The following is a 57,671-nucleotide window of genomic DNA, read 5'->3' on the forward strand; positions in this document are numbered from 1 at the left end:
CGTAATCGACGCCCATGTCGAGCAACGAGCCCTCTTTGGAGATTCCCGTTCCGTACATGATGTCGAACTCTGCGGTTTTGAAGGGAGCCGCCACCTTGTTCTTTACGATCTTGCACCGCACGCGATTGCCCACGATCTCGTCCTTCTGCTTGATGCTATCGATACGCCTGATATCGATGCGCACGGATGAAAAGAACTTGAGCGCACGACCACCGGTCGTGGTCTCAGGATTGCCGAACATGACGCCGATCTTCTCACGCAGCTGGTTGATGAAGATGCAGGTGGTCCTGGATTTAGCGAGCGAACCCGCAAGCTTGCGCAGAGCCTGGCTCATCAGGCGCGCCTGCAGACCGACCGAGGAATCTCCGATCTCGCCCTCGATCTCCGCACGTGGGACGAGCGCGGCAACGGAGTCGATGACGATGACATCGATGGCACCCGAGCGCACAAGCATGTCGCAGATTTCCAGAGCCTGCTCGCCGGTATCCGGCTGAGAGATAAGAACTTCGTCGATGTCGACACCGATGCGCGCCGCATACGTGGGATCGAGGGCGTGCTCGGCGTCGATGAACGCAACGACACCGCCTTGCGCCTGGGCTTCCGCAAGGATCTCAAGGGAAAGCGTCGTCTTGCCCGATGACTCGGGACCATAGATCTCGATGATGCGCCCGCGCGGAACGCCGCCGATGCCAAGCGCGGCGTCGAGCGCGAGCGCTCCGGTCGGAATGGCCTCGACCTCGAGCTCGGGCCCGCCGTCGCCATAGCGCATGATCGATCCGTCGCCGAATTTCTTGATGATCTCCGCCTTGGTGGCGTCAACCATCCTGTCGCGCTCCTCGCCATACGTGCGCTCGTGGATCTGCCGCGCCGGTCCTGAACTCTTAGCCATGCCGTTCCTCCCTTGGTCTCAGTGCCCCCATACTGTAGACGAACAGCTGTTCGCGGTCAAGGGCACATTCAGAGCATAAGGGCAAGACGGTCTCAACGGTGACGATACCTCGAACAGATACGCGACAAGCGGAAGGATACCTCCAACCAGAACCAGACCCCCGTACTCAGACATGGCGACGGCGCAGGTACGGGCCGCGCTGATGACGAGTCTGGTTCAAAGAAATAGAGCACGGTATGCGCTCGGCACGACGGATGTGCCGCAAGGCGATCCGAACCGCCACAGACACCCCATAAGATGAGAAACGGCGCCAGCCGCCAAACGAACGGGGCCCACGATAGAGACCGGGCTCATTTGTTGATGCGGAGGGCAAGCCTCAACGCGGCCAAAGAGGCCTGCCGACGCACGGCGGTGCGATCTCCGGAGAAGACAAAGCGCTCGCTCGTCACGAACCCCTCGGTGGCATAACCGATATACACCGTACCGACCGGATCGGAGGCGGTGCCGCCGCCGGGCCCCGCGTAGCCGGTCAGGCTCACGGCGCAGGTGCTTCCGAAGAGGCCGAGCGCGCCGACGGCCATCTCGCGCGCGGTCTCATGGGAAACCTCGGTATGGGCCGCGATGGTTGCGGCCTCGACGCCGAGAACGCGCTCCTTCACTTCGTTGACGTAGGTGACGGCACCGCCGCGGAGAACCAGCGAGGCACCGGGAACGCCGCCGACCGCAGATGAGGTGAGCCCGGCCGTCAGCGATTCGGCGAACGCAACGGTCTTGGATGAAGCCCGGAACCTATCGACGAGCTCATGCGCGGCAAGATCGAGCTCGTCGCGGAGATGTCCCTCGCAGCCGCACACGGTTTACACCGAGAACACGACATGGCGCAGGTTCCAGAAGTACTGGGCGCCCGAGACGACGGTGAGAATCACGGCGGCGACCATAGACACCTGCGCAACGACCTGCACGGCGAGGGCGACCGTAGAAACGCCGGAGCCGGCAGACCAAAACGCAAGCGCGACGCCGAGCAGATAGGAGCAAAGCGACACCATGGTGACCGCCGTCTTCCATTTACCGAGCTTACCGGCGGCGACGACGACGCCGTTCGCGCTCGCCACCATGCGCAAGGCGCTCACCAAAAACTCGCGCAACAAGATGATGAAGACGAACCACACGTTCACATAGCCATGCTCGAGCAGGACGAGCAGTGCGGAGAACACGAGCAGCTTGTCGGCGATGGGGTCGAGAAACTTGCCGAAGTCCGTCACCTCGCCCCGCTTGCGGGCCAGGTCCCCATCGACCTTGTCGGTGGCGCTCAAAAGAACGTACAGCACGAAAGCGGAAAACGCCCATGTGGCGGCGGTCGCCATCGAGGAATCGTGAGACTGCTGCGCCACAGCGAACGAGACCTCGCTCGCGATCATGAAGAGCGGAATGAACGCGATGCGCACGCACGTGATGATATTGGCGGGCGTCCAGATGCTGGTGATCTCCTCGCCCTTGGCGTTGACGGCCATACGACTACTCCTCAACAACCTCACCGACGAGCTCGTAGCAGAAGCTGTCGGTAAACCTAACCTTCAGGATATCGCCGACGGCGGCCTCTTCTATATCGAGATGGACCGCCCCGTCACAGTCCGGAGCTTGGAACCATGCATGACCGATAAGCTCGAGCCCGTCATCGGTCTCCTCGACGCCGTCGACGATCACATCGGCCGTCGTGCCGACGCGCGCGGCGGTCGCGGCGAAGCCGAGCGACTCAGCAAGGTCCATACCCGCTTGGGTCCGCTCGATCTTCACGGCCTCATCGAGCTGGCAATCCATCTTCGCGGCACGGGTTCCCTCCTCGGCCGAATACTCGAATACGCTCGTGTAGTCGAATCCGGTACGATCCATGAAGGCGAGCATCGCCGCGGCCTCGTCATCGGTCTCGCCCGGGAAACCCGCCAGGTAGGTGGTGCGAATCACCATGTCGGGGATCTCTGAGCGCAGGCGTGAGAAGAGCTCATCAAGCTCCGCCTCGGACCCCGAGCGGTTCATGGCCGCGAGAACGCGAGCCGAGCAGTGCTGCACCGGGATGTCGATGTACGGTAGCACCTCGGGGGTATCGCGGATAGCAGAGATGAGCTCAGGGGTCATACCCTCGGGCTGGAGGTACAGGACGCGAATCCAGACATGTTCGGGGCGAACCGCCTCCGCGACGGCGACCAGAAGCTCCGCAAGCGTGCGCGGGCCTTCGACCGACTCATCGAAATCCGTACCCCAGATACCCGTGTCCTGGCCGATGAGCACCAACTCGCGCACGCCCCCGGCAACGAGCTCGCGAGCCTCCGCGAGGATGGAGGCAGCGCCCCTGGAGGCGTAACGGCCGCGAATATACGGGATGGCGCAGAAGCTGCAGAACCGATCGCAGCCGTCGGAGATCTTGAGGTAGGCGACGGCGCCCTCGACGGTGCGCTTGACGTCGGGGACCGATACCTCCATGCGCTCAGAGCGTCCGAGCACGCGGTCCACCACGGAGACGATCCCGTCCTCCTTGTCGGCGGGAACGAACGCAGCGACCTCGGGAAGCTCATCGGGAAGGTCGTCGCCATAGCGGGAAGGCAGGCACCCGCACATGACGATCGGCGTCGAGCGCACCCCGTCATGCACCTCCTCGGCCAACTGAAGGGTGCACTCGATGCTCTCCGAGGAAGCGGAGGCGAGGAACGAGCAGGTGTTGATGATGACGGCATCGGCCTCAGCTGAATCGAGGGCCTCATCATAGCCCGCAGCGTTGAGAAGGGCGCGCATGCGGTCGGTGTCGACCTCGTTTTTCGCGCAACCGAGCGTGATGTACAGAATGGACGGTTTGGCTTGGCTCATGGAACGGCTACAACCTCTCTCGTGGACGATAAGGCGATCTTATCGGTAGTTGGTGAACTGCAGCGGCTGACCGTAATCCTGCTCGCGCAAGAACTGAATGACCTGCTGGAGGGCATCCTTGGAAGCGCTCGAGACGCGCAGCTTGTCGGACTCGATCGTTACCTTGACCTTAGCCTTGAGGTCCTTGATGTCACGGTTGATCTTTTTTGCGGTGGGCTGATCGATGCCCTCCACGATGCGGCCCGCGACGCGGACGCTTCCACCGGATGCAGCCTGAGGCGCATCCCAGTTCACGGCAGAGATGTCGACGCCGCGCTTGATGAGCTTGGAGTTGAGGACATCGATGACCTGACGGGCGACGAAGTCGGCCGGGGCGCTGACGGTGAAGAGGGCATCCGCCTTCGAGAGCTCGACGCTCGCACCTGAGTCCTTAAGGTCGTAGCGCTGCGCGATCTCGCGAACGCACTGCTGGTAGGCGTTATCGACCTCCTGCATGTCGACCTGGGACACGACGTCGAAGCTGGAATCCTTAGCCATGTGCGGCTCCTTTCTGCATGCGCTACGCCGAAGCCGAAGCGCTGGAATCGTCGGTGGTGCCGTCGTCGGCAGAGCCGTTGGTCGCGGCCTGCGTGGTAACGGGCTTGGGAACGGTCACGGTAAGCTTTGCGACACCGGAGGTCTTGGTATCCCAAGAGAGCTTCTCCCCGTTCTTGGTGACCTTGACGGCCGACGGCTCGCTCGCGGTGATCTCGAGGGACTCGGTCGGCGTGAACTCCATGCTGAACGGACCCACGGCATTATGCGAGTAGGCATACGTGCCATCAACCTTGACCTCGACGAACGAGCTCTCGCCATCAGCGATGGAGACGGTCACCTTGACCTGTTCGACGGTTGCCGGATCGCTCGAGGAGCCGGTGCTCGCCGAAGTGGCCGATGCCGAGGCGTCGTCGGCATCCTTGTCCTCATCGCCCTGCGGCGTCGACGAGGACTGCTCCGTGACGGCAGTCGTGGCGACGGCGTCCTTGTCGGCAGCAGGCACCGTCGAGCAGCTGCGCACGAGCAGGACGACGACCAGGACAAGCAGAACGGCTATCAGGCCGAGGGCTCCGATGAGCAGGCGGGGATCGTATAGAGGCGCCCGGGAGCCGCCGCGCGATCCGCCGCGCCCAACGGGCCCACGCGGCCCTCCGCCGGCACGGCGTGACGCCTCCTGAGCACGCACAGGGCGTCCAAGCTGCCCATCGCGTCCACGCGAGCCCTCCCGATAAGGACGGGCGGAACCGAGAGCGCGTCCGGAGCGCTCCGAAGGACTCGGTCTCACATCGCGGCGCAGGCCGTAAGAAGGACGATCGACCGCATGGGGGCCGGGACGTCCGGACCCGTGGCGCACGGGTCGCGCGGGCGGCAGGTTCGCGGCGCGCCGCTCGTTTCCGGCGACCCGCATGGGAACATGCCCGGACGTGGTGTCGGAGACGTACCCGGCCTGCGGAGGACGCTGCCCGAACCTCGAGCTGGGGAGCTGGGTATCGACCATCATGAAACGCCCGGCACTCGAAGAGCTCCGGGGAACGGGCTCGCTCGCACCCTCGGCGAACCGGCTGCCCGCAGACTCTCCGGTGCGCTCGAACACATAGAGCTCGTCGAAGTAGGCCCCGACGACCTCTCGAGGGTTGAGCCCCAGAAACCGGGCATAGCTCGAGATCATCCCCTGTGCGTAGCCGCGCGGGGGCATGGCGGCGAAGTTTCCCGTCTCGAAGTACTCGATGATCTGCGGGCGCATCTTGATGGTGTTCGCTACCTGCTGGATGGAAAGACCCATCTCGCGGCGGCGGTTCAGCAGCATCTCGCCGAATCGACTGGCCATCACAACCCTCCATATCCATCGTCTTCGGCCATCTGGGCCTCGACCTGCTGAAGCGCGGCAAGCCCCTCCTCGTCCAGGAGCACCTCACGCGGCTTCGAGCCGTCCGGCGGACCGACGACGCCCTTCTCTTCAAGCATATCCATGATACGGCCGGCGCGGGCGTAGCCCACCTTGAGGCGACGCTGGAGCCCGGAAGTGGATCCGAGTTGGGATTCGACGACGATCTGGGCGGCTTCCCAGATCAGCGGGTCGTCATCAGAGGGTTCGTGGCCAGAAAAGCCAGAAGCTCCCCCGACCATGGCCGGAGCCACAGCGGAAAGGATCTCCTCATGGTAGTCGGGAGCGCCCTGCTCCTTGACGAACTCGACGACCTGGCTGATCTCGTCGTCCGAGACGAAACAGCCCTGGATGCGCTTGGGCTTACCCCAATCGACCTTTGAGAACAGCATGTCACCGTAGCCGGTGAGCTTCTCGGCGCCCATCTGGTCGATGATGACGCGGCTATCGATGCCCGTCGCGACGTTGAACGCGATGCGGTTGGTGATGTTGGCCTTGATGAGACCCGTGACGACGTTGGAGCTCGGACGCTGCGTCGCCACGATCAGGTGGATGCCCGCGGCGCGGCCCAGCTGGGCGATGCGGACGATCGACGCCTCGACGTCTTTGCCGGCTACCATCATGAGGTCGGAGAGCTCGTCGATGATGATCACGAGGTACGGCATCTTCGCAGGCGGGTTGTCGTAGTGCTCGAACTCCCCGGACTGCTGCTTGGCGTTGAAGGTCGAGATGTTGCGGACGCCGATGCGCTCGAACACCTTGAGGCGGCGCTCCATCTCGGACACGCCCCATTGCAGCGCGCTCGCGGCCTGTTTGGGCTCCGTGACCACGGGAACGTACAGGTGGGGCAGCCCGTTATAGCCGGCGAGCTCGACGCGCTTGGGATCGACCATGATGAGCCGGACTTCCTCAGGGGTCGAGCGCATGAGCATGCTCATGACGATGGAGTTGATCATCACCGACTTGCCGGATCCGGTGGTGCCCGCGATAAGGAGGTGCGGCATCTTGGCGAGGTCGGCGACGATCGGGGCGCCCTCAGCATCGCGACCGATCGCGAGCACGAGCGGACCGCCCTTCGCATAGGGAAGGACGTCGCCCAGGTTGACGTTCTGACGCGTTCGGTTGGGAATCTCGATGCCCACGAGCGAGGTGCCCGGGATGGGAGCGAAGATGCGGACGGATGTGGAGGCGAGCGACAGGGCGATATCGTCCTCGAGGCTCGAGATACGGCTCACGCGCTCTCCCTCACCCGGCTGTACCTTGAAGGTCGTGACCGTGGGGCCGGAGATCCAGCCCACCACGCGGGAGTGCAGGTTGAACTCGGAGAGCGTGGACTGGAGCGCGTTGGCCGTCTGCTCGAGCTCCTTGTCGGAGCTCGCCGACTTAGCCGAGGCGGGATTATGCCGCAGGATGGAAGCGGGCGGGAGCGTAAGGCCCTCCTGGACGGCAGGGGCCTCGGGCTCTTTCGCGACACGGCCCTCCGGCTCCGCGGTCTTATCGCCTGCGGCGTCGCGAGGGGGCTCGACGCTCCCCTGCCCATCCTTCTGATGGGAAGACGCGGTCGCGTGTGCACGAAGGAAATCGGGCATTGCGGGGGAATCGGCGGAAGCGCCACCGGTGGGGGTCCGAACGCGCAGGTCGTCAGCATCCTCATCATCGTCCCACGGCAGATCATCCGAGACGAATCCGCCACCGGGAACCGAGATGCCGTCGAGATCCGACGTCGCAGGGCGCAGAGCGGATGCGGCTTCGGCAGGAACCGCGTCCACTTCGCCGGATCGCGGCGCGAAATGCTCGCGGACGGGAATGAGGGTGGTCTTTGCGCGTTCCGCCGCGATCTGGTCGGAGACGTCGAGAATCGGGTCCTCTTCGGGTTCATCGCCGGAGCGATCCAGAACGGACGTGGAACGGTTGCCCAGATAGGTCGTCTCAAAGGTCCCCTCGTCGTCGAACAGGGGGCGCTGGACCTGGTCGGGGTTGCAGGTATCGTCATGCGGCGAGGACCCGACGTTTGCGTCGCCCCACGGGGCGGCGTTGACGTCGGGGCGCCGACGACGGACGAGCTGCTCGGCCCCGAAGGCGACGGCCCGAGCCATATCACCGACGGAGAAGCCGATAATGACAAGCCCGAGCAGCACGAGCCCTATGAGCACGACCAGGGAGATAGTCTTACCGAGGGCGTTCTGGAGCGCGCTTGCGACGAAGGCCCCGAGATAGCCCCCGCACGAGGCAAGCGCCTCCGGCTCGAACATGCCGACCGTGGAAAGCCCGGTGTTGGGCGCGTTGAGCGACAGAACGGACTCGACCGCGACGAAAATCAAGGCGACGCCGCCCAGGATGCGCGCGGGGACATGGATCGCGCCGCGAAGAAACAGCAGCACGGAGGCAGCGAGCATGACGAGCGGGATTACGTAGGCGCCGAGCCCGAAGCCCAGATGATACAGCTGTGCGACGACATGGGTGAGCGGCGCCGAGGACGGCGTCACGACCGCGATGAACGAAGCGACCGCGAGGACGGCGAGGACGACTCCCACGATATCGGCGGCGGCGCCGCCGTCAAGCAGGGGCTCCGCGACATCGTGCTCGACATGCGGAGCGCGATTTCCCCGTAGGTTGTCCGCGCCGGCGCGCCCGCCCTTCGGCTGGGCGGCGCGGCGCTTGGTCTTGCTCCCACCCTGCGCCACGCTAGACCTCCATGACGACCGGGATGATCATCGGGCGGGTCTTGGTGTGGTTCCAGATGAAGTTGGAGACGGAATCGCGAACGGCCTTGCGAATCGCATCGGTACCGCTGCTCGTGTAGTTGAAAGACCCCTTCTCGATGGTCTTCAGCACGGAGGCCGAGGCATCGGCGGAGAATGCATCGTCGATGGTGAAAGACACGCCGCGACCGGAGAACTCGATGGCGTCGACCTTCTTGCGCTTGAGCGAGACGATGGCGACCGCGGTGACCATGCCGTCGTTTGCGAGCTTCTGACGGTCGCGAAGCACGATGGGATCGGTGTCGCCGATGCGAAGTCCGTCGACGTAGACGACGCCGCTTTCGACAGAAGGACCGCGCTTCACGACGCCGCCGCGCATCTCGAGCGTGTCGCCGTTGTCCATAATGAAGATGTTCTCGCGGGGGATTCCCAGCTTGCGCCCGAGGCGCGCGTGGGCGCGCAGGTGGACAGCCTCGCCGTGGACCGGCATGAAGTACGTTGGGTGCGTCATGGCGAGCATAAGCTTGAGCTCTTCCTGGCTGCCGTGACCGGAGACGTGGACGAGCGTGCGGTTCTTGTCGTACACGTCGCAGCCGATCTTCGCCAGGCTGTTGATGACGCCCTGCACGCCCTTCTCGTTGCCGGGAATCGGCGTAGCCGAGATGATGACCGTGTCGCCATCATGCATGGACAGGGTCTTGTGCTCGCCGTTGGCCATGCGGGAAAGCGCCGACAAGGGCTCGCCCTGCGACCCGGTGCACATCACGACGATCTTGTTCTCGGGAAGGTTGTTGATGTCGTAGGCATCGATGATATCGGACTCGTCGACCTTGAGATAGCCGAGCTCCCGCGCGACGCGGGTGTTGGTGAGCATGGAGCGACCGGTGACCACGATCTTGCGACCGCACTTCTTGGCGGCGTCGCATATCTGTTGGAGACGGTGGATATGGCTGGAGAAGGACGCGACGAACACGCGGCCCGGAGCATCCTTGATCGCCGCGTACAGCGAGGGGCCGACCTCAGCCTCAGACCGGGTGAATCCCGGGACGGTCGCGTTGGTGGAATCGGAAAGCAGCAAGTCGATCCCCTGCTTGGCGAACTTGTTGATCGCCGCGTAGTCGGGAGTCACGCCGTCGATGGGGGTCTGGTCGAGCTTGAAGTCGCCGGTGTGCATGACGGTTCCCTGCGGGGTGCGGATGAACACGCCGAGCGCGCCGGGGATCGAATGCGTCATCGAGAAGAAGTCGACGGAGATGCAACCGAGATTGACATGGCTGCCGCCGTGCACCTCGCGGAACTTGGGGGCGCGGATACGGAATTCGGCGAGCTTGCCCTCGATGAATCCGAGCGTCAGCTTGCTGGAGAAGATGGGGACCTTGTTGTTAAGGTCCTGCAGGAGATACGGGAGCGAGCCGGTGTGGTCCTCGTGGCCGTGCGTGATGACGATGCCGCGGAGCTTGTCCTCGTTCTCGAGGACATAGGTGTAGTCGGGCAGGACCAGGTCGATACCGGGCTGGGAGTCATCGGGGAACATGAGACCGGCATCGATGAGGATCATATCCTGGCCGCACTCGATGACGGTCATGTTCTTGCCGATACCGTCAAGGCCGCCCAGCGGAATGATGCGGAGCGGTGCAGCTTTCTTTTTAGTTGTGGTTGCCATAAGCGGGTATGTGCTCCTTTCGGTGAAGCTGATACAACATAAGCGGAGTCGGCTTGGGTCAGGGCCGGAGCGTCCGCGCAGATCCCGAATCGCCGTCAACGAGACGGCGCATATGGATTGCATTTTACCAACAGACCGTTCGGGCATACATATGGGCGTAAAGGTTGCATGAAGGAAACACGACCTCAGCGGTTCAGGAGGCACGCACGCGGGCCCTCATGCGAAATCGCAGGGGCGGCACATGAACAAGGGCCCCGACAAGATGCCGGGGCCCTTGGGTCACGCCTGAACGCGAGAAGGCGAAGCTGCGCGTGGAGATAGGCGCAGGTTAGGCGTCGTGATGGCGACGGGGCGTCCTGCCGCCGTTGTCGCCGGGGCGGCGCGGTCCGCGCTCGCGGCCGCCGCGCTCGCGGCGCTCGCGGCCGGGCCTGTCACCGCGCTCGCGGCGCTCATGGCCGGAAGGAGCAGAGCCCTCGGGCGCATCGGGCTTCTCGAGGCGATCGAGGGAGATCTTGCCGCGGTCGTCGATCTCGATGACCTTGACCTTGACCTCATCGCCGACGTTGAGGACGTCCTCGACCTTCTCGACGCGGCCGTTGGCGACGCGAGAGATGTGGAGCAGGCCGTCTTTGCCCGGAAGCAGGTTGACGAAGGCGCCGAAGGGCTGGATGGAGACGACGCGTCCGGTGTACTCCTCGCCCACCTCGGGGACCTTGACGATGAGCTCGATGCGCTCGATCGCCTCGGCCACGGACTCACCCGTGCCGCCGACGTAGATGGTGCCGTCCTCCTGGATATCGATGGAGGCGCCGGTCTCGTCCTGGATGCAGCGGATAACCTTGCCGCCGGAACCGATGACGTCGCGGATGTTGTCGACGGGGATGGTGATCGTCTGGATCTTGGGCGCGGTGGCGCGGGTCTCCTCGCGCGGGGCGGGGACGACGTCGAGCATCTTGCCCAGGATGAACGCACGGCCCTCCTTGGCCTGCTCGAGCGCACGGCGGAGGATGTCGAACGTGAGGCCGGTGGCCTTGTTGTCCATCTGCAGCGCGGTGATGCCGCGCTCGGTGCCGGTCACCTTGAAGTCCATGTCGCCGAGGAAGTCCTCGATGCCCTGGATGTCGGACAGGACGACGGTCTCACCCTCCTCCTGGATCAGGCCCATGGCGATGCCGGAGACCGGGCGCTTGATGGGCACGCCGCCGTCCATGAGGGCGAGGCAGCTACCGCAGGTTGACGCCATCGAGGAAGAGCCGTTGGACTCCATGACCTCGGACACGACGCGAATGGCGTACGGGAACTCGTTCTCGTCGGGCAGGACGGGCAGCAGCGCGCGCTCGGCGAGGTTGCCGTGGCCGATCTCGCGGCGCTTCGGGGAGCCCATGCGGCCGGTCTCGCCGGTGCAGAAGGGCGGGAAGTTGTAATGGTGCATGTAGCGCTTGCCCTCGACCGGCTCGATGGTGTCAAGGCGCTGGCCCTCGTTGAGCATGCCGAGCGACAGGACGGAGAGCACCTGGGTCTGACCGCGCTGGAACAGACCGGAACCGTGGACGAGCGGCAGGTAGTCGCCCTTCACCATGATGGGACGAATCTCGTCGGCGGCACGGCCGTCGACGCGCTCGCCGGTCTCGACGACCATGCGGCGCATGGCGGTCTTCTCGAGCTTCTTGAGGTTCACCGGGATCTCGCGCTCCCAGACGAGCTGCTCCTCTTCGGTGAACTCGGCGCGAATGGCCTCCTTGAGGTCTGCGACCTTGTCCTGGCGGGACAGCTTGTCGGCATCACGGAGGGCGGCCGCCATCTCGTCGTAATGGGCGAAGACGCGCTCGTGGACCTCCTCGACCGGCTCGTCGAGCGGGTACTCACGCTTGGCGATCGGGCCGTTGACGCGCTCCCACTCGGCAGCGAACTCAAGCTGCGCGTCGCAGAAGGCGCCGATGGCCTCCTGGCCGAACTGCATGGCGGCGAGCATGTCCTCCTCGGACACCTCGTCCGCACCCGCCTCGACCATGGAAATGAAGTCGCGCGTACCGGCGAGCTCGAGATCGAGATCGGAGCTCTCGCGCTCCTCATACGTGGGGTTGACGATGAACTCGCCCGTCTCGGTGTCGCGGCCGATGCGGACGCAGGCCAGCGGGCCCTCGAAGGGGACGCCTCCGATGGTCATGGCGAGCGAGGCGCCCATGACGCAGATGACGTCGACCGGGTTGGCCTGGTCGGCGACTAGCGGCGTGGCGACGACCTGGACCTCGTTGCGGAACCCGTCCGGGAAGCTCGGACGGATGGGGCGGTCGATCATACGAGCCGTGAGGGTGGCCTTCTCGCTGGGACGGCCCTCGCGCTTGAGGTAGCCGCCCGGGATGCGGCCGGCAGCGTACATCTTCTCGTTGAAGTCGACGGTGAGCGGGAAGAAGTCGTAGTTCTTGCGCTCCTTGGAGACGACCACCGTCGTGAGGACGGTGGAGTCGCCCTGCTTCACGACGGCGGCACCGGTCGCCTGGCGGGCAAGCTCGCCGGCTTCGAGCACGTAGGTCTTGCCGAACAGGTCAAAGGTCTTGCTTACGAGTGACATTTCTCTCCTATCCCCACGCGCCCCTTGCGCGCGGGCTTCTTAAGGTCGACGGGACCCTCCCGCCGATCGGTGTAGGGGCGACCACGATGGCGTCACCGCCCCTTACATGAAAAGGGGCGCCGCGAAACGGCGCCCCCTGCATGCACGACTACTGGATATTGTCGCGGATGCCGAGCTCCTTGATGAGCTCGCGGTACTCGAAGATGTCGTTCTTCTTGATGTAGGACAGAAGACGACGGCGACGGCCGACGAGCATGAGCAGGCCACGACGGGTGTGGAAGTCCTTCTGGTGGGACTTCATGTGCTCGGTGAGCTCGCGGATGCGCTCGGTCAGGATGGCGACCTGGACCTTCGGGTTGCCGGTGTCGGCGGCGTTCTTGCCGAACTGGGCGGTAAGCTCCGCCTTGCGCTCCTTGGAAATCGTCATGATTTCACCTTTCTGATCGGGACGCGCGGCGAGCAGCCGACGCATCCGATATTCGCCTCAAGCCGGGAAGCCGCTGGAGCAGCGCGCATCTAGGCCCAAGGTAGTACGCTGACGAATGATACCACAGGAATCTGGCTTCACTATACCTGCACGTACGCAGCGAAATCAGAGCCCGGCGATTCGCGCGGCATGGCTTCGCGCGGATCGCTACCGGCCCAGCAGGAACTCGAATGCGCGCATCCTCGCATCGAGATGCGTCGCCGCCCAGATGTGGGAGAGCCCGAGCGCGAACGCGGCGCTGGGGCCATCGACCTCCATGGCCGCAAGCTCTTCGAACCGGCATCCGATGCATGCGCGGAGCAGCGTGACGCAGGCGGAGTCGACGGGCTCGGCTCCGGCGACGTCGCGGGAGCACGAGGAGCACAAAAGGCCGCCCATGGATGCGGAGAAGTAGCTGAGCGCAGGGTCGCCGCATGCGACGCACGACGAGAGGTCGGGGCGATATCCGATATGGGAAAGGACCTTGAAGACGTAAGCCGCCACGAGAAGATTAAGATGGGGACCGTCCACCGGGGCGGCCCCCAGCTTCGAGAGCAAGGCGCGCGTGATCGCGAAGACGAACGGGTCGACCGCGTCCTCATAGCAGCACAGCCGAGCCACCTCGCACACCGCGGAAGCGGCGCAGAGCAGGTCGTAATCGGGCGACGCTCCCAAAGGGGCCTCGAGAAGCTCTGCCTGCGACACGATGTCGAGCGTCCTGCCATGGGCAAGCAGCATATCGCAGCAGCAGGCGAGCTCGCATCGCGCGGCGAGTCGGCTTCCGGGCTTTCGCGCGCCCTTGGCGACCGCGCGCACCTGCCGCCCATCTTGCGTGATGAGCGTCAGGATAAGGTCGGTCTCCTTGAGCTTGGTGCGTCCGAGCACGATGGCGGTCGTGCGGTAGGTGCGCGCCCCGGGCACGTCCGAGCCTCAGTCCTCAGCGTTGTAGCCGAACCGGCGAATCTCGCGCGCGTCGTCGCGCCAGCCCGGCTTGACCTTGACGTCGAGCAGAAGCAGCACCTTGCACCCGAAGATGCGTTCGAGGTCCCGGCGGGCGTCGGTGCCGATACGCTTGATCATCTCGCCGCCCTTGCCGATGATGATGCCCTTCTGCCCCTCGCGCTCCACGTAGACGGTCGCATGGATGCGCAGGAGGCGCTTATCCTGCTCAAAGGAGTCGCACAGCACGCCGACGGAATGAGGAATCTCCTCGCGCGTGCGCAGCAGGACCTTCTCGCGGACGAATTCCGCCACGAGGGTCTCATCGGTCACATCGACCCCCATGTCATCGGGAAACCATTTAGGCCCGGCGGGAAGGTAGCTCGCAACGAGCTGGATGAACTGCTCGACATTGAAGTCCTCCGTGGCCGACACCACGATCTCCTCGTCGAAATCCATGAGCTCGTGCGCGGCGGCGATCTGCGTCATGACGGCCTCGGGATTGGCGCGGTCCGCCTTCGTGACCACGAGGACCTTGACCGCCGGGGACTTCTTGACGCGCTCCGCGACCCAGGCGTCCCCGCGGCCGACGGGCTTGGTCGCGTCGATGAGGAACGCCACGACGTCCACATCGGAGAGCTCCATGAGGGCGCTGCGGTTCAGCTCGCCCCCCAGGCCGTCTTTCGGCTTGTGGATTCCCGGCGTGTCAACGAATACGAGCTGGAAGTCGTCACGGTTCACGACCGCGCGCATGCGCCTGCGGGTCGTCTGGGCGACAGGTGACTCGATCGCAACCTTCTGGCCATAGCAGGCGTTCAGAAGCGTAGACTTGCCGACGTTGGGCCTGCCGACCAACGCGACGAAACCGGAGCGGAACCCGTCACCGACAGGGGGCACCGCGCACGCCTCGTCCGCGACGCCCAACGCGTCGATCTCATCGTCGGTCATGCCGGCGAAGGGGTCGAATTCGATCATATCTTCCAAGGGGGCCTCCTCATGTGATAACGGTTCAAGCGCCTAGGCGATGAAGCCGAGCGCCCGCGCGAAGACGATGACGCCGACGACAGCGGCCGTGATGGACAGGGTGTAGACGCTGGCGGCGGCGATGTCCTTCGCGCGCTTGGCCAAGGGGTGCAACTCCTGGGTCGCGAGGTCGACGATGGCCTCCATCGCGGTGTTGCAGAGCTCGGCGAAGATGACCATGCCGCAGCACAGCGCGACAAGGCACCATTCGACCGCCGTGAGACCGATGGCGAGGCCGGCCGCGACGGCGACGACACCGGCGGCGAGCATAACCTTGATGTTGCGCTCGGTCCTGACAGCGGTCGCGAATCCCTCTATCGCGTAGCCGAACGAGCGGAGGAACGAAGGGTGGTCTGAAGAGGAACCGGGAATCATGGTCCGTATGCCTTTCCGGTCAGAGTCAGTCGTCAAGATGGCGGGTCATGGGCCCGATGCGGACGGAATGGGGATCGAGCCCGCGGTTAACGGCCAGGGTGCGCAGGACGGCGAGCTCGCCGGCCTCCATCTCATTCGCGCCCTGCTCGTCGATATGGTCGTACCCGAGCAGGTGGAACATGCCGTGGACGAGCATGAGAAGGCACTCCTCGGCAGGGGTGTTGCCGAACTCGGGGGCCTGCGACGCGATGACTCCGGGGCACAGGATGACGTCCCCGAGCTCGATCGGCTCGTCGTCCGGGACGTCATCGTCAAACGGAGAGTCGCACTCGAACGAGAGCACGTCCGTAGGGGCGTCGATTCCGCGCCAGGCCGCATTGAGCCCGCGCATCTCGTCCTCATCCACGAACGAGACGGAAACGTTGACGTCGCGGATGACGCCCTCATGGACGAGCACCGCGTTCACGGCAGCGGATACGAGCGGCCCCTCGATAAGCATGTCGAGATCGCCGTCGTTAGCGATGAGCGTCGCCATCCCCATGCTCCTTTCTAGTTCTGCGGGCCGCATCTGCGCGGCCGCACCGTTCATCATACCGCTCGTACGCCTCGACGATGCGACCGACGAGCTCATGCCGCACGACATCCGATCGATCGAGGTGCACGAAGGCGATGTCTTCGACGCCCGACAAGATGGTCTCGATATCGTAGAGGCCGCCGCGCCGGCCCACGAGGTCGCGCTGCGTGAGGTCGCCAGTCACGACGAACCGGGCGTTGAACCCGAGGCGCGTGAGAAACATCTTCATCTGCTCCGGGGTGGTGTTCTGCGCTTCGTCGAGAACGACGAAGGCATCGTTGAGCGTCCTGCCGCGCATGTAGGCGAGCGGGGCGATCTCGATCGTGCCCTCATCGAGGGCGCGCACGATCTCGTCGGCGTCCATCATGTCGTACAGGGCGTCGAGGAGCGGCCGGACATAGGGGTCGACCTTCTCCTCGAGCGTCCCGGGCAAGAAGCCCAGGCTCTCGCCCGCCTCGACGACCGGGCGCGTGAGCACGATGCGCCCGCATTCGCGACGGTGCAGCGCGGCCACGGCGAGAGCCATGGCAAGATAGGTCTTGCCCGTGCCGGCGGGACCGAAGCAGAACGAGAGCGTATGGGAGCGGATCGCCTCGACATACGCCTCCTGCCCCGAGGTCTTTGGACGGATCGAGCGACCGCGATAGGTGAGAATGCGACCGTCATGCGGTGCCGATCCGGGCGCACCGCCCCGGCGAGCGGACACCAGCTTGACCACATCGGCCGCATCGAGGGCGTCGCCTTGGGCAGCACGATTGAACAAGGTCTCGAGGCAGCGCGCGGCGAGCTCCACGGACGCGGTGGGCCCGTCAACGAGCACGCGATCGCCTCGGACCACGAGACGCGCATCGAGCTCGCGCTCCAGCGTCCGAAGCACGGCATCCCCAGCGCCGAAGGCGCGCACGCTATCGACGCCCCGGGGCACCCGCAACGCAATCGAAGAGGTGTCGGCCATGATCGCCCCCTAGCGAGACGGTCCGGCGACGGGACGCGCATGCAGGACCCCCGCCTCGTCGATGGATTCGATCTGCACCTCAAGGATGCCGGACGACGCGTCCTCGGGGACCCCGTCGACCACGACTCGGTGAAAAGAGCCGAGCGTCCCTCGGTTGCCGTACTCCAGAACGGCGCGCTCGCACGTCCCGATCCGTGAGCGCGCATCGGAGCGAGCGGAAGCAGCCACGAGATCGCGGACGGAGGCGGACCTGGACGCCATCACCTCAGGGGCGACCTGACCGGGCATGGACGCCGCCGGAGTGCCCGGTCGCGCGCTGTAGCGAAACACGTGCAGCCTCGAAAAGCCGACGCGCTCGACGAAGGAACGCGTGTCGGCAAACTCGGATTCGGTCTCGCCGGGAAACCCGACGATCAGGTCACCGGAGATGCCGCATGCCGGAACCCTGTCCCGGATGCGGGCGACGGTCTCCTCGAAGTCACGCGTCGTGTACGGACGACCCATGCGGGCAAGGGTCGCGCTGCAGCCGGACTGGACGGGAAGATGCAGGAACGGGGCGATGCGGTCGCCGTGGGCCGCCATGCAGTCGATCAGCTCATCCGTGACGTCCATCGGCTCAATGGACGAAAGGCGGATCTGAGGGATGCCCGTGCAGCCGAGGATGCTTTCGATGAGGCCCACCAATCCGACCGACGCTTCGCCCTCGGTGGCGGCGGAGTATGCGCCGAGGTTCACCCCCGTGAGCACGACCTCGGGGACCCCGGCGGCCTCGGCGGCGCGCACCTGCTCGAGGACCGCCTCGACCGGGACGCTGCGCTCGGGACCGCGGGCCTTCCATACGATGCAGTAGGTGCATCGGTTGTTGCAGCCGTCCTGGATCTTGACTCCCAGCCGGCTGCGGCCGAGGAGGCGCTCCGGGGCAAGGCAACCGGGGGAAGACGTATCGGGATCCCACGAAAGCAGCTCGCAGACGCGGTCCGCCACATCGACTTTAGACGGCTCGGCGACGACGCGCGGCGAGAGGTCGCACAGCTCGTCGGGATGGAGGTTCACGACGCACCCGGTCACCACGACGTGCGGACCGCGTGGAAGGCCCAGCGCATGGCGGACCGCCTTGCGGGTCTTGGCCTCGGCTTCACCGGTGACGGCGCAGGTGTTGATGACGACCAGATCGGCCGCGGCCTCATCGACCAGGGCGAGGCCGCATGCAGAGAGGTCTCGGCAGATCCGGTCGCTTTCGACGCGATTGACCCGGCAGCCGAGATTGACGACGGAGACGCTGGGGGTGCTCAAGATCTACCGCCTAATCAAGCATGTCATCGATGGCGTCGCGAATGCGATCGCCCACGGACTTCTTGTGCGCGACGTCGTCGCCCGAGGCCTCCGCGAAGCGCTCGAGCGCCTCGCGCTGAGCGGCGTTGAGCTTCGTGGGCACGTCGACGAGCACCCGTACGAGCAGGCGGCCGCGGACCTTCGACGATCCGGCACCGGAACGGGGCATGCCGTATCCGTCTTGGGTCACGACGTCACCGAACTGCGTCCCCGCGGGAACCGAGACCTGGACGCGCTCGCCCTCCAGGATGCCGTCGACCTCGATCTCGCAGCCGAGCGCTGCCTGGGCGATGGAGACATGCGCCTCGCACAGCAGGTCATCGCCGGATCGCGTGAAGCGCGCATGCTCCGTGACCTGGATGGTGACGATGAGGTCCCCGCAAGATGCCCCGCGGAACCCGGCCTCGCCGTATCCGCGCACGCGGAGCTGACGCCCGGTCGCGATGCCTGCCGGGATGTCGATATCGATCTTCTCGTGCGTCGGGGTGCGGCCCTGCCCGTCGCACATGTCGCACGGGTGATCGATCACCGTGCCCTCCCCCTGGCAGTCGGGGCAGGGGGAGCTCGACTGGACCTGACCGAAGATCGACCGCTGGTAGGTGGTCACGTAACCGGTTCCGTGGCAGCGGGAACACTCGACTTCCCGGGCGCCCTCGGCGGCTCCGGAACCTCCGCAGTCCTCGCACGGGGCGAGACGGTCGAAGCTGATGGTCTTCTTGCAGCCGGATGCCGCCTCCTCGAGCGAGATGGAAAGCGAGATGGCCATGTCGCGGCCCGCGCGACGCTGCTGGCTCCCGCCTCGTCCGCCTCCCGCGCCGCCGAAGAACGATGAGAAGATGTCGTCGACGCCCATGCCGCCGAAGATGTCGCTGAAATCGACGTATCCGCCGCCCATAGGGCCGTCCGCGGTGCCGTACCTATCGTAATTGGCGCGCTTCTGCTCGTCGGACAGGACGGAATACGCCTCGTTCAGCTCCTTGAACTTCCCCTCGGCGTCGGGATCGTCGGAAACGTCTGGATGGACCTGCCGCGCCTTCTTGAGAAACGACCGCTTGATGGTGCGCGCGTCGGCGTCGCGGTCGACGCCGAGAATCTCGTAGTAATCCTTTGAATCCGACACGATTGAGAACCTTCCCCGTGTATTCGACATGACCCCGCCGGCCGGCGGGCCTACTTGATATACCCAATGTGACGCAGACTAGGCGCAGGGCCTTCCCGTCGATCAATACCCGTACCCATAGGGCGCGAGCATGACCCGCTGGCTGCACGAGGCGAAGCTCGACGCGATAAGCGCGAGAAAGACCCCGTTGACCGCCCCGTTGAGCACCTGCGAGAGCGCGCGCCTCCACCATATCCCCGTCTTATGGAGGACGTCGTCGCGAACGATAAGCGCCACAGAGGAGACGAGGGGAACGAGGCACAGGAGGGTTATCAGCGAGAATACGCCCTGAACGGCCGAGAACACGAGGAACGGAACGAGGAAGCCGACCCAGTAGAACGCGCGTGCCGTGGCCGGGGAGAGGCGCTCCGCCGTCACGCGCGCGCGTCCGACGAGGTCACCGCCCTCGGCGCCGTTGGTCCCTGCATGCCCCATCGAGCTCAGCCGGACCGTGTCCCCGTCATGCGTCCCCGCGGGAAACTCGACCACCGCCTCGGTGACGACCGGAACGCGGCCGCTCCCGCCGCAGTCGGGACAAGGATCCGAGATGACGCGTCCGCTGCCCCCGCATTCGGGGCAGACGGTCTGGAAGGTGCCGGCTCCGAAGATCCCGGACAGGTCGACCTCCATCGAGCCGCGGCCGCCGCAGGAGGGGCAGGTATGCGCAGTCTCGGCGGAAACGGAACCGCTCCCCCCGCAATGGGTGCAGGACTCGTAGCGACGGTACTTGATGGCCCTCCGGACTCCGCTGCGCGCCTGCTCCGCGGTAAGCTCGACCTCGACGACGACGTCGGCCCCCGCCTCGGGGTTGTAGGCGGACCCGCCCCGGCGCCGGGCCCCGAAGCCCGAATCGAACGGGAACCCGAACGGGAACCCGAAACCCCCGCCGTACGAGCCGGAATACCCTCCCCCGTAAGGACTCGCACCGGAGCCGCCCTGCGCGCCCGCAAAGGGATTGCCCGAGCGCATGGCGTCGTAACGGGCCCGCTTCTGCTCATCGGACAGGACGGCATAGGCCTCGGAAACCTCTTTGAAGCGCTCCTCGGCATCGGGTTCCTTGTTCACGTCGGGATGAAGTTTGCGCGCCTTCTGCTGAAACGCCTTCTGGATCTCCTTTTTTGTGGCATCCTTCGAGACGCCGAGTACGGCGTAGTAGTCTTTTTCGTTCATCGAGGCCATATCGAGCGCACTCCAACCTTTCGCATACGCAGTGGGAGCCATTATATCCCGACGCAGCGAAAGACCGCCACGAGATGCCGCCGGCCAAAATATGACCCGAAACGAGGCGCGAGCAGATCCCCCATTACAGTAAGAGCCGTCCACAAGGGCGGCTCCTACACCTTCAAGGCATTACGATTGAGCCGTGTCGATGGTCGCCGACCGACCGCCCCGGATGGCCGTTTCGCCCCCCGCCCATGAACGAAAAGACGGCAAGGCGGATGTCCCGACATGCACGCAACAGGAAGCGGCAGTCGAGCGAGGGGGGCCCGCGGATGGGACGGCTGGATCGACGCCGCCCTCGATCGGAATGCGAGAGGACGCTCTACAGCGCGCCGGCGTCCAGCTTTACCTGTCGATACGTGACGCCGCAGCGGTCGAGGATGCTCTTGGAGATCAAGTTGTCCTGCGTTCCGCAATACTTGTCATCGAGGTACACGACCTCGCCGATACCGGCCTGGACAAGGGTCTTGGCGCACTCGTGACACGGGAACAGCGTCACGAACACCGTCGCTCCCGCCATATCCTTGAGCGAACCGCGGTAGTTGAGGATGGCGTTCGCCTCCGCATGGATCACGTAGTTGTGCTTATCGAGCAGCGGGTCGTCGGTCGATTCCCATGGAAAGTCATCATCGTCCAAACCGGCGGGGGTGCCGTTGTAGCCAACGGAGAGAATCCTGTTGTTGGTATCGGCGATGCAGGCGCCCACCTGGGTATTAGGATCCTTGCTGCGCAGCGACGCGGCGACGGCGGCGCGCATGAAGAACTCGTCCCAACTGATGACATCCTCGCGTTTTCCAGGCATGACGGCTCCTTTCCGTTGCGCATAGCATGGCGCAAGCGCGTCTCGCGCGCAAGGCCCGCACACGGAAACGCGAGCGGGATCCAGCCCTTGAAACCGGGATGCGTCAAGCGAGGTCCCAGAAAAGTCCGAACAGCTCGTTTCCCTCAAGCCACCCGCGGCGCGTGGGCACCAGGCTTCCCCCCTCCCAGCGCGCGAGACCCGAGGCGACCGCACGGTCGACTGCATCCCGCAACGCGGGCGCGGACACCGTGCGCGCAGCGCGCCCCAAAAGCGCCGGCGGTATGCCGTCGACCATGCGGCAGGCGAGCATCAGGTCCTCGGCGAGCGCCTCTCGACACGTCAGCTCCTCGCGCTCGAAGCGGAGACCCTCGTCGTCGAGCTGTCGCGTGCGAATCCTGCCCTCAGCGCCAAGGTCGAGCATTCCGGCGGCGGACCGGCCGAGACCGAGGTAGCTCACCCCGGTCCAATAGGCGATGTTGTGGCGGCACCGATGCCCCGGCAGCGCGTAGCTCGCCACCTCATAGCGGCGATATCCCGAAGAAGACAGGATATCGGACGCGATCTCCATGCAAGCGGCTTGGAAATCCTCGTCAGGCACCATGACGCCGCCCGATCGCTCAAGGGCCTCAAGGGGGGTCCCCTCCTCCAGCTGCAAGGGATAGACCGAGATGTGGTCGGGCGCCTCGGGAGCCGCAAGGACGTGCTCAAGGGTCGAGCGCCAGGATTCAACAGTCTGGCCGGGAAGCCCGCACATCAGGTCGCAGGACACGGACATCCCGGCCCTCTTGGCCGCAGCGATGGCGGCAAGTGCCTGCCCGGGCCCATGGATGCGGCCGATGGCCGCAAGCTCGTCGGGAACGAGCGACTGCACGCCGATCGACACGCGCGACACGCCGGCCTGGCGGAGCTTACGGGAAAGGAGATCCGTGAACGATTCGGGATTCGCTTCACAGGTGAACTCAGAGGGGTCGCAATATGTGCGCACGGCGCGCACGAGCTCGACCAAGCCGTCACCGGCCAGCGAAGGCGTCCCGCCGCCTATATAGACGGTCTCGATTTCGGAGAGCTCCGAATCGGCCCCGCACGCGTGCACCTGATCGATCAGGCGCTCTACATAGCGGTCCAGGGCCTCGTGCGATGATCCGCACGCGCTCGAGTCGAAATCACAGTACAGGCACTTCGATCTGCAAAACGGAATATGAAGGTAGAGGGCTCGATATCCCATGGCCGAAGCCTCGCTAGCCCTCGCGGGCACCGGGGAAGCCCGGCACGGCCTCGCCGTTTCGCACAAGCTCCTGGCAACGGGCGACATCCGCCTCGATCTCGTCGACCAGGTCCATGAAGTCCTCGAACTCGCTGCATGCCACCACGCGCCCGCGCCACCCCGCGGCATGCGGCATGCCCTTCAGATACCAAGTGGCGAAGGTGCGGGCCCGCGCCATATGCGCATCGTGCTCGTGCAGCAGGCGCAGATGCTCGCGCAGGGCATCAAGGCGCTCGAAGGCGCCTCGAACCGGGACGGCGGCACCCTCCTGGGCAAGCGCGCGAGCGTCTTCGAAGACCCAAGGGTTGCCGTAGGTCCCCCGCGCGACGAAGACGGCAGACGCCGCCGTCTGCTCGAGCATCCGGCACGCATCCTCCGCGGAGAACACGTCTCCTGAGCCGATAACGGGAACCGAGACGCGGTCGGCCACCGCATCGATCACCGACCAGTCGGCATTCCCGGAGTAGAGCTGGCCCGCGGACCTGCCGTGCACCGCAACCGCGGAGGCGCCGGCCTGTTCCATGCGGGCGGCGAAATCCGGGGCGAGCAGGCGACCGCTCTTGAAGTCCTTGCGCATCTTGACCGTGATGGGGACATGGGCGCGGCCGGCGCACGCCCTGACGATGTCCTCCGCCAGGTCCGGGCGCTCCATGAGCGCCGATCCCTCCCCCTTCGAGATGACCTTCCGGGCGGGGCACGCCATATTGATGTCGATGAGGACGAGCTTATCGCCCACGCGCCGCTCGACGGCCTCGACTGCGGCCGCGAACTGGTCGGGCTTAGACCCAAACAGCTGGACGCACACGTCCGGCTCATCATCGGCGGGCATGACGAGCTCCCAGGTCTTCTCGCTTGCGTACGCGAGGCCGGCGACCGAGACCATCTCGCTATATGCCGTGCGGGCTCCGTGCCGCCGGCACATGATCCGGTACGCGGCGTCGGTCACACCGGCCATGGGGGCGAGCAGAAACGGCTGCTCCGAGAAGCGGGTTCGCAACTCATCTGCATAGGGTGAAAGAGCCACGGCACTCCATTCGAAACAAGGGGCCCGCAGGATCAAATCCTGCGGGCCCGAACGATACGGCACGGACGAGCGCAAGATGCAGCGGTCGCGCTCTTAAGCCCCGATACGCGATCCGGGCGCGCCCGGAGAACCCGAGGCGCTACTCGTCAACCTTGAGGATGGCCAGGAACGCCTCTTGGGGAACCTCGACGGAGCCGATCGCCTTCATGCGCTTCTTGCCCTCTTTCTGCTTCTCGAGCAGCTTGCGCTTGCGGGAGATATCGCCGCCGTAGCACTTAGCGAGAACATCCTTGCGACGCGCCTTCACGGTGGAGCGCGCGATGATCTTGTTGCCGATGGCACCTTGGATGGGGACCTCGAACAGCTGGCGCGGGATGATCTCCTTCAGCTTGTCGCACAGCCCGCGAGCGAGCCCGTACGCCTTGTCCTTGTGGACGATGAACGAGAGGGCGTCCACGTCATCGCCGGACAGCAGGATATCGAGCTTCACGAGTTCGCTGACCCGGTACTCGGAGAATTCGTAATCGAGCGATGCGTATCCCTTGGTGCGACTCTTAAGCTGATCGAAGAAATCGAGAATAAGCTCGGCGAGGGGCATATCGAATCGCATCTCGACGCTCTTCTGCGACAGATGGATCATGTCGGTGGTGACGCCGCGGTGATCGATGGCGAGCTGCATGACGGCGCCGGTGTACTCGGGCGGGACGATGACCTTCGCCTTGAGGTACGGCTCCTCGATACGGTCGATGCGCGTGGCCTCGGGAAGATCCTGGGGGCTCCGCACGCACACCATCTCGCCATCCGTCTTATAGACGTGGTAGTCGACGCTGGGGCTCGTGGCGATGAGAGCAAGACCGAACTCGCGCTCGAGGCGCTCCTTGACGACCTCCATGTGAAGCAGCCCGAGGAACCCGACGCGAAAACCGAAACCGAGCGCGACCGAGGTCTCGGGCGACCACACGAGCGACGGGTCGTTCACATGGAGCTTCTCGAGCGCATCGCGCAGGTTCTCGTAGTCCTTGTTGTCGATCGGGAACAGACCGGTATAGACCATGGGCTTGGCCTCGCGGTAACCGGGCAGGGGCTCGGCGCAGGGGCGCGCGGCATCCGTAAGCGTATCGCCCACGTGCACGGCCTCGGGATCCTTGAGGCCTGTCACGACGAATCCGACCTCTCCGACACCGATGGCGTCGACCGGCGTCTCGGCGGGGCGCTTGACGCCCACGCCGTCGACGAGAAAGTCCTCTCCCCCCTGCATCATGCGCAGGCTCTGCCCCTTCTTGATGCAGCCGTCGAACACGCGGACCGTGGCGACGACCCCGCGGTACTCATCGAAATACGAGTCGAGGATCAGGGCCTTGAGCGGCTCGTCCGCATCCCCCCGGGGAGGCGACACGAGAAAGACGATCGCCTCGAGCAGATCGTGGATGCCCTCGCCCGTCTTACCGGAGACGCACACGGCATCGTCCGCCGGGATGGCGAGCTCGTCCTCGATCTCCTCCTTCACCTCTTCGGGATGAGCGGAGGGCAGGTCGATCTTGTTGATCGCGGGGACGATATCCAGGTCCGCATTCATGGCGAGGCTGGCATTGGAGACGGTCTGCGCCTCGACGCCCTGCGTCGCATCGACCACGAGCACGGCGCCTTCGCATGCGGCGAGGCTTCGGCTGACCTCATAGGTGAAGTCGACGTGCCCGGGGGTATCGATCAGGTTGAACTGATAGGTCTCCCCGTCGTCAGCGTCGTACATGACGCGGACGGCGTTGGATTTGATGGTGATGCCGCGCTCGCGCTCGATATCCATCGTATCGAGCAGCTGCGAAGCCATGTCGCGCTCCTCGACGGTCCGGGTGAGCTCGAGAATGCGATCGGATATGGTGGACTTCCCGTGGTCGATGTGCGCCACGATGGAGAAGTTCCTGATGTGAGAAGTGTCTATAGTATTCATGAGCGCTATGATAGCGCAGAATCCTTGCGCGAAGCGACCCCGCACATCATGTGTACGACATGAGATTCACGTCTAATCCATAGGGTTCTCTCTTTTCTCGGCCCGCGACGCGTGCTATACTCCCCTGACTGTATGACCTCAACCGTGTCTCAGAGGCCGGATAGTAAGGCTTTTTGTAAGAATTCGAAAGGAAACCTACCAGTGGCAAACATCAAGTCTCAGAAGAAGCGCATCCGTACCAATGAGATCGCTCGCGTCCGCAACAAGGCGATTCGCTCAGAGCTCAAGACCGTGATCAAGCACGTCCACGCCGCCGTCGAGGCTGGCGACAAGGCTGCTGCGGCCGCCGCCGCCACCACCGCCTACCGCAAGCTCGACAAGGCCGTCGCCAAGGGCGTCATCCACAAGAACCAGGCTTCCAACCGCAAGTCCGGCATCCAGAAGCTGGTCAACGGCATCAACTAACTTCGCGTTATCGCGTTGTTTCAAATCCCCGCCTTCGGGCGGGGATTTTTGTATGTATCGGCTTCGTTCAAATGGAAGCCCTGCATTCAGCACCCGCACCCCACGCATGCGGAGGACACGGCAAAGCTCATCTTCGTCGCGCGATGCCCTCACGGGCAGTCTTTGGCACCGAGCGCATCTAGCGCGAAGGCCGGGTTGAGCGTCGGCATAGCGAGATGATCCAGAGGCGCAGCGCGAGCTGGGAGTCCTTAGACCCCTTGAGGGCGGCCTCGACGTCAACCGCATCCGACAACGCGCCGACAAGCTCATCCATCCGCCACGTTCGCGACCAGGCGAGATGGTTTTTCACCTGCCAGGATTGCACGCCCAGCGTATGCGCAAGCTCCGAACCCGCTCCCCGCGCATCGAGGGAACGCGCGACGATCAGCTCGCGAAGTCGCGTGACGAGCAGCGAAAACAGCCGAATCTCGCTGCGCTCGGGCTGCAGGGACAGAAGCTCGAGCGCCCGAACCATATCGCGCGCGGAAACGGCGTTCAAAAGATCCCAGGGCTTGACCTCAGCCGTCCGAACCACAAGCCGCTCGACGTCAGCCAGCGTGATCTCGGGCCCCTCGACCATCTGGGCAAGACGGACCAACTCGTTGTCGAGCATGCGGCTCGACTCCCCGGCGCGTGATACGAGGGCCTCGGCGGCGGGCAGGCCCATGGTCTTGCCATGATGGCGCGCCATGCCGACAACCTGTTTCGGCATCTCCCATGCCTTCTTCGGCGCGCAGTCGATGACCGCCTTCGCCCCAACCTTGGCAACCGCCTTGTATAGCCTCGTATTCTTTGCGAGCGAATTGGCGACCAGCAGGCACACCGTAGTCGGTGCAGGGGACGCAAGGTACTCGACCAGCAGTTCGCTTACCGCCTTGGGAAGCTTGTCGCATCCATCAAGGATGACGAGGCGAAACTCGGATCCCATCGGATAGGTGTTGAGCGATGCGATGATGTCATCGATCGCCGGATCCTTCGTCATGTCGCGCTCGTCCAGGTTGAACGCCGCCATCCCGCTCTCTTCGAGCCGGGCGCGCATCTTGGAAACGGCGTGCGACCGCTTGTACTCGTCGGCTCCGACGATAAGATATGCGGGCAGAAGCTCGGCCTTCGACATGGATGCTCCTAGAAAATCGGGGACCACCATTCTACCTCGCCCAGCGCCGCCATGAAACGCGCGGCCCCGCCGTGTCCGGCGCGACCGTGATATCGCCGACCGCCGCGGTGCAAAGGGTCTCGACGCCGTGGCGTCGAAGCGTTGCCAGACATTCGTCGTCCGGATGGCCGTACGGGTTGTCCTCCCCCGCGCTGGCGATAGCCACCTCGGGGTCCAGGGCTTCGAGCAGGGCGCCATCGACCGAATCGCGTGAACCGTGATGGCCGAGCTTGAGGACATCGATGTTCCCCGCAGCCTCGATGACCTGATTGGTCTGCGGGGCCTCCGCATCTCCGCACAGAAGCATGCGGTACCCCGCAGCGCCACCATGGTACTCAAGCGCGAGGACGATCGAATCGGCGTTCTCATCTCCCGACACCGGCATCAAGGGCCAGAGCGCCGTCGCAACGTACCGGCCGCACGCGAGCGCATCACCGCGCCGCAGCTCAACGACGGGCCCACGATATGCGCGCTCGATATCCGCCGGCATGGACGAGGCGGCGCCCTCCGCCACCACAAGCCTTTCGACCGACACGGTGCGCAGCAAGGTATCGAGTCCTCCGCAGTGGTCGCGATCCCAATGGGTGATGACCACCGCGTCAAGAACATAGACGTGGTTGCGCGCGAGCGCTCGTGCACACTTTTCGTCGACACCCGCATCGATGAGAACGGAAGAAGAACCGTCGCGTATCAAGATGGCATCCGCCTGCCCAACATCCATGACCACGACTTGCGGCGGGGCTAATCGCGTCCACAGCAACCCCCACATCATCGTAAGCGCTGCGCAGGCAAGCGCCCCTGCACGCACCCGACTCCCCCGAGCGAAACGCCAACGCATGTAGACGACCGCCGCCGCGCCGTACAACGGCAGCGCGATCCACGAGCCCGCCTCGACTCCGATGCACGCGGCGGGAACCCGTGAAAGCAGCTCCGCGGCAAAGAGCGCGATGCGCGCGAGCGCGACCGCCAGACAACCGGCATCTTGAAACACGGGCGCGAAGGCAGCAAGGGGAAAGGCTGCGATTCCCGCTGCAAGCACCCCATTCATCACCGGGGCCACGATAAGATTGGCCAATGGTGCCACGAGCGACAACTCACCGAAGACGGGAAGCGTTATCGGAATCGTCGCCCATTGGGCGCACAGCGTGCACGACAACGCCTCACTCAGGCCCTCGGGAAGACCGGCGGACAAAAGATGCCATCGGACGTACCCCGAATACAAGCCAAGGAACAGCACGCTCAGGGCGCTGAGCTGAAACCCCATATCGAACACGCAGGCCGGGTCCGCAACGGCCATGCAAATAACCGCGATCGATAATCCGGAAATGCCATGCGGGCGGCGGCCGCCAACGGAAGCAGCGGATGACGTCAGCACCATCGCCGCCGAGCGGACCGCAGAGGGCGCGCAGCCGGTAAGCGCGGCGTACGAACAGCAGACGACGGCGAGCAGGGAGATGCGGAGCGGACGACGAAGGCGCATCGCGGTGAGCATGCGCTGAAGAAAGGATGAGATAAGGACCAGATGGCCACCGGAGACCGCGACGAGGTGACTCAGCCCGCATACTGAAAACACCTCGGATGCCTCGCTGCCCGACAGGTACGTCGTGTTCCCGCACACGATGCCCGCACATAGAGCCCGAGCATCGTCGCGCTGCGGCTCGATGACGGCGAGCACGGTCGACCGAAGCGAATCGAGCAAGGAGGCATCCATGCGCTCGACCGTGAAGCGGCGAACGGAGACGACACCGACCTCGCCGCGCACGAACCTCGACCGTCCCCACGCGCTGTCGGGAAGCTCCTCAAGCGACCCATAGAGCCGTACCACCGAGCCGCGCGAGAGCTCATCTGACGACGAGATGCGGAGCCGCACCGCGCCTTCCGGAGCATCGTTGACGACACCGCTCGCCGACCACCCCGTCGCGGACTTGGCGGCATCGCCGGAAACGGCGATCGAAAGAGGCATGGACAGGTGGGCACGGGCGCTTCGCGACGCATCCATGCGCACAAGCCAACCCGTGCTCGCGAGCGCAGCGAGCGCACATCCCGCCGCCATGAAGCGAAGGATCGAGGCCGATGCGGCAAAGGAGGCGGCGGGCCCGGTCGATGACAAGCGCCACGCAGCCGCCGCGAACAGGCAGGAAAGCACGGCGACGCACGCCAGGCGCCGTACATCAACAAGCGAAGCGGCCCCCTCGAGATAGGCGACCCATCCCCCATCGATCACATAGGCGCAGGAGCCGACCATGGCCGCAGCGGCAAGAGCGGCCGGAGGGAGAAGGGGCCGAACGGGAACTCCGTCCTCGCCCCTCATATGCATACGAGATCCCTGAGGCGCTCCAGCTTCTTCTCGCCGATGCCGCTGACACGCAGCAAATCGTCCACGGAGGCATACGGGCCGTTTGCCGTGCGCTCCTCCACGATGGCGGCGGCGGTCGCCGGCCCCACACCGGGCAGCTCGTCCAATTCAGCCTCGGAGGCAGAATTGATATTGGTGCGCGATGCCGCGCCTGCGCCCGCGTCCGACACGACCCCGGCGGCAGGCGCCTTATCACCGCGCGCGGGCACATGCACCTTGGACCCATCGGCGACCGTACTCGCTTGGTTGATTCCGGAGGTGTCGGCATCGTCGCGCAAGCCGCCCGCGGCCTCGATCGCATCGCGCACCCGCGCATCAGACGCCAGCTCGTACACACCCGGCGCGAGCACGGCACCGTCTACGTCGACAAGTATCGGACTCGCATCCGCCTTGCCGGCAGCGCTCGAGGTCGACGACGCATGAGGTGAATCGGTTCCGTCATCTTCAGCCCCGGGACCGTCATCTGCGGCACCCGAGGCCTGATCCCCAGATTCAGCTTGATCATCAAGCGCCTCGCTGCGGACGATCGAGAACGAAGCGTCCCCGTCCGCCTGAACCGCCCCGAAGACACAGGCGCAGATACAAGTTGCGAACAGCAGCAGGGCGAGCACGACGCGGGAAGGGTCCCCGAACGAAGCGCGCAGCGAGGACACGATGCCGGATGTCCTATCGAGTCGTTGAACCATGCCGATCACCTCCTCCCCCCATCCTGAAGGATTGGATCGGAGGTCGGGGGCCGCGGACAAAATTCCCGAAGGCCACCTAACGAATATGGTCATGCGACCTTGCAGGGTAAGCAAGATTCTGGCAAGCATGCGCACGACCATGCCCGCCGGCCTGTTGGCGCCGACGGGCATGACGGGATACATGGGAAAGGTTGGGCTAAAGCGGCGTCTCCACGTCGGATACCGAATCCGAAGGCGATGCCGAACGCAGAACCTCGCGATCCGGAATGACTGAACGAGGCGCGAGCTCATCATGGCGAGCCCGAAGGAAACGCGGAGGCTTGTAGCAAACATGATCGAAGTCGATGTACTCGACTTCATCGAGCAGGCGCTCGATCATGGCCTCATGGTCGAACATCTCCCAAGCGGAGTGGACCTCGTCCAGCTTCGCATGCGTCTCGGGACGACGCGGCATGAACAGCGTACAGCAATCCGGCGCCGTCTCGCAGGAGATGTCATAGGTCCCGATCTGCTGGGAGCGGACGATGATCTCCTGCTTATCGGACCCGATGAGCGGGCGAAAGACGGGCAGGTCGACGACTTCGTTGACCGCCATGATGTTTTCAAGCGTCTGCGAAGCGACCTGACCGAGGGATTCCCCCGTCACGATCGCCTTCGCGCCCTCCATGCGGGCGATGCGCTCGGCGACGGCGTACATCACCCGTCGATACATGATCACCCTCAGCTTTCCGGGGCAGGCAAGGGAGATCTCCCGTTGGCAGTCCCCGAAGGGTACCACATAGAGCCGTCCGATCTGCACGGACGGCGCGAGCACGCGCACGATGTCCTGCGTGAGGTACTCGCTCGTATCGGCAGTCTGGGGGCGACCCGAGAAGTGGACCGGAACCGGAACGGCGCCACGGCGAGCAAGCATCCAGGTCGCGACGGGGGAATCTATACCGCTCGAAAGCAAGGTGACGACCTTGCCGGCGCTGCCCTGCGGTAGACCGCCGACGCCCGGCTCGCTCTTGGCGTAAACGTAGACGCTCCCCTGGACCACCAGCACATGGACGGTCACGTCGGGCCCGTGCATCTGGACCTTCTTGTCGGGAAACGCCTCGCAGAGGACCTCGCCGACCTGACGGTTGAGGTCGAGCGAGGAGAGCTCGTAATCGGTGTTGGACCGACGGGCAGAGACCTTGAAGGTCTCGAACTCCCCCGCCTCGCGCATGGCCGAAACCGCCGCCCGGCAGTACTCAGTCGGTTCGCGGTTGGTGTGGAACGCAAGCGAGACGCGAGCGACGCCCGGGGTACGCGCGATCGTGTCGAACGCATCCTCGGCCAGACCGTTAGCGGAAAACGTCACGAGTATATGCCCGGAGATACGCGTGATGCAGGAAACAGAGAAGGCGGCCAGGGCCGCCTTCAGGTTATCCATGAGGATGCGCTCGAAACGGGCACGGTTCTTGCCCTTCAGTCCGATCTCGTGATAATGGACCAGGCAGACGCGGCTCGCCATGCTACGCTTCCGCCACCTTGTGACGCAGGGCCGTCTCGAAGCGGTCGGAGTCGTAGGAGATGCCGCCGTCGATAATCTCCTCCATAGCCATGGAAATCGCGTCCTCGCCGGAGAGGGCGATGGTGATGTCGTCGACATCCTGGACAGCAAGCACGCGGTTATGCTGACCGCGCAGCATGCTGTTGATGTCGCAGGCGCGCTTGGAGGCGACGGAGGCCAGCAGGAAGCGGTTGTTATCGGTCTTTTCGAGCAGATCGTCGATACGAGGCTTAGTTACAGACACGTGACCTCAATTCCTTTCGTGCTTCTCGATCACGCTCGCAAGCTCGGCGCATGCGCAATCGAGATCGTCGTTGATAACAACATCATCGTAACGGTCGGCGAGCGCCATCTCGCGCTCGGCGTTGGCGAGGCGGACGGAGAGGGTCTCCGCGGTCTCGGTGCCGCGCATCTCCAGACGCTCACGCAAAACATCAAGCGAGGGCGGCATGATGAAGATCAGGACCGCCTCGGGAAAGCGCTCCTTGACCTGGAACGCACCCTGGACATCGATCTCGAGAATCAACGATGAACCCGCGGCGAGCTTGGAGGAGACCTCGCTCACCAGCGTCCCGTACCGATGTCCGTGAACGGACGCCCATTCGACGAATTGATCGGCGTCGATGCGGCGGCTGAACTCCTCTTCGCTCAGGAAGTAATAGCTGACCCCATCGACTTCGCCCTCGCGCGGCTCCCTCGTGGTAGCGGAAACCGTCAGGCCCAGGTTGGGACGGCTGGCGCGGATACGCGCGACGATCGTGCCCTTTCCTGCGCCTGACGGCCCGGAGATCACAAAGAGCTTGGGCTCGATGCGGTCCACTACTTGGACAGCTGCTCGAGCAGCTGCTCGCGCTGACGGACGCCGAGGCCCTGAACGCGACGGGTCGCGGAGATGCCGAGCTCGTCCATGATCTTGGCGGCCTTGGCCTTGCCGTAGCCCGGCAGGGACTCGATGAGCGTGGAGACCTTCATGCGGGAAGCGATGGGGTCCTCGGAATTGAGGACGGACTCGAGGGTGATCTCACCCTTCTTGATCTTCTCGCGCAGCTCGGCACGAGCGTGACGTGCGGCGGCGGCCTTCTCGAGAGCGGCCTTGCGCTGCTCGTCGGTGAGCTGAGGAAGGGCCATGAGAACCTCCAAAAATCGTGGTGCAAGAATCATCATACGACGTCTGAGCAGGCAAGATGCCTTCTAGGCGTCAGGTGCGACTGAATACATTAGTCGATGTGGACGGAAAGTTCAAGCAAACATGCAGGAAGAAGCGATAATCGGCCACTTTTTCACGAAATGGATGCCTTAAAACCCGCTGGTAGGGCGCGAGGCCTAGATTTCATCGACAAGCTCGGAGACGATGCGCTCGAACGCCTCGACCGGATCGGCCGCACCGGTGATGGGACGTCCCACGACGATGTGGCTCGCCCCCCGCACGATAGCCTGGGAGGGCGTCGCGACGCGCGACTGATCGCCCAAGGCGGCCCCGGCGGGACGGACGCCCGGAGTGACGATGAGCGCGTCGGGACCGAGCAGCGCGCGCATGGACTCCGCCTCCATGGGCGAGCACACGATGCCGTCGATGCCGTTGCGCTGCGCGAGCACGGCGAGGCGCGCGGCCTCGTCGGCGACGGGGGCCTCGATGCCGATCTCGCCGAGCGCATCCTGGTTCATGCTGGTGAGCACGGTTATCGCGACCAGGCTGGGACGGTCCCCGCACACGGATGCCGCATCTTCGGCGCCTTCGCGACAGGCGGCAAGCATGTCCCCGGACCCCAAACCGTGAACGGAGAGCAGATCAGCCCCGGCAAGGGCCGCCGAACGGGCGGCCCCGCGCACCTGATGCGGAATATCGTGGAACTTGAGGTCGAGGAACACCTTGAACCCACGCTCTTTGAACGTGCGGACGATCTGCGGCCCCTCGGCGTAAAAGAGCGTCATGCCGACCTTGAGCCACCGAGCGTGGCCGGACAGGGAGTCGGCGAGCTCGAGGGCGCGATCGCGGTCGCAATCGATGGCGACGATAACGCGGTCGCGCGCATCTGCCTCTAGCATTCGAAAGCTCCAATCAGCTCGTTGATATCGCGGACACCCTGGCTCTCGGCCCACTCCTCCAGCTCGTGCAGGATGCGGACGGACGCATCGGGCTCGATGAAGCTTGCCATGCCGACTGCAACGCAGCATGCGCCGGCGAGGATGAACTCGGCGGCATCCTCGCCCGTCATGACGCCGCCCACGCCGCAGACCGGGATATCGACCGCGTTCGCGGCCTCCCAGACCATGCGCACCGCGATCGGATGGCACAAGGGGCCGGACAGGCCGCCGGTGGGCTTGGACAGCTTGGACCGACGCGTATGCACATCGATCGCCATACCGGGGATGGAGTTGATCACCGTGAGGCCGTCTGCACCCTCGGCCTCCAGCGCGCGAGCGATCTCGGGGATGCGGACGGGGGCCATCTTGACGAAGAGCGGGCGATCGGTGACCTTGCGACAGGCCCGCATGACCTCGGCGGCGCCTTCCGGGGTGGAGCCGCAGGCGGCGCCCCCCGCCGCGATATTGGGACAGCTCACGTTAATCTCAAAGCCCGCCGCCCAGGGGGTGAGCTCGCAGAACATCTCGAGAGCCCGGACGTACTCCTCGGTCGAATGCCCGGCGACCTGGCAGATCACCTGCGTGCCGGCGTCGGTGAGATCGGCCAGCCAAGGACCGTAATCGCGCGCGAAGGCCTCGACGCCCGGGTTCTGAAGCCCGACGGAGTTCATCATGCCGCCGCGGACCTCGGTCATGCGCGGGGCGGGGTTGCCCGGCCAGGGCTCCGCAGCGCACCCCTTCGTGGTGATGGCACCGAGCTGGCTCACATCCATGAGCTCGCTGAACTGCCACCCCTGCCCGAACGTGCCGGACGCGGTGTTGATGGGGTTCTTCATCTTGACGCCGCCGAAATCGACGGCCATGCTCACCTGGCTCACCAGACCACCACCTTGGTCGCATCGAACACGGGGCCGCACATGCAGGCCCCCTTCATGCCGTCCGTCGTCTCGACGTTGCAGGTGCTGCAGGCGCCGAAACCGCAGCTCATCATGCGCTCGAGCGAAGCCTCGCAGAAGACGCCCGCGGAAGTGGCGGCTTCGGCGACCTTGCTCATCATGATGCCTGGGCCGCAGGTCGCGACGTAGTCGTACGCCCCTGAGGCGAGCAGCTCGGAAGCAGGCTCGGTGACGAAACCGGCGAAACCCGCGGTGCCGTCATCGGTAGCGATGCGGATCTCGCCGCACCCGAGGCCCTCGAACTCATGCACGCCCACGAGCTTGTCCCCGCTCGCGGCGCCGAAGCAGGCGTCCACGCGGACGCCGGCGGAGGCGAGCTCGCGCGCGAGGCAGAGCACGGGGGGCACGCCGATCCCGCCGCCCACGACGAGCGCGCGGCGGCAGCCCTCCGGCGCGGACCAGCCATGGCCGCCGGGCCCCAGCAGGTCGCTTTTGAACCCGGGCTCCCAAGCGGACATGCGGCGGGTTCCGTTGCCCACCACCGCGTACCAGAGCTCGACGGTGCCGGCCTCGGCATCGCTGGAGACGTAGCTCAACGGAATGCGAAGCAGCTCGCTGGCATCCCCGGGAATGCGGATGTTGACGAACTGACCGGGCTTGAGCGCAGATGCCAGACGCGGGGCCAAAATGACGAGCGAGAAGATGCCCTCGGCGATCTTCTCGTTCGATACGACCTCGAAATCGTGCATGCGCGCAGGTGAAGGACTCGGCATGTATGCTCCCTTCCCCATGCGAAGCATGGTGCGAAAGATGCGCGCGGCCCTCCAGCCGGGAAGCCGAAGGGCCGCGCAGCGTGTACGGTGCTATGTTAGCAAACAACCCCGTCCGCGAGCGTGCGCTTACCGCCGACGAAGACGTCCGTGGCGCGACCGAGCAGCTCGGCGCCCTTGAAGCCGGAGTTCTTCGCGTGGCTCGCGAACTCGTCCTCGGAGACGGTCCAGGCGGCATCGGCGTCGAACACCGTGATGTCGGCGAGGCTGCCGGCAGCGATGCTCACCGGCTCGAGGCCGAGGATCTCGCGGGGCTTGGAGCTCATCAGCTCGACCATGCGGCCATAGCCCATCTTGCCGGTCTTCACGAGGTTCGTGTTGATCAGGGCGAGAGAGGTCTCCAGGCCGATCATGCCGAAGGGGGCGAGCTCGAACTCGCGGGACTTCTCCCAATCGGCATGCGGCGCGTGGTCGGTGACGATGGCGTCGACGGAGCCGTCGAGAACGCCCTCGATCAGGGCCTCCGCGTCGGCAGCGGTGCGCAGGGGCGGATTGACCTTGAGGCACGTGTCGTAGGTGCCGTCGATGGCGTCCTCGGTAAGGAACAGGTGATGCGGGGTCGCCTCGCAGGTGACGGGCAGGCCCTTGGCCTTGGCGGCGCGAACCATGTCCAGACCGCGAGCGGTGGAGATGTGCTGGATGTGCAGCTTGGCGCCAGTGAGCTCGGCGATCATGATGTCGCGCGCGATCTGGAGCTCCTCGCCCTCCGCCGGCCAGCCGAGCAGGCCGAGGCGGGTGGAGACGGCGCCCTCGTTGATCTGGCCGTCGCCGACCAGGTCTTCATCCTGGCAATGGCTCATGAACACCTTGTCGAACATCTTGCCGTAATCCATAGCCCGGCGCATCATGCCGGCACCCTGGATACCGCGCCCGTCGTCGGTGAACGCGACGCAGCCGTGAGCGACCATGTCGCCCATCTCGGAGATGATCTCACCCTTGAGGCCGCGGGTCATCGCGCCGGAAGGATACACGCGGCAGTGGCCCTTGGCCGCGGCGACGGACTTGATGTACTCGATGACCACCCCGTTGTCGGTCACCGGGTCGGTGTTGGGCATCGAGCAGACGCCGGTGAAGCCGCCCTTGGCGGCGGCAGCGGTCTCGCTCTCGATGTCCCCCTTGGTCTCGAAGCCGGGCTCGCGCAGGTGCACGTGCATGTCGACGAGACCGGGGACGAGGTACTTGCCGGTAAGGTCGACGACCTCGGCGCCTTCGGCCGAAAGACCCTCCCCGACGTTCACGATGCGGTCGTTCTCGATGAGGACGTCGACGATGCCGTCGAGCTCGACGGACGGGTCGACGACGTGAGCGTTCTTAAGAAGCAAGGCCATTGTCGGCACCTCCAAGCAGCAGATACAGGGCAGCCATGCGCACGCAGATACCGGCGTAGACCTGGTCGAGGATGACCGAGCGCTCCGGATGGTCGGGCATGTAGGAATCGAACTCGACGCCACGGTTGATCGGGCCGGGATGGCACACGATGGCGTCGGGCTTCATGAGGCGCTCGCGCTTCTTGGTGAGGCCGAACAGCTGATGGTACTCGCGCAGGCTCGGGAACGGCGCACCCTCGAGGCGCTCGCGCTGGATGCGCAGCATGTAGACGACATCGAGCTCGGGCAGGACGTCGTCGAGGCAGTACGCGACGTGATCGGCACCAAGGACGTCGGGGCGCGGCGGCAGCAGCGTGCCCGGGGCGACGACGGTCACCTCGGCGCCCATGATCTTGAGCGCGGGGATGAGCGAGCCGCAGACGCGGGAATGCCCGATATCGCCGACGACGCCGACCTTCAGGCCCTCGAAGCTCTGCTTGCGCTCCCAGATGGAATACAGGTCGAGCAGGGCCTGCGTGGGATGGCCGTGCTTGCCGTCACCCGCGTCGATGACGACGGCGGGGCTGGCCTGGGAAACGATATGCGGGGCGCCGGCGTGCTTGTCGCGGACGACGATGCAGTCGATCTTGTAGGCATCGAGCGTCATGACGGTGTCGATGAGGCTCTCGCCCTTCACCGTGGAGGTGGAGGAGCCGCCGAAGTTCAACGTGTCAGCGGACAGGCGCTTCTCGGCGAGCTCGAAGGAGCTGCGGGTGCGCGTAGAGGGCTCGTTGAACATGTTGACGATGGTCTTGCCCTTGAGGGTCGGAACCTTCTTGATGACGCGCTCGTTGACCTCGGAGAAGGCCTTGGCGGTCTGAAGGATCGTCATGAGCTCCGAGTCGGAGTACTCGGAGATGTCGATCAGGTGCTTATGGTTGTTGAACACGGGTTACTCGCCTCCCAAAGGAGCGGAGCCTACATGGGAACCGGGCTCCACGTCCGAGATCTCGACGGACGTGCGACCGTCCACTTCCTTGCAGAACAGGCGAACACTCTCGTCGCGGGACGAGGGGACGTTCTTGCCAACGAAATCAGGGCTGATGGGAAGCTCGCGATGACCGCGATCGACCAGGACGGCCAGCTCGATACGGCTCGGGCGCCCCAGGTCCATGATGGCGTCGAGCGCGCAGCGGATGGTGCGCCCGGTGTACAGGATATCGTCGACGAGGACGATGCGCTTGCCGTCCACGTTGAACGGAATGTCGGTCGCGTGGACCTCCGGCGAGATATGCGTGGCGAAGTCGTCGCGGTAGAAGCTGATATCCAGGCTCCCCAGCGGGACATCCACCCCCTCGATCTCGCGGATCTCGTCGACAAGTTGCTTGGCGAGCAGGTCGCCGCGGGTGACGATGCCCACGATGGCGAGGTTCTCGCAGCCCTCGTTGCGCTCGAGGATCTCATGCGCGATGCGCGTCATGGCACGGGAGATGCTGATCTCATCCATGATCACGGCCTTGGGTGAAGAGGTGCCCATCGATCTCCTTCCCTTCTCACGGCGGACGGCGGGCCGTCGCGCCAAAAAAATAGATGCCAACCGCGCAGCGGTGAGACATCCACACAGAAAGGCCCTCGATAGGGCTATGTAGCAATCCATGCGAGCATCTCGTACTGCGCTTAATGGTCATAACCAGTGTAAGCGCAGCGCAGGCGGTGTCAAGCGCGAAGGCAAGAAATGCCGCAAGTGAACGGACGCCGATGTTCAGCGCGCGGCGCTGGATCCGCAGCGTCGGCGTGGATCCGGCGCCGCGCCTCGGCGTCGCGATCGGGGACGCCTTGCGACAAGGCCGCAAGGAAACAACGGGCCCGCCCAAACCGGCAGGCCCGTTGCACACGTGATGAATCAGCCGGATCAGGCCGCTACTGCTGAGCCTGCGGAGGCTGGAAGGGGTTCTCGCGGCGCATGAGGGTCATGAACTCCTCGCCCGTGATCGTCTCCTTCTTGTAGAGGTAGTGCGCGAGCTCGTGCAGCTTGAACTTGTTCTCGCGCAGCGTCTGGAGGGCGCTGGCATGCGCCTCCTCGATGATCCGCTTCACGACCTCGTCCACGCGCTCGGCGGTGCCGGGGGCGCAGGTGAGCGAGGTGTCCTGGTTCAGGTAGGCGTTCTGGACCGTGCCGAGCGCCATCATGCCGAACTCCTCGGACATGCCGAAGCGGGTCACCATGTTGCGCGCGAGCTTGGTCGCCTGCTCGATATCGTTCGCGGCGCCGGTGGTCATCTCGCCGAAGATGAGCTCTTCCGCGGCACGTCCGCCGCAGTAGACGGCGAGCTTGTTCAGGACCTCCTGGCGCGTCGTCAGGAACTTCTCGTCCTGCTCGACCTGCATGGTGTAGCCGAGCGCTCCGGACGTGCGCGGAACGATGGTGATCTTGGTGACCGGGGCACCGTCGCTCTGGCTCGCGGCAACGATCGCGTGGCCGATCTCGTGGTACGAGACGACCTGCTTCTCATGGTCGGAAAGCACCGTGGACTTGCGCTGCTGTCCAGCGATGACGACCTCCACCGACTCCTCGAAATCCTCCTGCGTAGCGCGCTTGCGGCCCAGTCGGACGGCGCGGAGGGCGCCCTCGTTGATGATGTTGGCAAGGTCGGCGCCGGAGGCGCCGGGAGTCGCGCGCGCGATGGCCGTGAGGTCGATGGGCGGCTGGATCTTGACGTCCTTGGAATGCAGCTCGAGGATCGCCTTGCGACCGGTGAGGTCCGGAAGCTCGACGGGCACCCGTCGGTCGAAGCGACCGGGACGCAGCAGCGCCGGATCGAGGCTATCGGGGCGGTTCGTTGCCGCGAGGACGACGATGCCCTTCTGGTTGTCGAAGCCGTCCATCTCGGTGAGAAGCTGGTTGAGCGTCTGCTCGCGCTCATCATTGCCGGAGAAGCCGCCCCCGTCGCGCTTCTTGCCGATCGTGTCGATCTCGTCGATGAAAACGATGCAGGGAGCTTTCTCCTTCGCCTGCTTGAAGAGGTCGCGCACCTTCGCGGCTCCGCGACCGACGAACATCTCGACGAATTCGGAACCCGATATGCTGAAGAAAGGGACGCCCGCCTCGCCGGCGACCGCCTTTGCGAGCAGCGTCTTGCCCGTGCCCGGAGGACCGACGAGCAGCGCGCCGCGCGGCAGCTTGGCCCCGATCTCCTCATAGCGCTGCGGGTTCTCCAAGAAGTCGACGACCTCCTTCAGGGACTCCTTCGCCTCCTCCTGCCCGGCGACATCCTTGAACGTAACCCCTACGTCCTTGCTGGCGACGATGCGCGCGCCGGACTTGCCGAGGCCGCCGCCGCCGAGACCTCCGAACCCGCCGGAAAAATCCATCGAGGGGTTATCGTCGCCCATGGCCTTCTTCATGCGACGGTTGAGCCACCAGCCGAGCAGCACGAAGATGATCAGCGGGCCGAAGACCGTGATCAGATAATAGACCCACAGGCCCGAATCGCGATCGGGCACCACCGAGGTCAGGGCGGCACCGGCGTCGACGACGCGGTCGGTGAACCCGGAATCGTTCGGCATGCCGGTGGTCTTGTACGCGACGTCGTCGCCCTCGCCCTTCTTGGTCCACAGAATCTCGTACGAATCGGTGTTGTACTCGACCTTATCGACCTCCTTCTTGTCGAGCGCGTCGACGAGCGTCGTGTAATCGGTCTCCGTGATCTTCTGCTGGTAGCGCATGCTAGGGAACAGCACGTTGCTCAGCACGAGATACACAGCGAACGCGATCAGCACGTAGAGGATCATGTTCCTCCGGCGCTTGTTGTCGTTCATCTCCATCTTGGTCTCCACACGTGTCGATTGCTTGAAACTTGCTTTAGGGTACCCCGTTCCCCGTCAGATAAACCCGGAGCGTCCACGAAAGACCGTCGCGGAACCATGGGCCGCATCGTTCCGGTGCCCGCTATCGAACTGGCGATAACGCCACGAGATCGACGCAGCGCGCGAAAAGCAAGGGCGACGCCCCGGGATCACACGACGAGATCGAGCTTCTCGGCGCGGCGCTGCGCATGGGTGAGCCAGTGCCCGAAATGATGGTAGGCCACGAACAGCGTGGCGGTCAGTATCCACGTCACCGGATACACGAGCAGCATCGTCTCGAGCGTATGGTGTAAGGGCACCACGGCAAGCAGCCACCCCACGCGGAACATGACGGTGCCCACGACGGTGAGCAGCATGGGTCGAAGGCTCTCGCCGGAGCCGCGGATGGCTCCGGAGGTGTTGTCGACCACCGAGTAGAACAGGTAAAACGGAGCGATGAAGTGGATCATCTTCGACGTGAACCCAACCACGACGTCATCATCGATGAAGAAGCGGGCGAGCGGGTCGACGAAAGCGATCAGGAGCAGGGCCATGCCGCCGATAAGCGCGACGGTGATCATCAGGGAGGTATGGTATCCGCGTCGCATGCGCGCATAGTTGCGCGCGCCGAAGTTCTGCGCGGCGAACGTCGTCATCGCGACGCCGAGCGCCTCGGTCACCATCCAGACGATGCCGTCCAGGCGCGCCGCAAGGCCCCAGCCGGTGACGGCATCGGCGCCGAACGAGTTGACCGTGGACTGCACGATGATATTCGAGATCGAGTACAGGGACGACTGGATGGCGAGGGGCACCCCGGTCGAAAGCATGCTCCGGCAGATACGCCGATCGATTCCCAGCCTACGCAGCTCAAGCCGCCAGGGGCCCTCGGCCCGCATGAGGCGCAGAAGAACCATCGACGCGTTGACCGTGATGGTGAGCGCGGTCGCGATGCCGCAACCGAGCGCCTCCATGCGCAACGCGACAACGAAGACGAGGTCGAACAGCACGTTGAGCACGCATCCGCTCGCGATGATGAGGGCAGGCGCCCGGGTATCTCCGACGGCGCGCAGCAACGCGGTCCCCATATTGAGCACGAGCGAGCAGACCATCACACCGAAATAGCATCGCGAGTACGCAATGGCCTCCGCCAAGAGCTCGCTCGGCGTGCCCATGATTCTCAGGATCGCGGGTAGGAAGATGACGCCCGCGACCGAAATGGCGCCACCGAGCACAAGGGCTATCGTCATGGCGGTATGCACGGAGCGCGCGAGGCGCTCGTCATCGCGCTGACCGAAAAACTGCCCCGTGATGACGGCGCAGCCCGCACCGAGACCGACGCAGAACCCGATGGCGAGCTCGGACAGCGCAGAGGTGGACTGAATGCCGCCGAGGGCGATCTTTCCGCCGAACTGCCCGACGATAAACGTGTTTACGAGGTTGTACGCCTGCTGGAAGAACGAGGCGAAGAAGATCGGTATACACAACGACAGGAGCTGCCGCCAGATGACGCCCTCGGTGACGTCGATCGATCCGCTCTTCCCCTGACCCGCCATAGGCAACCCCAGCCCCTCGCAGCTTTCACACCAAGAAGGAGTCTACACCAGGCGCGCCGAGACGATGCGGGCAAGCTCGGCATGGCAGACGAGTCGCTTACGCGAACATGCCGGGCCGATAGGTGTAGCCGTTGTCGACATGGGGGCAGAGCTGCCAGAACGCGACGGCGCTCGCCGCCGCGACATTCAGCGAGTCGACACCGTGGGCCATGGGGATGCGGACGGTCCTGTCGCACCCGGCGATGGTCGCCGGCGAGAGACCGGATCCCTCCGTGCCCATGAAGAGCGCGAGCCTGTCGATCGCCTTCAGCGAGGGCTCGTCCAGGGAGACCGAGTCGTCGGCGAGCGCCATGGCGGCGCAGGTGAACCCGGCGCCGTGCAGCACCGCCAGCCCGTCATGGGGCCAGGAGGCGGCGTCGCGGCCGATCCGGCACCAGGGGACCTGGAAGACCGTGCCCATGCTGACGCGCACGGAGCGGCGGTACAACGGGTCGCAGCACGTCGGGCTGACCAGGATGCCGTCCACGTTGAGCGCCGCGGCGCTGCGAAAGATCGCTCCCACGTTGGTGTGGTCGACGATGCCTTCGAGGACGCAGACGCGGACGGGTCTCCCCGCGCCGCGCTCGATGAGCGCATCGAGGAATGCGGCCGGATCGGGCATGGGCGGGCGGTGAAACGCCGCGAGCGCCCCGCGCGTCACCTTGAACCCGCACAGCGTCTCCATGAGGTCCATGGGGGCGACGAACACCGGGATGTCGAGTCCGGGGTTCGCGGCTGAAACCTCCCGAAGGAGCGGGAGTAGCTGATCGAGCCAGCGCTCCCCCAGCAGGAAGCTCTCGGGAACCAGACCCGCACGGACCGCACGCTCGATGACCTTCGCGCTCTCGGCGATGAAGATCCCGCGCTCGGGCTCGAGCACGCAGCGGAGCTCGCGTTCGGTCAGGCGGGTATATGCGTACAGGCGGGGGTCGTCGAGCGAGTCGATCCGCAGGACGGAGGGCTCGTGGCTACTCATCGCTGTCCTCAGCGGAACCCTTGGAGCCCGCACGGGGCCCGACGATCTTCTTGACGGTCCGCTTGACGTCGGCGAGCAGCCCGCCTGCAGGGTGCGCCGCCGCCCAGGCCGCACGCCTCTTGTACTGCTCGTGCTGCTCGAGGAAGATGTCCTCGTACTCATCCATGAGGCGCTGGTAATGGTCGACGGCTCCCTGGATCTCCTCGTCCGTCGGGTGCCCCTTCTGGACGCCGCCCATGAGCTTGTACGGGCCCCAGGTGTCGAACCCGAGGCATCCGTACGACGTGATGAAGTTCGCGCGCTGCATGCGGCAGAGGGCATCGATGTCCTTGCCGTACCATTTGTCCTGGCCGCCGTAGGTCATGAGCGCGAAGACCTGCTGGCCCTCGTGCAGCACGTTGGAGAGAACCCGCGAGAGGTCGGCGTCGATCTTGCCGTAATAGATGCCGGATGCGACCCCGACGAGCGGATAGTCGGATAGGTCGGGATACTCGTTCTTCCCGAGCGTCGCCACGTCGATGGACTCGACCTCGGGAAACGCGGCGGTGACCGCGTCCACGAGCTTCTTCGTGTTCCCGTGGTGCTTGGAACGGTACAGAATCATGGTCTTCATGCAGATGCCCTTCATGCGTGCCGGGGACGCCCGGCCCCTCGCGCCCTAGCGGGCGGGGATGATCTCGATGTAGAACCCGTCCGGGTCGGTGATGAAGTAGATGCCCATGGAGGGGTTCTCCTTGGCGATGCAGCCCATGGAGGCATGCAGATCGTGCGCAGCCTCCATGTCGTCGACGGCGAATGCGAGGTGGATGTCGCGGCCGCCCTGGTTGTACGGCTCGGTCCGCCCCTCGTTCCATGTCAGCTCGAGCTGATGAGGGCTTACGCCGTCACCCAGGAAGACGAGCTTCCAAGAGCCGTCTTCGGGCCCCTTCTCCCGCACGGGGACCAGACCGAGCGCCTTCTCGTAAAACGCGAGCGAGGCTTCGAGGTCAAGTACGTGAATCTCGGTGTGCGCCATGGTGAACTGCATGGTATGTCCTTCCTGGTTGCAGATTATATGTCCCTCGTCCAGTCGTGCGCCCTCGGCGTCCCGCAGGCAGCCTAGAGCAGCTCGGACGCGACGATGGCGATATCGGAGGCGGTATCCAGGAACTTGAGCAGCCCCGGGCGGACATCGTCGCGTTCGCGGCCGGACCGTCGATATGTCACGAACTCGTAGCGAAGACCGGCGTCGCCCTGGCCCTCGCCCACGACGCACTCGCCTTGCCGATCGACGGCGAGCCAATCCGGGTCCTCGTCGAGGTTGGGAAAGAAGGTGTCGACAGCATGCGTCACGTGGTTGTGCGTGACCTCCGCCTCGACGCAATGCGGCAGGAGCTGCCGATAGACCGCTCCCCCGCCGATCACCCAGGCGACGTCCTCGTCGCAGACGGCGGCGAGCGCCTCGTCTATCGAATGGACGGTCTCGATCCCTTCGCGGGAGAACGACGCGTCGCTCGTGAGGACGATATTCCGGCGGTCCTTCAGCGGCTTCCCGCCGGGGAAGCTCTCGAGCGTCTTGCGACCCATGATGACGGGGTGCCCCTTGGTGCATGCGACGAAATGGCGCATGTCGGCGCGGTTGGAAACCACCATGTCGCCATCGCGCCCGATACCCCAGTCGTCGCAGACCGCGACGATCGCTTTCAATGTGCACGTCAACGCAACCACCTACACCGCGATAGGGATGTTCTTGACCTGGGGGCCGTGCTCGTATCCCTCGACGACGAGGTCGTCGGTCGTGAAATCGTAGAAATTGGTGACTTCGGGGTTAAGGGAGACCCTGGGCGCCGGGAACTGGGGCCGCTCGATGAGCTCGCGCACGATGTCGACATGGCGGTCGTAGATGTGCGCGTCGACGATCACGTGCAGTAGCTCACCGGCGACCATATCGCAGTGGCGGGCGACCATCATGAGCAGGATCGCATACTGGCAGACGTTCCAGTTGTTCGCCGCGAGGATGTCCTGGCTCCGCTGCATGAGCACCATGTTGAGGACGGGCTTATCGCACCCGGGTTCCGCGGTCACGTTGTACGTGACCGAATAGGCGCATGGATACAGGTGCATCTCGCAGAGGTCGGAGAACGTGTACATGTTCGTCATGATGCGACGCGAGTACGGCGTGTGGGTGAGGTCGAACAGCACGCGGTCCATCTGGTCGAAGTCGCCCTCCTTGTAGTGCGACTTCTGCGCGATCTGGTATCCGTAGGCCTTCCCGATGGACCCCGACTCATCGGCCCACTGGTCCCAGATATGGCTCTTGAGGTCGTTGATGTTGTTCGACTTCTTCTGGTATATCCAAAGGATCTCGTCCATGGCGGACTTGAGGGCCGTGCGGCGAAGCGTCAGCGCGGGAAACTCCTCCCGAAGGTCGTAGCGGTTGGTGACTCCGAAGCCCTTGATGGTGTAGGCGGGGATGCCGTCCTCCCAATGAGGACGGACGAGCTCCCCCTCAGTCGTGGTGCCGTGGTCGAGGATGCCGCGGCACATAGACACGAACAGCTCGTCTGCCTTGCTCATGCGCGCTCCTTGCCTAGATAGGTGTATCGAGGACCCATTGTACGGCACGGGGCGCGACAGGAGGCTCCCACTCGGGCGATTCAGGAACGCTCCACCGCGGCCTCCCGCCCCGCCTCCCCTTGCGGCTCGACGCCCCACGATGAGACCGCCTCGATGAGCGCAGACGAGATGAAGACCGTCACCAGCGAGAACGCGATGCGCGTCAGCGGGATGTAGCTCAGGGAGAGAAAGAGGACGGTGACGTCCGAGATGAGGTAGCAGGCGCTCAGGCGCCACCCGCTCAGGCGCTCGATGGAGAGCGCGAGGGCGTCGTCACCGCCCGACGAGGCCCCTTGGCGGACGATGACGCCCACCCCTAAGCCCACGAACGCCCCACCGAGCACGGCGGCCGTCAGCGGATGGGCCGTGAGGTCGGGGAGCATGTAGGGAAGGTGCTCCCACAGGGAATAGAACGCCGACACGATGGCGGAGCACACGAGCGACCACCCGAGAAACGCGCCGCCGAGCACGCGGAACGCGAGCGCGTAGCAGGCGATGTCGACGAGCGGGGCGGCGATCGAGGCGGGAATCCCGAACCAGTGGCCAGCGAGCAGCAGGGCGCCGATCGCGCCGCCCTCGGTGATGCCCACCACCTGATGGATGTTGTGGATGCCGAACGTGGCGACGCCGGCGCCAACGGCTATGACCGCAACGCGCCTGCCTGCGCCGAGGCTCCAAGAGCGGAGTTTGCAGACGAGACGACCCATGATGCACGCTTCCTTTCCAACGCTCCTTTTGCTCGTCATCTACGCTAAACTCTAGTACCGTACCAGGGTCAAGCGCCTTTGATGGAGAGATGGTGACGATGAGCGAACGGCCGAAGCGAAGCTATCGAATCGGGGAGATCGCGAAGCTTTTCGGTATCGGGATAGATTCGCTGCGGTATTACGAGCGCATCGGGATCTTGAGCCCGCGGCGCGAGGTCAACGGCTACCGGACCTACGCGCTCGAGGACATGTGCCGTATCGCGCTCATCAAGGAGCTCCGCCGGCTCGACGTCCCCATGCAGCAGATCAAGGACTACGTCGACGACCAGACGGTCGAGGGCACGGTGCGCCTGATCGGGCGCGAGATCGAGCTCGTGGACCAGCGCATCGAGGAGCTTCAGGAGCGAAAGCGGACGATGCGCGAGCGGCTCGAGGGCATCGAGCGTGCGCAGGCGCAAAAGACGGGTGGGTTCTCGCTCGTGCACCATCCGGCCCGACGGTGCGTGGAGCTCGCCGCGCGCCTCGAGCGAGACGAGGAGATGGACTTCGCGATCCAGCGGCTTCACAAGCGGCATGAAGACGAGATCCCCCACCTGGGCACCCTCGCCATCGGGGCTTTCCTGTCCACCGAGGACCTGTGCTCCGGAAAGACGAACATCTACGAAGCGGTCTTCTTCGTCCTACCCGACGACGCCGTGGCATGCGATTTCGAGCTGTCGGCGGGCCCCTATCTCACCTACTGGTATAGAGGCAGCTATCAGCAGAACGGCACCATCCTGAACCGCATGCTCCGCTATGCCGACGAGCATGCCCTGAACGTCGTCGGCGACCCCTTCGAGATCTACGCGGTGGACAACCGCGACACGTCGGTCGAGGAGGAGTTCCTCACCAGGGTCGAACTGCCCGTTGCGCTTCCCTGTCGCGCGGGCTCAAAATAAGCGGCGCCCGGCCGCACGAGGCTGGCCGGGCGCCGCGGCGCATCGCAGTCTGCGTCGACGGGACGGACGCTATTTGCGCATCTGGCGCTCCATCTCGCGCAGCATGTCCATCTCGGACCCCCCGAAGGGGTTCGCGCCCCCCATGCCGGGCATACCGCCCATGCCGGGCATGTTGCCGAGGCCGGGGATTCCGGGCATGCGGCCCTTCTTCCCCTTCTTGCCCTTCTTGCCCGCAGCGGCCTGCTGCTGCATCGAGCGCATCTTCCCCATCACCTTGTTCATCTCTCCCCACTGCTTCATGAGGAGGTTGACGTCGGCCGGCGTGGTGCCCGAACCGCGAGCGATGCGAGCGCGGCGCTGGCCGTTGATGATCGACGGGCGGGCGCGCTCCTCGGCGGTCATGGAGTTGATCATGGCTTCGCAGCGATCGAAGACGCCCTCGTCGAGGTTGTCGAGGTTGCCCATCTGGCGCGTGACCCGGCTTCCGAGCATGCCGAGGATGCCCTTGGCGCCGCCCATCTTCTTGATCATGCGAAACTGGTCGAGCATGTCGTTCATGGTGAGGCCGTCGCGCAGCATGCGCTGGGCTGCCTCGATCTGCTCGGCGTCGGCGGCCTCCTGGGCCTTCTCGATGATGCCGACGACGTCGCCCATGCCGAGGATGCGCTTGGCCATGCGCTCGGGATCGAACGTCTCGAGCGAGTCGGGCTTCTCGCCCATCGAGACGAACTTGATGGGCTTGCCGGTGACCGCGCGGACCGAGAGCGCTCCGCCGCCGCGCGCGTCGCCGTCGAGCTTGGAGATGATGACGCCGTCGAACTCGGTGCGCTCGGCGAACGTGGAGACGACGTTCACGATGTCCTGGCCCGTCATGGCGTCGACGACCATGAGCACCTGGTCGGGCTTGACCGCGCGCTTGATGTCGACGGCCTCCTGCATCATCTGCTCATCGATCTGGAGTCGGCCGGCGGTATCGACGATGACCACGTCGCGCAGGTTGTCGACGGCCTCCCGGATGGCGCCGCGGGCGATCTCGACGGGATGGGCGCCGTCGCCGCGAAAGACCGGGACGCCGATCTCGCCGCCGAGCGTGGCGAGCTGGTCGGCAGCGGCGGGGCGGTACACGTCGCATGCGGCGAGCATCGGGCTTCTGCCCTGCTTCTTGAGCATGTACGCGAGCTTCGCCGCGGCGGTCGTCTTACCCGAGCCCTGGAGGCCGACGAGCATGATGACGTTGGGGATGCGGCTGGAGAAGACGAGCTTGCTCTCGCTCGCGCCGAGCAGGGAGATGAGCTCGTCCAGCACGATCTTGACGACGTTTTGCGCAGGGGTCAGGGAGTCCATGACCTCGGCGGTGAGGCAGCGCTCCTTCGTCTTGGCGACGAAATCCTTGACGACCTTGAAGTTGACGTCGGCCTCCAGCAGCGCCATGCGGATATCGCGCATCGCGCTCGTGATGTCGGCCTCGGTGAGCTTGCCCTTCCCGCGCAGGCGGTCGAAGGTATCGTTGAGCCGATCGGACAGGGATCCGAAAGCTGCCATGTGAACTCTCCTTTATTCATGAAGGCGCGCGCCGGGACGAAGCCGGCGCGGCCGGGTGTGCTGGTGACGTCCTGAGGGGACGGGCCCTATTCGCCCACGAGGGCGCGGGCGAAGTCCTCGGGATCGAAGGCCTGGAGGTCATCGACCTGCTCGCCCACCCCGATGCGCAGGATCGGGAGCTTGAGCCGGCTCGCCACCGCGAGCGCGATGCCGCCTTTCGCCGTGCCGTCGAGCTTGGTCATGATGATGCCGTCGAGACCGAGCGCGTCGTTGAACTCGAGCGCCTGGCTGAGGCCGTTCTGGCCCGTGCCGGCATCGATGACGAGCACGACGTGGACCGCCATGGGGCCCGCCTGCATCTGGGCGGCGCGCTTGCGCGTGACGTTCACGACCTTGGCGAGCTCGCGCATGAGGTCGGCGGACGTATGCAGGCGCCCAGCCGTATCGATCAGGACGAGGTCGCTTCCCGCCCGGTCGGCTTCGTCCAGGACGTCGTAGCAAACGCTCGCGGGGTCGGCCCCGCGCTCGCGCTTGATCACGGGCACACCGGCGCGGGATCCCCACACGTCGAGCTGCTCGATGGCGGCGGCGCGGAAGGTGTCCGCGCTGCCGATCACCACGCGCTTGCCGCGGTGCGCCATGTCGCTCGCGATCTTGCCGACCGTGGTGGTCTTGCCGGCGCCGTTGATGCCGACGAAGAGCACGCAGCTGGGGGTGTCGCAGAAGAAGTCTGAGCCGGGCTCGACGAACTCCTGTGCCAGTCGGGCCGCGAGCGCACGGCGGAGCTGCGGGGCGGTCGTCAGGTTCTTGCGGGCGGCCTCGTCGCGGAGGTCGTCCGTGACCGAGCAGGCGATGTCGGCGCCCATGTCTCCCATGACGAGCGTGTCCTCGAGGTCCTCCCAGAAATCCTCATCGACGTCGCCGCCGAAGTAGAAGACCTCGTTCAGGGCCTCGCGGCTGCGCTCCAGCCCGCGCTTGAGGGAAACGAACAGACCCATTATGCATTCACGACCTTTCCGGTTTCGCGGTCCAAGCGCTGGCTGACGACGCGGCTGACGCCGTCGGCCTGCATGGACACGCCGTAGAGCACGTCGGCGTCCTCCATGGTGCGCCGCTGGTGCGAGATGACTAGGAGCTGCGTGCTGCGACGCAGGACGTCGATTGCGCCGATCAGCTTCGAGAGGTTGGAGTCGTCGAGTGCGGCCTCGACCTCGTCGAGCACGTAGAACGGCACGGTACGGGTACGGTACACGGCAAACAGAAGCGCGAGCGCCGTGAGGCTCTTCTCGCCGCCGCTCATGAGCATCATCTTGGTGATGCGCTTGCCGCGGGGCTGGGCGACGACCTCGATCCCGGTATCGGCGGGATGGTCGGGATCGGTCATCTCCAAGTGGGCCGAGCCGCCGGGGAACAGCATCTCGAACACCTCCCGGAAGTTGGCGTCCACCTTCTGGAAGGTCGAGATGAAGGATGCGCGCATCTTTCGGTCGATCGCCGCGGTGATCTTCGTCAGCGCGGCGCGAGCGCCCTCGAGGTCGGCGAGCTGAGCTGAGATATAGTCTGCCCGCTCACGCAACCGCTCGTACTCCTCGAACGCCACCTGGTTCACGGGACCAAGGTTGTTGATCTTGCGAACAAGCTCGGAGAGCTCGCGCTCGCAGGCGGCGCGGTCCGAAGGGGCCGGAAGGGCCAACGCCTCCTCAAGCACGGTGGTTCCGTCGGCAGTGATGGCCGAGACGGCATTTTCCACCTGCACCTCGAGCTTGCCGCGCTCGACTTTCGCCTCGTTCACCGCGGCGGCGGCGCACTCGACCTCCCGCCTGGCGGATTCGACCTGGCCACGGGCGTCTTCGATGGTCCGCTTGAGCGAAGCGGAGTCGGCCTCCTCGATCGACGCCTGGTCGCGCAGGCGCGCAGCCCAATCCATGGCGCGCTCCGAGAGCGCCTGGTACCGATCGTGCAAGGGATCGACCCGAAGGCGCAGCACCTCGAGCGAACGGGCGGCCTGACTCGTCGCGCGGATGCGGCGGTCGAGGCCCTCGAGCCGGCGCTCGAGCTCGGGGGCGCGAGCGGAGAGACTGCGGATGCGTTCGGCGGCCTGCGCCAGGCGAACCTTCGCGTCGCTCAGCTTGCCCGCAGCCTCCGCATCCTGGACGCGGACGCGCTCGAGCTCGTCGTTCACCTCGTCGACCTTGCGGGAGATGCGCTCGACCTCGGCCGACGCCGCATCCCGGGCGCTCGCCAACTCCTCGAGCTGGGGCTGCGCGTCCCGGACGGACTCGGCAGCCTGGGAGCGACGGCGCGCGACCTGGGTGCGCTCGGCCTGGGCCTTCGAAAGGCTCTGCTCGAGACGCCCGATCTCGGACAGCAGCGAGCGGCGCTCGCCCTCAAGGCGCGCGATCTCTCCGGCGGCCTCAGAATCCTTGGCCCGAGCGTCCGCGAGCGCGGCAGCGGCCTCCTCCGCGCGCTGGGCAGCGGTGTCGAACAGGCACGAGAGCTCAGGCTCGAGCTCCTCGAGCTCGCGGATGCGGCGCTTGCGCTCAAGGACGCCGTCGGCGGCATCGCCCAAGCTGCCGATGCGGACCGTGGGCCCCGCCACCCGGGCGCCATCGGGCGTGACGTAGACGACGCCGGGGAACCTGGGGGCGGCGACGGCGTCGCCTACGGAATCGACGACGTACACGCCTCCGAGCAGTGCCGCGACGGCCTGCGCATACCCGTCGCGCACGCGCAGGCGCTCCACGAGCCGATACCCCGCGGCGGGAACCTCGGGGGAACGCTCGGAGGAGCAGGACAGGAGCAGCGCCTGCCCGGTGGCGTCGAGACCCTGGGCGTAGGCTCCGAGCCGGGCCAGCTCCTCGTCGCCCGCGACGAGGAGGGCGTCGATATCGGCGCCGAGCAGATGCTCCACGAGGGACTCGAGCTCGGATGGCGCCTCGATGACGTCGCCGAGGCGCGCGAGGACGTCCTCGGCGCGGCCGCGCGAAATCTGGGCGGCGAGCGGCGAGGCGTCGGCGGCGCGCTCGTCGAGGCGCTCGAGGCTGGAAAGCTCGCTGCGAACATCCGACAGCCTCCCGCGCGCCTCGCCCTCCTGGGCGCGGCGGGCATCCTGGGCGTCGCGCGCGGCCTTGATGGCCTCCTGCATGTCATCGCGTTGGGCGCGCGCGTCGGCGAGCAGCTCCTCGACCTCGTCGGCGCGGTCGCGACGGCTCTCGAGGGACGCCGCGACCTCTTCCGCCTGAGCGTCTATCTGCTCGAGCCGGGAGGCGTACATGGAGTCCTCGAGCTCGGCGTTCGACAAGGCCTCCTTGACCTTCACGTAGTCGAGCGCGCAAGAATCGGCAACCGAGCGCTGCTCCCGCATGTCCCGCGTGAGCGCCCGCAGCTGCTCATCCAAGTCGACGCGCCGGGCATGGAGATCGTCGCTCGCCGGCTCCGCCTTCTCAACGTCCGCGCGGGCGACCTCGGCGGCGGCGCGCGCGTCGTCCAATCGGGCTCGCAGGTCGTCGAGCTCCTCGACGACGCGGCGGCGCTGATGCTCCGACCCCGACAGCGTTCCCCGCATCTCGGAGAGGCGCGCGACCATGTTGCGCCCCTTCTCCTCGAGCAGGCGCATATCCGAGCCGATGCGGCCGACGACATCCTGCATATGGCGGCGCTGCTCGCCCAGGTCTCCGACGAACAGGCCTTTTTCCTCAAGCATGACCTGGAGCTTCTCGAGTTCGCGCTCCTTCTCGGACAACCGGTACCGCGCGAGCTCCGAGCCCGCCTCGGCCTCCTTGCCGCGGATCTCGAGGTCGGACCACGCCGCCTGGAGGCGCCTCAGCTCGTCGACGGCGAGGATCTGGGTCAACTCGTTGGCGCGGGCCGTGAGCTCGCGATGCTTGCGAGCGCGGTCGACCTGGCGCTCGAGAGGGCGAAGCTGGCGGGCTATCTCGCGATTGATGTCGCGAGCTCGCGTGAGATGCTCGTCCATGGACGCGATCTTGCGCAGGGCGCGCTCCTTGCGGCGCTTGTGCTTGGAGATTCCCGCGGCCTCCTCGATGAGGCTGCGCCGCTCCTCGGGCCGGCTCTGGAGGATCGCGTCGAGCTTGCCCTGGGAGATGATCGAATGCGTGTCCTTGCCCATGCCTGAATCGTGCAGGATGTCCTGGATGTCCATGAGCCTGCACGGGCTCGAGTTGATGAGGTACTCGCTCTCCCCCGATCGGTACATTCGCCGGGTGATGGCCACTTCGTTGAAATCGACGGGCAGGACGTGGTCCGAGTTGTCGAGCACGAGCGTGACCTCGGCAACACCCACGGGCTTGCGGGCGGAAGAGCCGGAAAAGATGACGTCCTCCATGGCCTGACCGCGCAGCTGCTTCGCAGACTGCTCACCGAGCACCCAGAGGATGGCGTCGGAGACGTTCGACTTGCCCGAGCCGTTCGGCCCCACGATGACCGTGAGACCGGGCTCGAACGTCATATGGGCGCGGTCCGCGAAGGACTTGAAGCCTTTGAGGGTGAGGGACTTGAGGTACACGGCTGGCTCCTTGGCTACTTGAGCTTCCGCTTGAGGACGACGCCGTTGTGCGTATAGCCCATGCGCTCAAGCGCATCGAGCGCGGCGGCCGCCTCGGCCTCTTTTTTAGAGGACCCGCTTCCCCGGCCCCGTCGCACGCCGTCGACGAGCGTGACCGCCGTGAACGTCGGCTCATGGGCGGGACCGGTCGTGTCGACGAGCTTGTAGGCGGGTGCCTCCATGTGGTCGCGCTGGACGCATTCCTGGAGGTAGGACTTGGGGTTCGTGGGATGCTCCGCGCGCTCGGTCGCAAGATGGGGCTTGAGCGTACGCAGGACGAACGCTTCGGCGGCGTCCCAGCCGGCATCGAGATAGAGCGCGCCCACAAGCGACTCGTACACGTTCTCGAGCGCCGAATGCAGGCCTCGTGCACCGGTCCCCATCTCGGAGGAGCCGAAGATGATGCATTTGTCGATCCCGAGCTCGAGGCCGACGTCGGACAGGGTCATGCCCGAGACGAGCGAGACCTTGAGGCGGGTGAGCTTGCCCTCATCGAACTGGGGATAGGACCTGAACAAAGACAGCGCGACGATGGACCCGAGGATGGAATCGCCCAGGAACTCGAGGCGCTCGTACGAGGCCGAGACAGGCTGGCCCTCGACGGCGGAGGGATGCGTGATGGCGGAGCGGAGCAGCGAGTGGTCTGAGAACTCGTGGCCGCAGATCGCCTCTGCGCGGGAAAGCTTATCGGACAGGGCCACGCCTTACGCCTCCAGGGCGGCAGCGAGGGCGTTGACGGCGTCGGCCACGGAATTGATCGACTCGAGCTGGTCGTCGGGAAGCTCGAGGTCGAACTCATCCTCCATGGCGGTCACGAGCTGCAAGCGGTCAAGGGAATCGGCGTCGAGGGTGTCGAACGTCGTCTCCTCGGTCACATCCTCCGCAGCGACACCGAGGACGTCGGACGCAATCTCGCATACCTTGTTGAAGATATCGGCACGCTCCATGGCGGCGCTCCTTTCAATCATCGCGGACCCGTGCGTCCGCGCCATACGCTTGAAGATTTTACCCTATGGATGCGGCGCGGGCATCAGCGGACGATGTTGTCCATCGAGGCCGCAAGCATCTCGACCAGGTTGCTCCGAGCCGCCTCGGCGGCGGCCAGCGTGCCGTTCTTCACCGCTTCGGCCGACGTTGCCCCGTGACCGATGAGCACGACGCCCCGAAGGCCGAGGAGGACGGCACCGCCCCGGGCATCACCGGAGAGCTTTGCCTTGAGCTCGCGCAAGCGCCCGCGCAGGATGAGCGCGGCGAGCTTGGAGGCAGGACCGCATGACAGCATGCCCTTGAGCTCAGCCATGAGGAACTTCGCGGCGCCCTCCGTGGATTTGAGCGCGATGTTGCCCGAAAAGCCGTCGGCTACGACCACATCGAAGGCCCCCGACGTGAGGTCGCCGCCCTCGCAGTTGCCGACGAATCCGGGAACCGACTGCCGCATGGGCTCGAAGCATGACTTGGTGAAGTGAGACCCCTTCGAATCCTCGGTGCCGTTGGAGAGCAGGCCGACGCGGGGCGCCGCGATGCCGAGGACGATCCGCGCGTAGGTGGATCCCATCTGGGCGAAGCGGACCATGTCGCCGGGCTCGACATCGGGGTTGGCCCCCATGTCGCACAGGACGGTCTCGCCGCCGAGCCGATTGGGCAGCGCGTTGACGATGCAAGGGCGGATGGGGCGGCGCTCTCCGTCCTCTTCATATTTGAACGGGGTGACGTAGGCCGTGGCCGCAGCGGTGACGGCGCCGGTGGCGCCGGCGGAAAAGAACCCGTCCGCGTTGCCGCGCTTGACGGCACGGCACCCGATGACGATAGAGGATTTGCGCTTACGCATGACCGCCGTGATGGGGTCGTCCTCCATCGTGATGACATCGGGAGCGACCAGGGGCTCGACGCGATCACGCTCGGCGGCGAAGGGGCACACGACCTCTTCGGGGCCCACGGCCAGGACGATGAGGTCCGGATCGGCGGAAATCGCCGCATCGATGCCGGCGAGCACCACCTCGGCCGGCTCGTCGCCGCCCATGACGTCGACGCAGATCGTTACGTGCTTCATGAGGGTCTCCCCCATCCATAGAAAAATGGCCGACTCCTCGAGCCGGCCATGCGGTTGCTTGTCGGGCGCGCTCGCACGCGGACAGGCGGTCTTACAAACGGGAAGCTCTACGCTACTCGGTGACGATGACCTCGCGGTCCTTATAGAAACCGCAGTTGCCGCACACGTGGTGCGGGAGCTTGACGGCACCGCAACGCGGGCACACGGAACGGGCGGGGGCGTCGATCTTCATGTTGGCGGAACGACGGGTGTGGACGGCGCCGCGGCCCTTCTTCTGCTTAGGTACTGGCATGATGACCTTCCTTACAAGAACTATCTATCTGGTGCGATATGCGCAAGTAGCGATATTAGCACAGTTAACGCACATGTACAGACCTATTTAATCTCCACAAGGCTTAACCACAAGATGCGGCCGCATGGGACGCAAGGGGCTTAACAGGGCACGACCTGGAGCTCATGGGTGCTCTTCGTGAAGGGCTCATAGCCATCCGGGGTGACGACGCCGAAGTCCTCGAGGCGGACGCCGCCGACACCGGGCAGGTAGACGCCGGGCTCCACCGTGATGACGGCACCGGCCTCGACGGTGTTGCTCGTGCGGCCGAAGACGGGGCGCTCGTGGATATCGATGCCGACGCCGTGGCCCAGGCCGTGATCATAATAGGCGCCATACCCGGCATCTCCGATGATCTTACGGGAAAGCATGTGGATGTCGTGCCCGTCAACGCCCGCATGGATCGCCTTGACGCACTCCTCGTGCGTATGGCGGACGAGGTCGTAGAGGGCGCGCTGCTCGTCGGTGGGCTCGCCCATGACGACCGTGCGGGTCATGTCGCTGCGGTAGTCGCAGAAGGACGCGCCGTAATCCATGAGGACGAAGTCGCCCTTCTCGATGACCCGGTCGCTCGGTATCGCATGCGGGTTGGCCGTATTGGGCCCGGAGGCGACGATGGAGCCGAAGGCGAGGCCGTCGGCGCCGTGCTCGAACATGAAGTTCTCGAGTTCGGTCCGCGCCTGCTTCTCGGTCATGCCCGGACGCAAGACGCCCAGCATGTGCTGGAAGGCGGCGTCGGTGATCTCCTGCGCGCGCCGCATGAGCTCGATCTCCTCGGCATCCTTGACGGCGCGCATGATCTGCAGGTCCTCATGCATGAGCGGCAGCGCGACGCTCACGGACAGGTCCTCGAGGGCGCGCTCGAGGGCGCGGAAGAACCCGATCTGCATGTCGTCCTCGACCGCCATCACGCGGCAGCGCGCATCGCGGGCTCTGGCGGCGACCCAGCCCGGGATATCGTGGCCGTCCATATCGACCTTCCAGGGGTGGCCCGACGGAAGGTTCTCCTCGAAGGAGTTGAAGTACCTCGAGTCGGTGTGGAGAAAGCAGGCGTCACGGGTGATGACGGCAGCATGGGGATACTCCCCGGTGTAATCGAACACGCCCTTAGCGCCAGTCAGCCAGCGGAGGTTCGCCTCGTCGCGAACGACCACGGCGTCGTAGCCGCGCTCATCCATCAACGAGCGAACGCGTGCGATGCGGCCGGCGGGGCCGGTGAGATCTTGGGTCATGGCTCTTCCTTTCTATTCGCCATACGGCCTACAGCATATCCCAATCACGCCCTGCGGGCGGCGACGAATGCGGCGGCATGGCGCTCGAGGACATCATCGTCGACCGTGGTGAGCCTGACCGTGCCGGGAAACTTGGGCAACGGCAGCATGAAGCGGTTCGAGCTGCGGAACCGCTCGGCGCGAAGCGCCCCGACAAGATCGTCGGGCTCGAAGTCGAACGTGAGCTCGCCGATGCCGAGCGCCTCGAAGGCAT

The 57,671-nt window shown here is 65.2% G+C and carries 54 protein-coding genes (2 of these 54 only partly in view); 2 read left to right on the forward strand and 52 right to left on the reverse strand.

All coding sequences use genetic code 11. From position 1 onward, the window contains the following. From recA to lepA, 22 genes are all read right to left on the reverse strand, one after another. Positions 1–889, reverse strand: partial view of a recombinase RecA gene (recA, locus tag BQ7355_RS07050; protein ID WP_072415543.1) — the 5' portion only. It extends 218 nt beyond the left edge of the window; the window shows 889 of its 1,107 coding nt (coding positions 1–889); the start codon lies at positions 887–889; the stop codon falls past the left edge of the window. Positions 890–1,239: 350 nt separating this feature from the next. Further along, the gene (locus BQ7355_RS07055) at positions 1,240–1,743 is read right to left on the reverse strand and encodes a CinA family protein (RefSeq protein ID WP_072415544.1); all 504 of its coding nucleotides are present in this window, start codon (positions 1,741–1,743) and stop codon (positions 1,240–1,242) included. Between the two features lie 3 nt (positions 1,744–1,746). Beyond that, positions 1,747–2,400: a CDP-diacylglycerol--glycerol-3-phosphate 3-phosphatidyltransferase gene (pgsA, locus tag BQ7355_RS07060; RefSeq protein WP_072415545.1), complete on the reverse strand. Its 654-nt coding sequence runs from the start codon at positions 2,398–2,400 to the stop codon at positions 1,747–1,749. Between the two features lie 4 nt (positions 2,401–2,404). Continuing rightward, on the reverse strand, positions 2,405–3,748 hold the full coding sequence (gene rimO, locus BQ7355_RS07065) for a 30S ribosomal protein S12 methylthiotransferase RimO (protein ID WP_072415546.1): 1,344 nt from the start codon (positions 3,746–3,748) through the stop codon (positions 2,405–2,407). Positions 3,749–3,787: 39 nt separating this feature from the next. Beyond that, on the reverse strand, positions 3,788–4,285 hold the full coding sequence (locus BQ7355_RS07070; protein ID WP_072415547.1) for a YajQ family cyclic di-GMP-binding protein: 498 nt from the start codon (positions 4,283–4,285) through the stop codon (positions 3,788–3,790). A gap of 22 nt (positions 4,286–4,307) precedes the next feature. Further along, the gene (locus BQ7355_RS07075) at positions 4,308–5,612 is read right to left on the reverse strand and encodes a helix-turn-helix domain-containing protein (RefSeq protein WP_072415548.1); all 1,305 of its coding nucleotides are present in this window, start codon (positions 5,610–5,612) and stop codon (positions 4,308–4,310) included. Then, the gene (locus BQ7355_RS07080; protein ID WP_240307346.1) at positions 5,612–8,353 is read right to left on the reverse strand and encodes an FtsK/SpoIIIE family DNA translocase; all 2,742 of its coding nucleotides are present in this window, start codon (positions 8,351–8,353) and stop codon (positions 5,612–5,614) included. The genes BQ7355_RS07075 and BQ7355_RS07080 overlap by 1 nt, the downstream gene beginning before the upstream one ends. A gap of 1 nt (position 8,354) precedes the next feature. After that, a complete protein-coding gene (locus BQ7355_RS07085) occupies positions 8,355–10,034 on the reverse strand; it encodes a ribonuclease J (protein ID WP_072415549.1) in 1,680 nt (559 codons plus the stop codon). 328 nt (positions 10,035–10,362) lie between these two features. Continuing rightward, the gene (locus BQ7355_RS07090) at positions 10,363–12,606 is read right to left on the reverse strand and encodes a polyribonucleotide nucleotidyltransferase (RefSeq protein ID WP_072415550.1); all 2,244 of its coding nucleotides are present in this window, start codon (positions 12,604–12,606) and stop codon (positions 10,363–10,365) included. A gap of 148 nt (positions 12,607–12,754) precedes the next feature. Then, the gene (gene rpsO, locus BQ7355_RS07095) at positions 12,755–13,033 is read right to left on the reverse strand and encodes a 30S ribosomal protein S15 (protein ID WP_072415551.1); all 279 of its coding nucleotides are present in this window, start codon (positions 13,031–13,033) and stop codon (positions 12,755–12,757) included. A 207-nt stretch (positions 13,034–13,240) separates the two neighbouring features. Continuing rightward, on the reverse strand, positions 13,241–13,993 hold the full coding sequence (gene recO / locus BQ7355_RS07100) for a DNA repair protein RecO (RefSeq protein WP_072415552.1): 753 nt from the start codon (positions 13,991–13,993) through the stop codon (positions 13,241–13,243). 9 nt (positions 13,994–14,002) lie between these two features. Then, entirely contained in the window at positions 14,003–14,986 is a 984-nt protein-coding gene (gene era, locus BQ7355_RS07105; protein ID WP_072415553.1) for a GTPase Era, read from the reverse strand. A gap of 42 nt (positions 14,987–15,028) precedes the next feature. Then, positions 15,029–15,409 carry a diacylglycerol kinase family protein gene (locus BQ7355_RS07110; RefSeq protein WP_072415554.1) on the reverse strand — a complete coding sequence of 127 codons (381 nt, stop codon included), beginning with the start codon at positions 15,407–15,409 and terminating at the stop codon, positions 15,029–15,031. Positions 15,410–15,434: 25 nt separating this feature from the next. Beyond that, positions 15,435–15,944, reverse strand: coding sequence for an rRNA maturation RNase YbeY (gene ybeY / locus BQ7355_RS07115; RefSeq protein WP_072415555.1), 510 nt, complete (start codon positions 15,942–15,944; stop codon positions 15,435–15,437). Continuing rightward, the gene (locus BQ7355_RS07120; protein ID WP_072415556.1) at positions 15,925–16,938 is read right to left on the reverse strand and encodes a PhoH family protein; all 1,014 of its coding nucleotides are present in this window, start codon (positions 16,936–16,938) and stop codon (positions 15,925–15,927) included. The genes ybeY and BQ7355_RS07120 overlap by 20 nt, the downstream gene beginning before the upstream one ends. A 9-nt stretch (positions 16,939–16,947) precedes the next feature. Beyond that, positions 16,948–18,231, reverse strand: coding sequence for a MiaB/RimO family radical SAM methylthiotransferase (locus tag BQ7355_RS07125; RefSeq protein WP_072415557.1), 1,284 nt, complete (start codon positions 18,229–18,231; stop codon positions 16,948–16,950). Positions 18,232–18,241: 10 nt separating this feature from the next. Beyond that, on the reverse strand, positions 18,242–19,390 hold the full coding sequence (gene dnaJ, locus BQ7355_RS07130; RefSeq protein ID WP_143761782.1) for a molecular chaperone DnaJ: 1,149 nt from the start codon (positions 19,388–19,390) through the stop codon (positions 18,242–18,244). 102 nt (positions 19,391–19,492) lie between these two features. After that, positions 19,493–20,608, reverse strand: coding sequence for a DnaJ domain-containing protein (locus BQ7355_RS07135; RefSeq protein ID WP_072415559.1), 1,116 nt, complete (start codon positions 20,606–20,608; stop codon positions 19,493–19,495). Positions 20,609–20,972: 364 nt separating this feature from the next. Then, positions 20,973–21,452, reverse strand: coding sequence for a deoxycytidylate deaminase (locus tag BQ7355_RS07140; protein WP_072415560.1), 480 nt, complete (start codon positions 21,450–21,452; stop codon positions 20,973–20,975). Between the two features lie 103 nt (positions 21,453–21,555). Further along, positions 21,556–22,677, reverse strand: coding sequence for a radical SAM family heme chaperone HemW (gene hemW / locus BQ7355_RS07145; RefSeq protein ID WP_072415561.1), 1,122 nt, complete (start codon positions 22,675–22,677; stop codon positions 21,556–21,558). A 13-nt stretch (positions 22,678–22,690) separates the two neighbouring features. Further along, the gene (locus BQ7355_RS07150; RefSeq protein ID WP_420806552.1) at positions 22,691–23,740 is read right to left on the reverse strand and encodes a tRNA dihydrouridine synthase; all 1,050 of its coding nucleotides are present in this window, start codon (positions 23,738–23,740) and stop codon (positions 22,691–22,693) included. A gap of 139 nt (positions 23,741–23,879) precedes the next feature. Continuing rightward, a complete protein-coding gene (gene lepA, locus BQ7355_RS07155; protein WP_072415562.1) occupies positions 23,880–25,688 on the reverse strand; it encodes a translation elongation factor 4 in 1,809 nt (602 codons plus the stop codon). Between the two features lie 201 nt (positions 25,689–25,889). On the opposite strand from lepA, the gene rpsT reads away from it, so the two are divergent. Beyond that, positions 25,890–26,153, forward strand: coding sequence for a 30S ribosomal protein S20 (rpsT, locus tag BQ7355_RS07160; protein WP_072415563.1), 264 nt, complete (start codon positions 25,890–25,892; stop codon positions 26,151–26,153). A gap of 178 nt (positions 26,154–26,331) precedes the next feature. Here the strand turns inward: rpsT and holA are convergent, their stop codons facing one another. The 21 genes from holA to BQ7355_RS07265 form a co-directional block, all read right to left on the reverse strand. Then, a complete protein-coding gene (gene holA / locus BQ7355_RS07165) occupies positions 26,332–27,309 on the reverse strand; it encodes a DNA polymerase III subunit delta (RefSeq protein WP_072415564.1) in 978 nt (325 codons plus the stop codon). Positions 27,310–27,340: 31 nt separating this feature from the next. Then, positions 27,341–29,665 carry a DNA internalization-related competence protein ComEC/Rec2 gene (locus BQ7355_RS07170; RefSeq protein WP_083581635.1) on the reverse strand — a complete coding sequence of 775 codons (2,325 nt, stop codon included), beginning with the start codon at positions 29,663–29,665 and terminating at the stop codon, positions 27,341–27,343. After that, positions 29,656–30,390, reverse strand: coding sequence for a ComEA family DNA-binding protein (locus BQ7355_RS07175; protein WP_072415566.1), 735 nt, complete (start codon positions 30,388–30,390; stop codon positions 29,656–29,658). Before BQ7355_RS07175 ends, BQ7355_RS07170 begins: the two co-directional genes overlap by 10 nt. 196 nt (positions 30,391–30,586) lie before the next feature. Then, on the reverse strand, positions 30,587–31,888 hold the full coding sequence (gene thiI / locus BQ7355_RS07180) for a tRNA uracil 4-sulfurtransferase ThiI (protein WP_072415567.1): 1,302 nt from the start codon (positions 31,886–31,888) through the stop codon (positions 30,587–30,589). A gap of 1 nt (position 31,889) precedes the next feature. Further along, complete coding sequence (locus tag BQ7355_RS07185) at positions 31,890–32,171, reverse strand: DNA-directed RNA polymerase subunit omega (protein ID WP_072415568.1); 282 nt, start codon at positions 32,169–32,171, stop codon at positions 31,890–31,892. A gap of 6 nt (positions 32,172–32,177) precedes the next feature. Next, entirely contained in the window at positions 32,178–32,747 is a 570-nt protein-coding gene (gene gmk / locus BQ7355_RS07190; RefSeq protein ID WP_072415569.1) for a guanylate kinase, read from the reverse strand. Then, complete coding sequence (gene mihF, locus BQ7355_RS07195) at positions 32,747–33,055, reverse strand: integration host factor, actinobacterial type (RefSeq protein ID WP_072415570.1); 309 nt, start codon at positions 33,053–33,055, stop codon at positions 32,747–32,749. Before mihF ends, gmk begins: the two co-directional genes overlap by 1 nt. A gap of 195 nt (positions 33,056–33,250) precedes the next feature. After that, a complete protein-coding gene (pyrF, locus tag BQ7355_RS07200) occupies positions 33,251–33,973 on the reverse strand; it encodes an orotidine-5'-phosphate decarboxylase (protein WP_072415571.1) in 723 nt (240 codons plus the stop codon). Further along, positions 33,967–34,875 carry a dihydroorotate dehydrogenase gene (locus tag BQ7355_RS07205; RefSeq protein WP_083581706.1) on the reverse strand — a complete coding sequence of 303 codons (909 nt, stop codon included), beginning with the start codon at positions 34,873–34,875 and terminating at the stop codon, positions 33,967–33,969. Before BQ7355_RS07205 ends, pyrF begins: the two co-directional genes overlap by 7 nt. Before the next feature lie 11 nt (positions 34,876–34,886). Next, positions 34,887–35,657 (reverse strand): dihydroorotate dehydrogenase electron transfer subunit, encoded by a 771-nt coding sequence (locus tag BQ7355_RS07210; RefSeq protein ID WP_072415572.1) that lies wholly within the window; start codon positions 35,655–35,657, stop codon positions 34,887–34,889. Between the two features lie 119 nt (positions 35,658–35,776). Then, positions 35,777–37,066 carry a dihydroorotase gene (locus BQ7355_RS07215; RefSeq protein ID WP_072415573.1) on the reverse strand — a complete coding sequence of 430 codons (1,290 nt, stop codon included), beginning with the start codon at positions 37,064–37,066 and terminating at the stop codon, positions 35,777–35,779. After that, positions 37,050–37,994, reverse strand: a complete 945-nt coding sequence (locus tag BQ7355_RS07220; RefSeq protein WP_072415574.1) for an aspartate carbamoyltransferase catalytic subunit — start codon at positions 37,992–37,994, stop codon at positions 37,050–37,052. Before BQ7355_RS07220 ends, BQ7355_RS07215 begins: the two co-directional genes overlap by 17 nt. 3 nt (positions 37,995–37,997) lie before the next feature. Next, on the reverse strand, positions 37,998–38,582 hold the full coding sequence (gene pyrR / locus BQ7355_RS07225; protein ID WP_072415575.1) for a bifunctional pyr operon transcriptional regulator/uracil phosphoribosyltransferase PyrR: 585 nt from the start codon (positions 38,580–38,582) through the stop codon (positions 37,998–38,000). 383 nt (positions 38,583–38,965) lie between these two features. Continuing rightward, a complete protein-coding gene (gene ftsH / locus BQ7355_RS07230; RefSeq protein ID WP_205407592.1) occupies positions 38,966–40,870 on the reverse strand; it encodes an ATP-dependent zinc metalloprotease FtsH in 1,905 nt (634 codons plus the stop codon). Between the two features lie 191 nt (positions 40,871–41,061). Beyond that, on the reverse strand, positions 41,062–42,444 hold the full coding sequence (locus tag BQ7355_RS07235; RefSeq protein WP_072415576.1) for an MATE family efflux transporter: 1,383 nt from the start codon (positions 42,442–42,444) through the stop codon (positions 41,062–41,064). A 97-nt stretch (positions 42,445–42,541) separates the two neighbouring features. Continuing rightward, positions 42,542–43,459 (reverse strand): TrmH family RNA methyltransferase, encoded by a 918-nt coding sequence (locus BQ7355_RS07240; protein ID WP_072415577.1) that lies wholly within the window; start codon positions 43,457–43,459, stop codon positions 42,542–42,544. Further along, positions 43,452–44,072, reverse strand: a complete 621-nt coding sequence (locus BQ7355_RS07245; protein WP_072415946.1) for a flavodoxin domain-containing protein — start codon at positions 44,070–44,072, stop codon at positions 43,452–43,454. Before BQ7355_RS07245 ends, BQ7355_RS07240 begins: the two co-directional genes overlap by 8 nt. 45 nt (positions 44,073–44,117) lie before the next feature. Next, the gene (locus tag BQ7355_RS07250; protein WP_072415578.1) at positions 44,118–44,486 is read right to left on the reverse strand and encodes a VOC family protein; all 369 of its coding nucleotides are present in this window, start codon (positions 44,484–44,486) and stop codon (positions 44,118–44,120) included. 71 nt (positions 44,487–44,557) lie between these two features. Continuing rightward, a complete protein-coding gene (locus tag BQ7355_RS07255; RefSeq protein WP_083581638.1) occupies positions 44,558–45,145 on the reverse strand; it encodes a dihydrofolate reductase in 588 nt (195 codons plus the stop codon). A 21-nt stretch (positions 45,146–45,166) separates the two neighbouring features. Continuing rightward, positions 45,167–46,015, reverse strand: a complete 849-nt coding sequence (thyA, locus tag BQ7355_RS07260; protein WP_072415579.1) for a thymidylate synthase — start codon at positions 46,013–46,015, stop codon at positions 45,167–45,169. A gap of 80 nt (positions 46,016–46,095) precedes the next feature. Beyond that, positions 46,096–46,761, reverse strand: a complete 666-nt coding sequence (locus BQ7355_RS07265) for a YitT family protein (protein WP_072415580.1) — start codon at positions 46,759–46,761, stop codon at positions 46,096–46,098. Positions 46,762–46,859: 98 nt separating this feature from the next. Here BQ7355_RS07265 and BQ7355_RS07270 point away from each other — a divergent pair, with 98 nt between their 5' ends. Next, positions 46,860–47,699, forward strand: a complete 840-nt coding sequence (locus BQ7355_RS07270; RefSeq protein ID WP_072415947.1) for a MerR family transcriptional regulator — start codon at positions 46,860–46,862, stop codon at positions 47,697–47,699. 69 nt (positions 47,700–47,768) lie between these two features. Here the strand turns inward: BQ7355_RS07270 and ffh are convergent, their stop codons facing one another. The 9 genes from ffh to BQ7355_RS07315 form a co-directional block, all read right to left on the reverse strand. Next, on the reverse strand, positions 47,769–49,241 hold the full coding sequence (ffh, locus tag BQ7355_RS07275) for a signal recognition particle protein (RefSeq protein ID WP_072415581.1): 1,473 nt from the start codon (positions 49,239–49,241) through the stop codon (positions 47,769–47,771). A gap of 86 nt (positions 49,242–49,327) precedes the next feature. Then, a complete protein-coding gene (gene ftsY / locus BQ7355_RS07280; protein ID WP_072415582.1) occupies positions 49,328–50,239 on the reverse strand; it encodes a signal recognition particle-docking protein FtsY in 912 nt (303 codons plus the stop codon). Then, positions 50,239–53,766, reverse strand: a complete 3,528-nt coding sequence (gene smc / locus BQ7355_RS07285; RefSeq protein ID WP_072415583.1) for a chromosome segregation protein SMC — start codon at positions 53,764–53,766, stop codon at positions 50,239–50,241. The genes ftsY and smc overlap by 1 nt, the downstream gene beginning before the upstream one ends. Before the next feature lie 14 nt (positions 53,767–53,780). Further along, positions 53,781–54,506, reverse strand: a complete 726-nt coding sequence (gene rnc, locus BQ7355_RS07290) for a ribonuclease III (RefSeq protein WP_072415584.1) — start codon at positions 54,504–54,506, stop codon at positions 53,781–53,783. Between the two features lie 3 nt (positions 54,507–54,509). Then, entirely contained in the window at positions 54,510–54,752 is a 243-nt protein-coding gene (locus tag BQ7355_RS07295; RefSeq protein ID WP_072415585.1) for an acyl carrier protein, read from the reverse strand. Positions 54,753–54,835: 83 nt separating this feature from the next. Continuing rightward, positions 54,836–55,855 (reverse strand): phosphate acyltransferase PlsX, encoded by a 1,020-nt coding sequence (gene plsX, locus BQ7355_RS07300; RefSeq protein ID WP_072415948.1) that lies wholly within the window; start codon positions 55,853–55,855, stop codon positions 54,836–54,838. Between the two features lie 112 nt (positions 55,856–55,967). After that, positions 55,968–56,147, reverse strand: a complete 180-nt coding sequence (gene rpmF / locus BQ7355_RS07305; protein ID WP_072415586.1) for a 50S ribosomal protein L32 — start codon at positions 56,145–56,147, stop codon at positions 55,968–55,970. A gap of 140 nt (positions 56,148–56,287) precedes the next feature. After that, positions 56,288–57,418: a M24 family metallopeptidase gene (locus BQ7355_RS07310; protein WP_072415587.1), complete on the reverse strand. Its 1,131-nt coding sequence runs from the start codon at positions 57,416–57,418 to the stop codon at positions 56,288–56,290. Between the two features lie 44 nt (positions 57,419–57,462). After that, positions 57,463–57,671, reverse strand: partial view of a dehydroquinate synthase/iron-containing alcohol dehydrogenase family protein gene (locus BQ7355_RS07315; RefSeq protein WP_072415588.1) — the end only. Its footprint extends 871 nt past the window's final position; 209 of the gene's 1,080 nt are visible here — the last part of the coding sequence; its start codon lies beyond the right edge, outside the window; its stop codon occupies positions 57,463–57,465.

The sequence above is a fragment of the Collinsella phocaeensis genome (genome assembly GCF_900119895.1).
Classification (GTDB): Bacteria; Actinomycetota; Coriobacteriia; order Coriobacteriales; family Coriobacteriaceae; genus Collinsella; species Collinsella phocaeensis.

Excerpts from the sequence above, each read along its gene's own strand:
- pgsA (WP_072415545.1), bottom strand. The coding sequence starts at position 2,400 with ATGGCCGTCAACGCCAAGGGCGAGGAGATCACCAGCATCTGGACGCCC.
- rimO (WP_072415546.1), bottom strand. The coding sequence starts at position 3,748 with ATGAGCCAAGCCAAACCGTCCATTCTGTACATCACGCTCGGTTGCGCG.
- BQ7355_RS07070 (WP_072415547.1), bottom strand. The coding sequence starts at position 4,285 with ATGGCTAAGGATTCCAGCTTCGACGTCGTGTCCCAGGTCGACATGCAG.
- BQ7355_RS07075 (WP_072415548.1), bottom strand. The coding sequence starts at position 5,612 with ATGGCCAGTCGATTCGGCGAGATGCTGCTGAACCGCCGCCGCGAGATG.
- BQ7355_RS07085 (WP_072415549.1), bottom strand. The coding sequence starts at position 10,034 with ATGGCAACCACAACTAAAAAGAAAGCTGCACCGCTCCGCATCATTCCG.
- BQ7355_RS07090 (WP_072415550.1), bottom strand. The coding sequence starts at position 12,606 with ATGTCACTCGTAAGCAAGACCTTTGACCTGTTCGGCAAGACCTACGTG.
- rpsO (WP_072415551.1), bottom strand. The coding sequence starts at position 13,033 with ATGACGATTTCCAAGGAGCGCAAGGCGGAGCTTACCGCCCAGTTCGGC.
- era (WP_072415553.1), bottom strand. The coding sequence starts at position 14,986 with ATGATCGAATTCGACCCCTTCGCCGGCATGACCGACGATGAGATCGAC.
- BQ7355_RS07110 (WP_072415554.1), bottom strand. The coding sequence starts at position 15,409 with ATGATTCCCGGTTCCTCTTCAGACCACCCTTCGTTCCTCCGCTCGTTC.
- ybeY (WP_072415555.1), bottom strand. The coding sequence starts at position 15,944 with ATGGCGACGCTCATCGCTAACGACGGCGATCTCGACATGCTTATCGAG.
- BQ7355_RS07120 (WP_072415556.1), bottom strand. The coding sequence starts at position 16,938 with ATGGCCGACACCTCTTCGATTGCGTTGCGGGTGCCCCGGGGCGTCGAT.
- BQ7355_RS07135 (WP_072415559.1), bottom strand. The coding sequence starts at position 20,608 with ATGGCCTCGATGAACGAAAAAGACTACTACGCCGTACTCGGCGTCTCG.
- BQ7355_RS07140 (WP_072415560.1), bottom strand. The coding sequence starts at position 21,452 with ATGCCTGGAAAACGCGAGGATGTCATCAGTTGGGACGAGTTCTTCATG.
- hemW (WP_072415561.1), bottom strand. The coding sequence starts at position 22,677 with ATGGGATATCGAGCCCTCTACCTTCATATTCCGTTTTGCAGATCGAAG.
- lepA (WP_072415562.1), bottom strand. The coding sequence starts at position 25,688 with ATGAATACTATAGACACTTCTCACATCAGGAACTTCTCCATCGTGGCG.
- holA (WP_072415564.1), bottom strand. The coding sequence starts at position 27,309 with ATGTCGAAGGCCGAGCTTCTGCCCGCATATCTTATCGTCGGAGCCGAC.
- BQ7355_RS07170 (WP_083581635.1), bottom strand. The coding sequence starts at position 29,665 with ATGCATATGAGGGGCGAGGACGGAGTTCCCGTTCGGCCCCTTCTCCCT.
- BQ7355_RS07175 (WP_072415566.1), bottom strand. The coding sequence starts at position 30,390 with ATGGTTCAACGACTCGATAGGACATCCGGCATCGTGTCCTCGCTGCGC.
- thiI (WP_072415567.1), bottom strand. The coding sequence starts at position 31,888 with ATGGCGAGCCGCGTCTGCCTGGTCCATTATCACGAGATCGGACTGAAG.
- mihF (WP_072415570.1), bottom strand. The coding sequence starts at position 33,055 with ATGGCCCTTCCTCAGCTCACCGACGAGCAGCGCAAGGCCGCTCTCGAG.
- pyrF (WP_072415571.1), bottom strand. The coding sequence starts at position 33,973 with ATGCTAGAGGCAGATGCGCGCGACCGCGTTATCGTCGCCATCGATTGC.
- BQ7355_RS07205 (WP_083581706.1), bottom strand. The coding sequence starts at position 34,875 with ATGGCCGTCGATTTCGGCGGCGTCAAGATGAAGAACCCCATCAACACC.
- BQ7355_RS07210 (WP_072415572.1), bottom strand. The coding sequence starts at position 35,657 with ATGCACGATTTCGAGGTCGTATCGAACGAGAAGATCGCCGAGGGCATC.
- BQ7355_RS07215 (WP_072415573.1), bottom strand. The coding sequence starts at position 37,066 with ATGGCCTTGCTTCTTAAGAACGCTCACGTCGTCGACCCGTCCGTCGAG.
- pyrR (WP_072415575.1), bottom strand. The coding sequence starts at position 38,582 with ATGGGCACCTCTTCACCCAAGGCCGTGATCATGGATGAGATCAGCATC.
- ftsH (WP_205407592.1), bottom strand. The coding sequence starts at position 40,870 with ATGGAGATGAACGACAACAAGCGCCGGAGGAACATGATCCTCTACGTG.
- BQ7355_RS07235 (WP_072415576.1), bottom strand. The coding sequence starts at position 42,444 with ATGGCGGGTCAGGGGAAGAGCGGATCGATCGACGTCACCGAGGGCGTC.
- BQ7355_RS07240 (WP_072415577.1), bottom strand. The coding sequence starts at position 43,459 with ATGAGTAGCCACGAGCCCTCCGTCCTGCGGATCGACTCGCTCGACGAC.
- BQ7355_RS07245 (WP_072415946.1), bottom strand. The coding sequence starts at position 44,072 with ATGAAGACCATGATTCTGTACCGTTCCAAGCACCACGGGAACACGAAG.
- BQ7355_RS07250 (WP_072415578.1), bottom strand. The coding sequence starts at position 44,486 with ATGCAGTTCACCATGGCGCACACCGAGATTCACGTACTTGACCTCGAA.
- thyA (WP_072415579.1), bottom strand. The coding sequence starts at position 46,015 with ATGAGCAAGGCAGACGAGCTGTTCGTGTCTATGTGCCGCGGCATCCTC.
- BQ7355_RS07265 (WP_072415580.1), bottom strand. The coding sequence starts at position 46,761 with ATGGGTCGTCTCGTCTGCAAACTCCGCTCTTGGAGCCTCGGCGCAGGC.
- BQ7355_RS07270 (WP_072415947.1), top strand. The coding sequence starts at position 46,860 with ATGAGCGAACGGCCGAAGCGAAGCTATCGAATCGGGGAGATCGCGAAG.
- ffh (WP_072415581.1), bottom strand. The coding sequence starts at position 49,241 with ATGGCAGCTTTCGGATCCCTGTCCGATCGGCTCAACGATACCTTCGAC.
- ftsY (WP_072415582.1), bottom strand. The coding sequence starts at position 50,239 with ATGGGTCTGTTCGTTTCCCTCAAGCGCGGGCTGGAGCGCAGCCGCGAG.
- BQ7355_RS07295 (WP_072415585.1), bottom strand. The coding sequence starts at position 54,752 with ATGGAGCGTGCCGATATCTTCAACAAGGTATGCGAGATTGCGTCCGAC.
- plsX (WP_072415948.1), bottom strand. The coding sequence starts at position 55,855 with ATGAAGCACGTAACGATCTGCGTCGACGTCATGGGCGGCGACGAGCCG.
- rpmF (WP_072415586.1), bottom strand. The coding sequence starts at position 56,147 with ATGCCAGTACCTAAGCAGAAGAAGGGCCGCGGCGCCGTCCACACCCGT.
- BQ7355_RS07310 (WP_072415587.1), bottom strand. The coding sequence starts at position 57,418 with ATGACCCAAGATCTCACCGGCCCCGCCGGCCGCATCGCACGCGTTCGC.